We start from the raw sequence: 57671 nt of genomic DNA, 5'->3' as shown, positions 1-57671 counted from the left end.
CACGCGACGACGGCAGTTCCGGATGACACCGACGGAGACGAGGCCGCCGGGAGCAGCGGGGGAGTCCCGGAGGTGTCCGCCGACGACATCGCGCAGGCGGTCGACAAGGCGCTGCTGCGATACGACCGTCAGGGCGACGAGCACTATGACGTGATCAGCGCCTTCATCAAGTCGATCAGGGGGTCAGACCCCGACGCGGCGCTGCACTATCTCGCGCGCATGATCGAGGCGGGGGAGGACCCTCGCTTCATCGCGAGGCGCCTGGTCATCTCCGCATCGGAGGACGTGGGCCTCGCCGACCCGCAGGCGATGGTCATCGCCGTCGCCGCTGCCGATGCGGTGGCGTTCATCGGCATGCCGGAGGGACGCATCCCCCTGGCGGAGGCGACCGTGTACCTGGCGACCACGGCCAAGTCGAACGCCGCGTATGTGGGCATCGACGCCGCGATCGCCGACATCCGTGCGGGAGGTTTCGGCAGGGTGCCGCTGCACCTGCGCGACGCCCACTATCCGGGCGCGAAGCGGCTCGGGCACGGCCGCGGGTACGTCTACTCGCATGACAGCGAGTTCGGGATCGTGCCCCAGCAGTATCTGCCGGATGAGCTGGACGGCCGGCGCTATTACCAGCCGAAGAACCTCGGTGCGGAGCGTGACATCGGTTCCCGGCTCGAGCGCATCCGTCGCATCCTCGGCGACCGCTGACTGCCGATCCGCCCGAAAGGGACGATCTGTTAGACTTGAGCGGCTCGAAACCGAGTTTTCGGGCATCTCCTCGTTCACAACACACCTTGCTGGCGCCCCGGCGTGCGCTCCAAGGCAGAACGCGGACGATACGTCCGCGAGTCGCGAAAGCCGCGACCGCGTCATCGGAAGGAATGCTTCGTGACCACGAAGTCCCAGGACCGCCGCAAGGTGCGTCTCAGCCGCGCCCTCGGCGTCGCTCTCACCCCGAAGGCCGCCCGCTACCTCGAGAAGCGTCCCTACGCTCCGGGTGAGCACGGCCGCACCAAGCGCAAGGCAGACAGCGACTACGCCGTCCGTCTTCGTGAGAAGCAGCGTCTTCGCGAGCAGTACGGCATCCGCGAGAAGCAGATGCGCAACACCTTCAACGAGGCTCGTCGCCAGGAGGGCCTGACCGGTGAGAACCTGGTCGAGCTTCTCGAGATGCGTCTCGACGCGCTCGTGCTCCGTTCGGGCTTCGCCCGCACGACCGCACAGGCACGCCAGCTCGTCGTGCACCGTCACATCCTGGTCGACGGTCAGCTCGTCGATCGCCCGTCGTTCCGCGTGAAGCCGGGTCAGCTCATCCACGTCAAGGCCAAGAGCGAGGGCACCGAGCCCTTCCAGGTGGCAGCAGCCGGCGGTCACGCCGAGGTTCTGCCCCCCGTTCCGGGCTACCTCGAGGTCGAGCTCGACAAGCTCCAGTCCCGTCTGGTTCGTCGTCCGAAGCGCGCCGAGGTCCCCGTGACCTGTGAAGTGCAGCTCGTCGTCGAGTACTACGCGGCTCGCTGATACAGCGCACACACGAGAGGCGTCGGGGAAACCCGACGCCTCTCGTCGTTTTTGCATACGATGGGATCACCGCGCCTTCGCGGCTCAGAGGCAAGGATGGCGTCATGAAGAAGTTGCAGTGGTTCCTGATCGGAGTGATCGGCGGCTTCGTCGCGGCACATTTCATGAACAAGGACCCGCGTGGACATGACCTCCTCGCCGAGGTCGATGCCCGCATCAACGGCTTCACCTCTCTGATCGGCGACGCGTACCGCGCCGAAGACGCCCGGCTCGCCGAGCCGGACAAGAACTGACATCGCCCGAACTGACTTCGCCCGCGCGGCCCAGCGCAACATCTCTCACGCGACCTAGGACACCTGGCACCCCTATGAAAACTGCGGAAATCGCGCAGCGTTACCTCGACTACTTCGAGAAGAACGACCACCTCATCGTCCCCTCCGCTTCCCTGGTCAGCGACGACCCGTCGCTGCTGTTCACCGTCGCAGGGATGGTGCCGATGATCCCCTATCTCACCGGTGTCGTGCCCGCCCCGCATCCGCGCATCGCGGACGTGCAGAAGTGCATCCGCACCAACGACATCGAAGAGGTCGGTCGGACGGCCCGGCATGGGACGTTCTTCCAGATGCTGGGCAACTGGTCGTTCGGCGACTACTTCAAGGAAGGTGCGATCCGCTACGCCTGGGAGCTGCTGACGAGTTCGGAGTCCGACGGCGGACTCGGCTTCGATGAGAAGGACCTCTGGGTCACGGTCTACGAGACCGATGACGAGGCCGAGGCGATCTGGCGCGACATCATCGGGCTCAAGCCGGAGCGCATCCAGCGACTGGGACGCGCGGACAACTACTGGAACACCGGCCAGCCCGGACCGGGCGGCCCCGACTCGGAGATCTTCTTCGACCGCGGTCCGGCCTACGGCAAGGACGGCGGGCCCGCTGTCGACGACTCGCGGTTCCTGGAGATCTGGAACCTCGTGTTCATGCAGGACTTCATCGAGAACATCCGCGGCAAGACCGAGTTCGACATCGTCGGCGAGCTGCCGATGAAGAACATCGACACCGGGATGGGCCTGGAGCGCGTCGCCTTCCTCAAGCAGGGCGTCGACAACATGTACGAGTCGGACCAGGTGCGGCCCGTGCTCGATCGCGCGGTCGAACTCTCCGGGCGCCCCTACGGAGTGCAGCATGAGGACGACGTGCGGTTCCGCGTCGTCGCCGACCACGTCCGCTCCTCCCTCATGCTCCTCTCCGACGGCGTCCGTCCCTCCAACGAGGGGCGCGGATACATCCTCCGCCGTCTGATGCGTCGCACGGTGCGTTCGATGAGGCTGCTCGGCGTCGACGAGCCCGTCTTCCCCGAGCTCTTCACCGCATCGCGCGATGTGATGAAGACCACCTACCCCGAGCTCGAGAAGGACTGGTCCGTGCTCTCGGCGTCGGCGTTCGCCGAGGAGGAGACCTTCCGGCGCACCCTCGTGGCCGGCTCCACGATCCTCGACCTCGCGCTCGACGAGACCAGGAAGGGCGGCGGCAAGACGCTGAGCGGCCCCGAGGCCTTCCTGCTGCACGACACCTACGGCTTCCCGATCGATCTCACACTCGAGGTCGCCGAAGAAGCGGGGCTGGACGTCGATCGCGCTGCCTTCGACACCCTCATGCAGGAGCAGCGTCAGCGCGCCAAGGATGATGCACGCAACCGGAAGCGGCAGCTCGCCGATGTGTCGGTCTACCGTGAGCTTCGTGCTCTGGGCGAGACCGGCTTCGACGGGTACACGGCGCTCGAGGTCGAGTCGCGTGTGCTCGGACTCCTCGTCGACGGCGTGCCTGTCCGAAGCGCCGCCGAGGGCCAGATCGCCGAGGTCGTGCTCGCCGAGACCACGCTGTATGCCGAGTCGGGCGGCCAGGTCGCCGACAAGGGCACGATCGTGGGCCCCGGCTACGTCCTCGAAGTGCTGGACGTGCAGAAGCCGGTCCCTGGACTGATCAGCCACACCGTCGAGGTCACGCGCGGCAGCGTCGCGGTCGACGACATCGCCACCACCGTCGTCGATGCGGCGAACCGTCGCGCGGCGCGTCAGGCTCATTCGGCCACCCATCTCGTGCACGCCGCGCTCCGCGACACGCTGGGTCCGACGGCGACGCAGGCGGGTTCGCTCAACCGCGCCGGCTACATGCGCTTCGACTTCGCATGGTCGCAGGCGCTCTCGGCAGACACCCGCAGCGAGATCGAGGAGATCACGAACCGTGCGGTGCAGGACTCCCTCGAGGTGACCACGCGCATCGTCTCTCTCGACGAAGCCAAGGAAGCCGGAGCGATGGCGCTGTTCGGCGAGAAGTACGGCGACGTCGTCCGCATGGTCGACATCGGAGGTCCGTGGTCTCGTGAGCTGTGTGCCGGCACGCACGTGAGCACGAGCGCCGAGATCGGTCTCGTCAGCCTGGTCGGCGAGTCGTCCGTCGGTGCCTCCAACCGACGTATCGAGGCGCTCGTCGGCGCCGACGCCTTCCGGGAGCTCGCCGCGGAGCGGGCCATCGTCTCGCAGCTCACCAGCTCGCTGAAGACCCCGCGCGAGCAGCTGCCGGAGCGGATCGCCGATCTCACTGCGAGCCTGAAGGCCGCTGAGAAGCGCATCGCGCAGTTCGAGGCCAAGGAGCGGGCCGGTCAGGTCCCGTCGATCGTGGAGGCGGCGACGCGTGTCGGAGCGTTCCGGCTCGCGGCGCAGAACCTCGGCGACGTGGCTTCCGCAGACGACGTGCGCGACCTGGTCAACGGTGTTCGCGATCGTCTCGGCTCTGACGCGGCGGTCGTGGCTCTGGGAGCCGTGGTCAACGGACGCCCGGTCGTGGTGGTCGCCACCAACGAGGCGGCGCGATCTGCCGGCGCCAAGGCCGGTGCGCTGGCGAAGCGTGCTGCCGGAGTGCTCGGTGGTGGCGGCGGTGGACGCGATGACGTCGCCCAGGGCGGCGGAGCCGATGCGGCAGCCCTGCCCGCGGCGCTCGACGCCATCTCCCAGGAGCTGCACGGCGCGTGACCGGGTTCCGTCGCGGAGTGCGTCTCGGTATCGACGTGGGAAGAGCGAGGGTCGGTGTCGCACGCTGCGACCCCGACGGCATGCTCGCCGTGCCCGTGGAGACCGTGCCGCGGGATGACGCCTCGATCGACCGGATCGTGCAGATCGCGAAGGAGTACGACCTGTTGGAGTTCGTCGTCGGTCTGCCGGTGAACATGCAGGGCACCGACACTCCCTCGACGACGGACGCCCGGGAGTTCGCTGCCGAGCTCGGCACACGCAGCGGTCTCCCTGTACGGCTCGTGGACGAACGCCTGAGCACGGTGACCGCGCACGCAGCTTTGCGCAGTTCCGGGAGATCTCAGAAGAAGTCTCGTAGCATTGTGGATCAGGTCGCCGCCGTGGTGCTTCTGCAGCAGGCGATCGACATGGAGAAGAGCACCGGAAACCCGGCCGGTGCCACCATCTCGCCCGACGAGGAGCACGCCTGACGATGTCTGAACCCGACAGCGCCGCACCCCAGCCTGACACCGAAGCCCGACTGGGCGACTTGTTCGAGAATCTGCCCGACCCGACGACGCAGCTTCCGACCGTGGACAACAGTGCTCCGGCGCCCGGCTCGCGCCGCGCTGCCCGCGAAGCTGCTGCCGGAGAGGGCGCGGCGACCCCGGCCCGTGGCACTGCCGGTCCGCAGGAGCAGCCCTCGAGTGTGCCGGTTCGAGCCTCCGCCGATGAAGCGGTGGGCTCGGAGGCGTCGACACCGTCCACGACTCCGGTGCGTGCCTCCGCGGATGCGGCCGACACACCGACACGGGTTCAGCCCCAGGTCGCTCCGGGAGCGGCAGCTGCCGACGTCCCGGAACCTGCGATCGGCGGTGGACTCGACGCCCTCTTCGTTCCGCACGACGACCATGTCGACGCCAAGCCGAAGAAGAAGAAGCGTCGCAAGGGGTGTCTGATCGCACTCGTGATCGTGCTCGCCATCTTCGGCGGTATCGTGGCGGGCGGGCTCTGGGTGTGGAACACCTATGGCGACAAGATCAGCGATGTCATGGGATGGGGCGAGTCGAAGGACTGGGAGCCCGGACTGGCCAACGGCGAGGCCCTCGTCACCATCAAACAGGGCGACACGGGAGGTCCGGTCTCGACCGCGCTCTATGAGGCTGGGGTGACCAAGACGGAAGACGTCTTCTACGACTACATCGTCGACGAGAACCTCGCGGTCACGTTCTACCCCGGCGTGTATCGCCTCCAGAAGAAGATGACCGCGGAGGCTGCCCTGGCCGCGCTCAAGAACGATGAGAACAAGATGGCGAACGCCGTCTCCGTCTCCGAGGGTGGGACGATCGTCTCGTCGCTGCCCAGCATGGCCGAGACGCTCGGTCTTCCGTTGGCTGACTTCGAAGCAGCCGTGCAGGACCCGTCGGCGTACGGGGTGGACGCCCCGAGTCTGGAAGGCTGGCTGTTCCCCGCGGTGTATGAATTCGACCCTGGAGTCACCGCGCCCCAGGTGATCCAGCGAATGGTCGACCGTACCCGTGAATCGCTCGATGCGGCAGGGGTGCCTGCCGCGGACGCGGAGCGGGTCCTCACGATCGCCTCGATCATCCAGCGCGAGGGTCGCCTCGACGACTTCGCCAAGGTGTCGAGGGTCATCCAGAACCGTCTCGACATCGACATGAAGCTGCAGATGGACTCCACGGCTCAGTACGGGTACGGCTCGCTGCACGAGGGTGTCGTGTCGTCTTCCAAGGAAGCCCTCGAGGACGACAACGACTGGAACACGTACGTGCGAACCGGTCTGCCGATCACGCCCATCGCCAGCCCGAGCGACGCCGCCATCAAGGCGGCGATAGCGCCTGCCGACGGCCCGTGGCTCTACTTCGTCACGATCAACCTGGCGACGGGGGAGACGCAGTTCTCCGAGACCATGGCCGAGCACGAGCAGGGTATCGAGAAGTGGCGCGAGTGGTGCCGGGCGAACCCCGACGCCGGTTGCTGAGACGGTGACACGCTCGCGTCTGGCGGTCTGGGGTGATCCCATCGCGCACTCCAGGTCTCCCGCGCTGCATGCCGCCGCGTATCGCGTGCTCGGGCTCGACTGGGCCTACGGGAGACGTCAGGTCTCGGCCGATGACTTCGCACCGGCACTCGCGTCGCTCGACGACACGTGGCGCGGTCTGTCACTGACCATGCCGCTGAAGGAGTCGGCGTTCCGTGTGGCGGCGACGCTCGATCGTCACGCGGAGCTGACCGGAGCCGTCAACACTCTCTTGCTGGGCGAGCAGATCGCCGGGTTCAACACCGATGTGGGCGGTATCGTCGACGCCCTCGCTGAGGCGGGGGTGCTTGAAGCCGGTCGCGTGCGCATCCTCGGCGCAGGCGCCACAGCGGCGTCTGCACTCGTGGCCGCATCCGAGATCGGGGCCGTGAGCGTCGATGTCCGAGCACGGCGCCCGGGCTCCGCGGCCGGACTCGTGGAGCTCGGTGGGCGCCTCGGTGTCGCCGTCGAGGTTCATCCGTTCGGCGCAGCGCTGCACGAGGTGGACCTGACCGTCGCGACGCTGCCCGGCGGCACGGAGCTGTCCGCTGACGTCGCGGCCGAGCTGGCGGCGTCAGGAGGCGTGCTCTTCGACGTGGCCTACGCGCCCTGGCCATCGGCACTCGCGAGCGTCTGGGGCAGCGACCTGGCCATCGCGGGCCTCGGCATGCTGCTGCACCAGGCCGTCCGCCAGATCCGCGTCTTCCGGCATGGGGATCCCGCTGTCGCGCTGCCCGACGAGGACGCGGTGATCGCCGCCATGCGCGCCGCACTCTGATACGGCCGCCGCCGGCGACGAAACGCGGCGCGACGCGGGTCCAACCCATGGGAGACTGGAGCAATGCTCCGCGTGCTCACGGCCGGCGAATCGCACGGCCCAGAACTCATCGCCGTCATGGAGGGACTGCCCTCCGGCGTCCCTGTGTCCTCCGAGGCCATCCAGGCCGATCTCGCTCGGCGCAAGCTGGGCTACGGTCGCGGCTCGCGGATGAAGTTCGAGCAGGACGAGCTGACGATCTCGGGCGGTGTGCGGCACGGCAAGAGCCTCGGCAGCCCGATCGCTCTGCGCATCGGGAACACGGAGTGGCCGAAGTGGATCGAGGTCATGAACCCCGAGCCCGTGGAGCTCACGGACAAGTCCCGGGGCCGGAGTGCCCCGCTCACGCGGCCACGTCCCGGCCACGCCGACCTGGTGGGCATGCAGAAGTACGACTTCGACGAGGCCCGTCCGATCCTCGAGAGGGCGAGCGCCAGGGAGACCGCCGCACGTGTCGCGCTCGGCGCGATCGCGCGGTCGTTCCTCGGCGAGCTCGGCATCCGGCTCGTCAGCCACACGCTGTCGATCGGTCCGGTACGCGTGCCGGACGGCTCGCCGTTGCCCACGCCGGACGACGTGGACGCGCTGGACGCGGATCCGCTCCGGTGCTTCGACCCGACCACGTCCGCACTGATGGTCGCCGAGGTGGACGATGCCAAGAAGGACGGCGACACGCTCGGCGGCATCGTCGAGGTCCTCGCTTACGGGCTGCCGCCCGGGCTGGGCTCTCACGTGCACTGGGACCGTCGCCTTGACGCGCGCCTCGCGCAGGCGCTCATGAGCATCCAGGCCATCAAGGGGGTCGAGATCGGCGACGGCTTCGAGACCACGCGCCGGCGGGGGTCCGCGGCACACGACGAACTCTTCGCGACCGCCGACGGCATCACCCGTGGCTCCGATCGGGCCGGCGGCACCGAGGGCGGCATGTCGACGGGCACCGTGCTCCGCGTCCGTGCCGGGATGAAGCCGATCGCCACGGTCCCGCATGCGCTTCGGACGATCGACATCTCGACGGGTGACGACGCGACCGCCCACCACCAGCGTTCCGATGTCTGCGCCGTGCCGGCGGCCGGCGTCGTCGCGGAGGCCATGGTAGCGGTCGAGCTCGCGAACGCCGTGCTGGAGAAGTTCGGCGGCGACAGCATCCGAGAGACCCGGCGGAACCTCGAAGGGTACCTGGCGGGCATTCCCGAGGAGTTGCGTACGACACCCGCGTCCGAGGCGGCGCTCATCGCGCATGACGAGCGCGGCTGATCCACAGACGCTGGTCCTGGTCGGTCCGATGGCCGCCGGCAAGACCAGCGTCGGCAGGCGTGTGGCGCGTCGGCTCGGCGTCGCCTTCATCGACACCGACAAGCGCATCGTCGCCGCTCACGGTCCCATCCCCGCGATCTTCGAGGAGCACGGCGAGGAGTATTTCCGCGAACTCGAGCGGGAGGCGGTTGCCGGTGCGCTCTCCGACGGAGGAGTGATCTCGCTCGGCGGAGGTGCGGTGACGACAGCGGCGACCAGGGACCTCCTGGCGGAGCACTCGGTCGTGTTCCTCACCGTGAGCCCCGAGGCGGTCGCCGATCGGCTGCGAGGCAGCAGTCGTCCGCTGCTGGCGGGGGAGGACCCCCTGGAGCGGTGGAAGAAGATCTTCGAGGAGCGTCGAGGGTGGTACGACGAGGTCTCCTCGGCGACCTTCGACACCTCGCGTCGTCCGATGCAGAAGATCGCGGACGAGATCGTGGCATGGAAGAGAGAGCAGCGATGAGCACGACGACCATCAGCGTCACCGGAAACGACGCTTACGACATCACGGTCGGACGGGGGATCCTCGATCGGGTCTCGGCCGCACTCGCACCGGGGGTGCGCAAGGTGCTTGTCGTGCACCCGCCGACCCTCGCGGCGCGCGCTGCCGAACTGCGCGACCGCCTGCTCGCCGACGCTGCCGAGGGACCGCGGGAGGTGCTCCTCGCCGAGATCCCGGATGCCGAACAGGGCAAGCGCATCGAGGTCGCGGCGTTCTGCTGGCAGGTCATGGGTCAGGCCGACTTCACCCGCAGCGATGCCGTGATCGGCTACGGCGGCGGTTCGGTCACCGACCTCGCCGGTTTCGTCGCGGCCACCTGGCTGCGCGGCGTGCAGCTCATCCAGGTACCGACGACCGTGCTCGGACTGGTGGACGCAGCCGTCGGCGGGAAGACCGGGGTCAACACGGCGGAGGGCAAGAACCTCGTCGGAGCTTTCTGGGCACCGACCGCTGTGGTCGGCGATCTCGATGAGCTCGCCAGTCTGAGCCCGAACGAGGCGACGGCGGGCTTCGCGGAGGTCGTGAAGGCCGGGTTCATCTGGGCCCCGGAGATCCTCGACATCGTCGAAGCGGATCCCGCACGCGCCGTCGACCCCACGACCGAAGAGTTCCGTCGTGCCGTCGAGCTCGCTATCCGGATGAAGGCCGAGGTCGTGTCGGATGACTTCCGCGAGGCCGGTCTGCGGGAGATCCTCAACTACGGCCACACGCTCGGCCACGCGATCGAGCACGCGGAGCGCTACCGATGGCGTCATGGTGCCGCGATCTCGGTCGGCATGCTGTACGCGGCCGAGCTCTCGCGTCTTGCGGGACGGCTGTCGGACACGGCAGCAGAACGTCACCGCACCATCCTGGAATCGCTCGGGCTTCCGACGTCGTACCGTGCCGGCGCGTGGCCGCAGCTGCTCGCCACGATGCAGCGCGACAAGAAGAGCCGCGGAGGCATGCTGCGCTTCATCCTGCTCGACGACATCGCGAAGCCCACGGTGCTGCAGGCCCCCGATGAGTCCCTGATGTTCGCCGCGTACCAGGAGGTCGGCGCGTGACCCGACGCATCCTTCTCGTCAACGGTCCGAACCTGAACCTCCTCGGCTCGCGGGAGCCGGAGATCTACGGCACCGCGACGCTCGCCGACGTCGAGCGCCTCACCGCCGATGCCGCGTCCGAGCTGGGGTTCGAGATGCGCGCCGTGCAGAGCAATCACGAAGGCGTGCTGATCGACGCGATCCACGCCGCGCGCGAGGACTGCGCGGCGATCGTGATCAATCCGGGCGGTCTCACGCACACGTCGGTGGTGCTGCGTGACGCGCTCACCGGAGTGTCGCTCCCGTTCGCCGAGGTGCACATCTCCGACGTCTATGCCCGCGAGGAGTTCCGGCATTACTCCTACCTCGACGACGTCGCCGCCGTGCGTGTCGTGGGGCATGGAGTCGACGGCTACGCGGACGCCGTGCGGCAGCTCGCAGCACTCATCCCTTAGAATCGACTGTCGGTCTCGTCCGACCCCGCAGACTCACGAACGGAACTCGCAGCGCATGGCATCTACCGCAGACATCAAGAACGGCGTCGTCCTCAGCATCGACGGGCAGCTCTGGAGCGTCATCGAGTTCCAGCACGTCAAGCCCGGCAAGGGCGGTGCGTTCGTGCGCACCAAGCTGAAGAACGTCGTGTCCGGCAAGGTCGTCGACCGCACGTACAACGCCGGCGCCAAGATCGAGATCGAGAACGTCGACCGCCGCGACTACACGTACCTGTACACGGACGGCGACGGCTACGTGTTCATGGATCAGACCGACTTCGACCAGATCACGGTCGGGGCCGCCACGGTCGGCGATGCGAAGAACTTCCTCCTCGAGAACCAGAACGTCACGATCGCCCTGAACAACGGCAACCCGCTGTACATCGATCTGCCGGCATCGGTCGTGCTCGAGATCACGTACACCGAGCCCGGCCTGCAGGGCGACCGTTCGTCGGCGGGCACCAAGCCCGCCACGCTCGAGACCGGCTACGAGATCCAGGTGCCGCTGTTCGTCGAGGGCGGCACCAAGGTCAAGGTCGACACCCGCACGGGTGACTACCTCGGCCGCGAGAAGTAAGGCGTGAGCGCCCGGACGAAGGCGCGCAAGCGCGCTCTCGACATCCTGTTCTCCTCCGATGTGCGCGGAGACGACCTCGCCGTGACGCTGGCGGCCGAGGCGAAGCGCGCGGCGAGCGAGCCCGCTCGTGAGGCCTCATGGCTGTACGCCCGTGAGATCGTCGACGGCATCATCGACTCGCGCGACGAGATCGACGAGCAGATCACGACCCACAGCAGGGATTGGAAGCTCGAGCGGATGCCCGCGGTCGACCGCGCCCTGCTGCGCATCGCCGTGTGGGAGATCCTCCACAACGACGAGGTTCCCACTGCCGTCGCCATCGACGAGGCCGTGGAGCTCGCGAAGGAGTTCTCGACCGACGACTCCGGGGCGTTCGTGCACGGCGTCCTCGCGCGGGTGGCCAGAGCCGCCTGATCCGTCGCACGCGGCGGCACTGTCGGCGGTGTCGGAGAGGATGGCTCCATGTCCCTCGCTCCTGACCCGGCTCGGCCGGATGATGTGTCGTCGGCGAGCTGGCGGAGCATCCTCGGTCCGGCGCGCGTCGACGCCGACACGCCGCTCGCGCTCGGCATCGAGCTCAGGGTGCGCGACGGCCGTGGGGCGAACCCGTGGGCGTCCCGTCCCCAACGCACAGCGACCGCCCGCGACGTCGCGACCCGCACCGGAGAGATCCTCCTCGGCATCCGGCCGCTCGAGCAGAGTCCCGCGACCGGCGCATGGGTGCAGGGGACGGCGACCTGGGACGCGGTACGACGCACGCCGACGCAGTACGGACGTGATCGCTCGAGATGGTTCGCCGATCTGCTCAGCATCGCGCGTGACACGCTGCTGTCCGGCACTGCCGGCGACTGGCTGGTCGCCGATCTGATCGAATCGGGACTGCTGTGGGGACACCTTCGTGCCGCCTCGGAGCTCGGAATCCCTCTCGTCGCCACACAGAAGAGCACGACCGTGGTGATCGCCGATGCGGCCGAGGTACGCGCGACCGTCGGACGCGGTGAGGACGGCGGTCTCGTCGTTCGCCCCGACATCGTGATCGATGGACGCGGTGCGGATCCCTCCGCGGTGCAGACGATCGGTCACAGCGGTGTCTACGAGATCTCTCAGCGGGGGAGTGCGATCCGGGTCACGCTCGCCGAGGTGCCTCTCAGCGAACCCGTGCACGCCCTGCTCGGCGTCGGGGCGGGGCTCGACGTGCCGCCGGGTGACGAGTCCGCGTTCTTCCGAGATGCCTACCCGCTGCTCGCGCGTCGGATCGAGGTGCGCCCGACGGGTCGTGTCGAGCTCCCTGCGCTCCCCGCCCCGCGCCCGGTGCTCGCGCTCTCGTTCCATCGTGGAGACACCGTCAAGTACACGTTCGAGTGGGAGTATCGCGGCTTCGGAAGAGTCCCGTTCGCACTCGACGGCGATGCCGTGCGTGACACCGCGGCCGAGGATGCGCTCCGCGGTGCGCTGCGCACGGTGTGGAACGATCACGTCGGGGAAGAGCTCACCTCGTCAGGATCGTTCCACGATGTCGCGGCCGCGGAGTTCATCACGCGTCTCGTGCCCGCCCTCGAAGCCGAAGGTGTCGTCGTCGTGGTCTCGGGGCGTCGGAAGAGCTACCACGAGCTCACGGGAGAGCCGGAGATCACGGTGTCGACCGTGGAGAGCAGCGACCGGGACTGGTTCGATCTCGGAGTCCTGGTCAAGATCGACGGGCGCACCATCCCGTTCGAACCGCTGTTCACCGCGCTCAGCAAGGGCCGGAAGAAACTCCTCCTCGTCGACGGCAGCTACTTCTCGCTGAATCATCGTGCCCTCGATCATCTGCGGGAGCTGATCGACGAGGCTGGTGAGCTCGAGGAGTGGGAGACCGGCCCGCGGATCAGCCGCTACCAGACGGATCTCTGGGAGGAGTTCGAAGACCTCGCGGATGAAGCTCTGCCCGCCGTCACCTGGCGCGCGACCGCCGAGGGGCTTCGCACGGCCGCCTCGGTGCCTGCCGTCGCCGTGCCGTCGGGTATCACGGCCGACCTCCGTCCCTACCAGCGTGAAGGGCTGGACTGGCTCGCCTTCCTCTGGAGCCATCGCCTGGGCGGCATCCTCGCCGACGACATGGGTCTCGGCAAGACGCTCCAGCTGCTCGCCCTCATGATGCACGCTCGGGAGGCGGGGGAGCGGCGCCCCTTCCTCGTGGTGGTTCCCACCTCGGTGCTCGCCACGTGGCGCAGCGAGGCGGCGCGGTTCGCCCCGACCTTGCGGGTGCTCCTGCGGGGATCCACACAGGGCCCGTCCCTCGACGACAGCGTCCGTACTGTCGATGTGGTCATCACGACCTACGCCGTGGCCCGCCTCGACGAGGCAGAGTACGCGCGCATCGACTGGGCGGGTCTCATCCTGGACGAGGCGCAGTTCGTGAAGAACCCGGCGACCAAGCTGCACCGGGCCGTCGCCTCCTTCCGAGCGGATGTGACGTTCGCCGTCACCGGAACTCCGATGGAGAACAGCCTCAGCGAGCTCTGGGCGCTGCTGAAGCTCACCGCGCCGGGACTCTTCGCCTCCGCGCGCAAGTTCCGCGAGCAGTACATCCAGCCCATCGAGCAGGGGAAGGTACCGGAGAACGAGGAGGGCGGGGCTTATCGGCAGCGTCGCCTGGAGCAGCTGCGTCGCCGCATCCGACCGCTCCTGCTCCGTCGTACGAAGGAGCTGGTGGCGCCGGACCTGCCCGCGAAGCAGGAGCAGATCCTCGAGGTCGAACTCAGCGCCTCCCACCGTGCCCTGTACGACGTGGTCCTGCAGCGCGAACGCCAGAAGGTTCTCGGGCTGCTGGAAGACCTGGATCGCAATCGGTTCATCGTGTTCCGCTCACTCACCCTGATGCGCATGCTCAGCCTCGCGCCGGCGCTCATCGATGACGAAGACGCCAAGATCGGCTCCCGCAAGCTCGACGTGCTGATCGAGCGTGTGATCGAGCTGCAGGCGGAAGGCCACCGTGCGCTCGTGTTCAGCCAGTTCACGTCGTTCCTCGACCTCGCGGCGGCCCGCCTCGACGCCGCAGGCATCCCGTACGCGCACCTGGACGGTTCCACGCGGCATCGCCAGCAGGTCGTCGACGGATTCACGTCCGGTGAGCAGCCCGTGTTCCTGATCAGTCTGAAGGCCGGGGGATTCGGTCTCACCCTGACCGAGGCCGACTACGTGTTCCTGCTCGACCCGTGGTGGAACCCGGCGGCCGAAGCGCAGGCCGTCGACCGGACCCACCGTATCGGCCAGGACAGCCAGGTGTTCGTCTATCGGATGATCTCCACCGGCACGATCGAGGAGAAGGTGCTCGACCTGCAGCGCCGCAAGGCGCGGCTGTTCACCGCGGTGCTGGACGACGAGGCCCTGTTCGCGCAGTCGCTCTCGGCTGACGACATCCGCGGGTTGTTCGACGGCTGACCGGAATACTCACGGCGGTGCCGACCGGTCCCACAGGGACCCCTCGGTACAATCGAACGGTTCACTTTCGGGAGGAATGCAATGCGGATCACGGGACTCGGCCACGCCGGGATGTTCATCGAGACGGTCGGCGGGAACATCATCTGCGACCCGGTCCTCGGGCCATCGTTCTACGGATCATGGTTCCCGTTCCCCGACAACCGGGGCCTGGACTGGGAGCGGTACGGCCGTGACGCCGACTTCCTGTGGATCTCGCACCGCCACCGCGACCACTTCGACCCGCGGCTGCTCGAGCGGTACATCCGCAAGGACATCGAGGTGCTGCTGCCCGAGTACCCGACGGATGACCTCGAGAAGGACATCCGAGCGCTCGGCTACACGAACATCACCTACGCTCCGGCCGGCCAGGTGATCCAGCGCGGCGAGCTGAAGATGATGATCACGCCGCTCCGAGCACCGAGCGACGGCCCGATCGGCGACTCGTCGCTGAGCGTCGACGACGGCACCGGTTCGATGCTGAATCAGAACGACTCGCACCCGCTCGACCTCGAGAAGCTCCTCGACTTCGGCAAGCCGGACGCATACTTCACCCAGGTGTCCGGCGCCATCTGGTGGCCCATGGTCTACGACCTGCCCCTCGACGCCAAGCAGAACTTCGCTCGTCTCAAGCGTGAGGCGCAGAACAAGCGCGCCATGTACTACATCGAGAAAGTCGACGCGCCGCACGTGTTCCCGATGGCGGGACCGCCCATGTTCCTGCGCGACGACTTGTTCGACTTCAACGGTCTCGGGAAGAACGGCGAGTCGATCTTCACCGACCAGAAGCAGTTCCTCGCGCACATGAAGGAGCTCGCTCCGCAGTACGACGGACAGCTGTTCATCCCCGGCACCGTCGTCACGGTCGAAGGCGGAGAGGTGACGAGCGAGCAGACCCTCTACACGGAGGCCGAGATCGCTCACATCTTCGACGAGAAGTGGGAGTACCTCGAGGAGCAGCGCGCATCGCGTCAGCAGGAGATCCGCGACGAAGAGGCCTCCCGCGCCGAGATCATCCCGCCGGCCGAGATGCTGGCTGCGATCAAGGAGTGGTGGGAGCCGCTGCTGAAGAAGTCCCGCACGATCCGGCTCGGCGTCGGCGGCTGCGTCCGCTTCCGCATCGGCGAGCTGGACATGGTGGTCGACTTCCCCCGCGCGAAGGTCCGCGAGTACGCGGGCGAGGAGTGCATCTACTGGTACACGATCCCCGCCGACCTGGTCTCGACGAACATCGTCGACCACGAGATCGACTGGTCGAACTCGATCTTCCTCTCGATGCAGTTCTCGGTGGGTCGCAGCGGCAAGTTCAACGAGTTCCTCACGACCTTCCTGAAGTGTCTCTCGGTCGATCGGATCGAGTACGTCGAGAACTGGTACCAGGAGCAGACCGACCAGACCGAGGACGCCGAGATCGGTGACTGGGTCGTGCAGCGGCGATGCCCTCACCTGCGCGCCGACCTCACCAAGACCGGCAAGGTCGATGAGGACGGCATCCTCACGTGCAGCATGCACGACTGGAAGTGGGATCTGAAGACGGGGCGGTGCCTGTCCACGGCCGGGCACCCGATCCGGTCCTCCAAGGTCGACGAGGTCACCGACCCGGTGCTGCAAGAGGCGAGCTAGTCTATCGGGGCCCGAGTGCTCCGATAGACTGACATCACAAGCAACCTTTAACACCGTCCTGTGAGGCGGAGAAGGGAGCGGCCGATGAGCATGCGCACTGTGCTGCACGAAGCCGACATCTCACGAGCGCTGACCCGGATCGCGCACGAGATCCTCGAGTCCAACCGAGGCGCCGAGAACCTCGTCCTCTTGGGGATCCCCACTCGCGGAGTCACGCTCGCCCACCGCCTCGGCCTGCTGATCAGCGAGATCGCCCAGCAGTCCGTCCCGGTCGGCTCGCTCGATGTGACCCTGTTCCGCGACGACCTCGCGAAGCACCCGACCCGCTCGCCGCAGCCGACGGAGATCCCCGTCGGGGGCATCGACGGCAAGACCGTGGTGCTCGTGGACGACGTGCTGTTCTCGGGGCGCAGCATCCGCGCCGCGCTGGACGCGATCCAGTCGATCGGGCGGCCTTCCGTCGTGCGCCTGGCGATCCTCGTCGATCGTGGCCACCGCGAGCTTCCGATCCGGCCTGACTTCATCGGCAAGAACATCCCCTCGGCCCGCACGGAGCGTGTCAACGTGCGCCTCTTCGAGAACGACGGGGCGGAGGAGGTGACGATCGGCGAATGAGACACCTCCTCGACACCCGCACCCTCGACAAGGAGACCGCGCTTCGCATCCTCGACGTCGCCGAGGACATGTCCGACACGCAGTCGCGCGAGGTCAAGAAGCTGCCGACGCTGCGGGGCAAGACCGTCGTGAACCTGTTCTTCGAGGACTCGACCCGCACGCGCATCTCTTTCGAGGCTGCTGCCAAGCGCCTTTCCGCCGACGTGATCAACTTCGCCGCCAAGGGATCCAGCGTCTCCAAGGGCGAGAGCCTCAAAGACACCGCGCAGACGCTCGAGGCCATCGGCGCCGATGCGGTCGTAGTCCGGCACCCGGGCTCCGGTGCCCCGCAGACCCTGGCCACCAGCGGCTGGATCTCGGCCGGAGTCGTGAACGCCGGCGACGGCACCCACGAGCACCCGACGCAGGCGCTGCTCGACGCCTTCACCATCCGCAAGCGCCGCTTCGGCCCCGAGAGCCGCGGACGCGACCTGCGTGGATTGCGGGTCGTGATCGTCGGCGACGTGCTGCATTCGCGGGTCGCGCGCTCCAATGTCTGGCTGCTCACCACGCTCGGTGCCGACGTGACCGTGGTCGCGCCGCCGACGCTGGTTCCGCAGAATGTGTCGCTCTGGCCGGTCCGTGTCGTCTACGACCTGGATCAGGCTCTGGCGGAGGGCCCGGACGCCGTGATGATGCTGCGGATTCAGCTCGAACGGATGAATGCCGCGTATTTCCCGACTGAGCGGGAGTATTCCCGTCGATGGGGCCTCGACGCACGGCGTGTGGCCGCGCTTCCGGCAGGTAGCATTGTCATGCACCCCGGACCCATGAACCGGGGACTGGAGATCTCCTCCGAAGCTGCCGATTCCGCCCGTTCGACGGTGCTGGAACAGGTCACCAACGGAGTATCCGTCCGCATGGCGGTGCTGTACCTGCTGCTCGCAGGAGAACGAGACGACGAACGAGGGGGAGACCTGTGAACGAGACCCTCGTCATCACCGGTGCACAGCTGCTCGGTGCCGAGAGCGCCGACATCATCATCGAGCAGGGCCGGATCGCCGAGATCGGGACGGGCCTCACCCGCACCGGTGCTCGCGTGATCGACGCTGCGGGCCTGGTCGCACTGCCGGGGCTCGTCGACCTGCACACACACCTGCGTGAGCCGGGCTACGAAGCGTCGGAGACGATCCTCACCGGTACCAGGGCGGCTGCCGCTGGCGGGTTCACCGCCGTGTTCGCGATGCCGAACACCTCGCCGGTCGCCGACACCGCCGGTGTCGTCGAACAGGAGCTCGCGCTCGGCGAAGCCGCAGGCTATGCCACGGTGCAGCCCATCGGGGCCGTCACCGTGGGGCAGAAGGGCGAACGTCTCGCCGAGCTCGGTGCCATGGCCACGTCTCGCGCCCAGGTGCGCGTCTTCAGCGACGACGGCTTCTGCGTCTTCGACCCGCTCATCATGCGCCGTGCTCTGGAGTACGTGAAGTCCTTCGACGGCGTCATCGCACAGCACGCTCAGGACCCCCGCCTCACCGAGGGGGCGCAGATGAACGAGGGCACGGTGTCCGCCGAGCTGGGCCTCGCCGGCTGGCCAGCGGTCGCTGAGGAGTCGATCATCGCGCGCGACGTGCTGCTGGCAGAGCACGTCGGTTCCCGGCTGCACGTCTGCCACCTGTCGACGGCCGGCTCCGTCGACATCATCCGCTGGGCCAAGAAGCGCGGCATCAACGTCACGGCCGAGGTCACCCCTCACCACCTGCTGCTGACGGACGAGCTCGTGCGGGGATACGACGCGCGCTACAAGGTCAACCCGCCTCTGCGCCGGGAAGAGGATGTCCTGGCCGTGCGCGAGGGCCTCGCCGACGGCACGATCGACATCGTCGCCACCGACCATGCTCCGCACCCCAGCGAGCACAAGGCATGCGAGTGGCAGGCTGCGGCGAACGGCATGGTGGGCCTCGAGAGCGCACTGCGCGTCGTGCACCAGTCGATGGTCCAGACCGGACTGCTCGGATGGGCGGACATCGCGCGCGTGATGAGCGCGGCACCGGCCCGGATCGGACGCCTCTCCGGCCACGGCACACCGCTCGAGGTCGGGCAGCCGGCCCAGATCACGCTGTACGACGCGTCGGTGGACGGCGTCTTCACGGACTCCGACCTGCACGGTCGCAGCGTGAACTCGCCGTACCTCGGGCGTGCCCTCCCCGGACGGGTGGAATACACGATCCACGGCGGCGTCCTCACGGTCGACGGCGGCAGCGTCGTCGAGGAGCTCGGCGCATGAGCGCACGGGATCTCGCCGTCGCGATCACCGTCGCGGTCGCCCTCCTGGTGCTGCTGGTGATGCTGCGCGCCTGGCGACGACGAATCCGCCGCGATTCCGTGTTCTCGGCCCCTCTGGGTGTGCCCGAGCATGCGGAGGTCGCCCGCCGCGACGAGGTGCTGTACGTGTCGACGACGCGGCACGGACAGCCGCTCGAGCGTCTCGCGGTGTCGCCTCTCGCGTACCGGGCCCGCGGCGAGGTCGCCGTCACGGATCGCGGCATCGCGCTCTGCCTCGACGGCACGCCGACGGTCTTCCTCGCGAAGGACCGTCTCGTGGCTGTCGACCGCGCCACGGTCACGATCGACCGTGTCGTCGAGCCGGGTGGCCTCGTGCGCATCGCGTGGAACATCGACGACGACACGATCGTCGACAGCTACCTGCGCGTCGCCACCGGCGAACCTCACAACCTCATCTCCGACCTGCAGCGGCTCGTCCCCGCCGCCCCCGACACAGGAGCAACGTCATGACACTCTCCACAACCTCCGAGCAGGCCGCAGCGGCCCGGCTCCCCGATCCCGCCGTCCTCGTCCTGGAAGACGGCACCCGCCACGTGGGCCGTGCCTACGGAGCCCGCGGACGCACACTGGGAGAGGTCGTCTTCTCGACCGGCATGTCCGGCTACCAGGAGACGATCACCGATCCCTCCTACGCCGGCCAGATCGTGCTGCAGACGGCACCGCACATCGGCAACACCGGCATGAACGACGAAGATGCCGAATCGCGTCGCATCTGGGTCGCCGGCTACATCGTCCGCGACCCCTCGAGGGTCGTGTCGAACTGGCGCGCGAACGCCTCGCTCGACGACGTCCTCGTCGAGGACGGCATCGTGGGCATCAGCGGTATCGACACCCGTTCGGTCACCCGGCACATCCGGTCAGCGGGTTCCATGCGCGGCGGGATCTTCTCCGGTGCGGATGCCGCGCTCGACCCGGAGGAGCAGGTGCGCATCGTCCGCGAGGCTCCCGAGATGGCCGGTCGCAACCTGTCGGCCGAGGTCTCGGTCGACGTCGCCACCGTGACCACTGCGCTCGGGGAGCGGATCGGCAACCTCGCCGTGCTCGACCTCGGCGTCAAGCAGGCGACGATCGACAACCTGGCGGCTCGCGGCTTCGAGGTGCACGTGCTTCCGCAGAACGTGACGATCGACGACATCCGCGCCGTCGACCCCGTCGCCGTCTTCTACTCGAACGGGCCCGGCGACCCCGCGGCATCGGGCGATCACGTCGAGCTGCTGCGCTCGGTGCTCGACGAAGGACTTCCGTTCTTCGGCATCTGCTTCGGCAACCAGCTGCTCGGTCGGGCTCTCGGCCTCGGCACCTACAAGCTGCCGTTCGGACACCGTGGCATCAACCAGCCGGTGCTCGACAAGCAGACGGGCAAGGTCGAGATCACCGCCCACAACCACGGCTTCGCCGTCGAGGCGCCGATCGACGGCACCTTCGACAGCCCCCACGGCTACGGCAAGGTGGAAGTCAGCCATGTCGGCCTCAACGACAACGTCGTGGAGGGACTGCGTGCCCTCGACATCCCGGCCTTCTCGGTGCAGTACCACCCCGAGGCGGCTGCGGGCCCCCACGATGCCAACTACCTCTTCGACAGGTTCCGCGACCTGGTCATCGCCAGCCAGAAGGACTCCAAGTAATGCCCAAGCGCGACGACATCAACTCCGTCCTCGTCATCGGCTCCGGCCCGATCGTCATCGGTCAGGCCTGCGAGTTCGACTACTCCGGTACTCAGGCCTGCCGCGTGCTGCGCGAGGAGGGCGTCCGGGTCATCCTGGTCAACTCCAACCCGGCCACGATCATGACCGACCCCGACTTCGCCGACGCGACGTACATCGAGCCGATCACCCCTGAGGTCATCGAGACGATCATCGCCAAGGAGAAGCCGGACGCCATCCTCCCGACGCTCGGCGGGCAGACCGCTCTGAACGCGGCCATGGCGCTCGACGAACGCGGCATCCTCGCGAAGTACGGCGTCGAGCTCATCGGCGCCAAGGTCGATGCGATCAAGAAGGGCGAGGACCGCCAGGTCTTCAAGGAGCTCGTGCTCGAAGCGGGCGCGGACGTCGCCAAGAGCGTCATCGCCCACACCATGGATGACCTCCTCGCCGGTGCCGAGAAGCTCGGCTACCCGCTCGTGGTGCGCCCGTCCTTCACGATGGGCGGCCTCGGTTCCGGCTTCGCCTACGACGAGGAGGACCTGCGTCGCATCGGTGGTGCCGGCCTGCGCGACTCCCCGACGACCGAGGTGCTCCTGGAGGAGTCGATCCTCGGCTGGAAGGAGTACGAGCTCGAGCTCATGCGCGACACCGCTGACAACACGGTCGTCGTCTGCTCCATCGAGAACGTCGACCCGGTCGGCGTGCACACCGGCGACTCGATCACGGTGGCTCCCGCGCTCACGCTCACCGACCGCGAGTACCAGAAGATGCGCGACATCGGCATCGACATCATCCGTGCCGTCGGAGTGGACACCGGCGGCTGCAACATCCAGTTCGCGGTCGACCCGACGAACGGGCGCATCATCGTGATCGAGATGAACCCGCGCGTCTCGCGTTCGAGCGCGCTCGCCTCCAAGGCGACCGGTTTCCCGATCGCGAAGCTCGCGGCGAAGCTCGCCCTCGGTTACCGCCTCGACGAGATCCCGAACGACATCACCGGGGTCACGCCGGCCAGCTTCGAGCCGACGCTCGACTACGTCGTGGTGAAGGTGCCCCGTTTCGCGTTCGAGAAGTTCCCGGCCGCCGATGCCACGCTCACCACGACCATGAAGTCGGTGGGCGAGGCCATGGCGATCGGCCGCAACTACGCCACCGCGCTGCAGAAGGCGCTGCGCTCGCTCGAGAAGCGCGGTTCCAGCTTCCACTGGGGCGAGGAGAACCGCTCCGTGGAAGAGCTCCTCGAGGTCGCCAAGACCCCGACCGACGGCCGCATCGTCACGTTGCAGCAGGCGCTGCGCAAGGGCGCGACGGTCGAGCAGGCTTTCGAGTCGACCGCCATGGACCCGTGGTTCCTCGACCAGATCGTGCTGATCAACGAGGTCGCGGAGATCGTGCGCACGGCCCCTGAGCTTGACGCCGCGACTCTCCGTTACGCCAAGGAGCACGGCTTCTCCGACGCGCAGCTCGCCGAGCTGCGCGGCACGTCCGAGGCCGAAGTCCGTGGTGTCCGTCACGGCCTCGGCATCCGGCCGGTGTACAAGACGGTCGACACGTGCGCCGGCGAGTTCCCCGCTCTCACGCCGTATCACTACTCGAGCTACGACTTCGAGACCGAGGTCGCTCCGTCCGAGCGCACGAAGGTCGTCATCATCGGCTCCGGACCGAACCGCATCGGTCAGGGTGTCGAGTTCGACTACTCCTGCGTGCACGCGTCGTTCGCGCTCTCGGACGCCGGGTTCGAGACCGTCATGGTCAACTGCAACCCGGAGACGGTCTCGACCGACTACGACACCTCCGACCGTCTGTACTTCGAGCCGCTGACGCTCGAGGACGTGCTCGAGGTGCTCGACGCGGAGGCGGCGAGCGGCACCATCCTCGGCGTCGTGTGCCAGCTGGGAGGCCAGACGCCGCTGGGACTCGCGAAGGGCATCGAGGCCGCCGGCTACACCGTCCTGGGTACGAGCCCGGAGGCGATCGACCTGGCCGAGGAGCGCGAACTGTTCTCGCGGCTGCTCGACGAGGCCGGTCTCGTCGCGCCGCGCAACGGCACGGCGATCGATGTCGAAGGCGCCGTCCGGATCGCCGAGGAGATCGGCTACCCGGTGCTCGTGCGTCCGAGCTTCGTGCTCGGCGGACGCGGCATGGAGATCGTCTACGACACGGCGTCGCTGCGCGACTACTTCGTGCGCACCGCGGGCGAGGTCGTCATCGAGGAGGGCAAGCCGCTGCTGGTGGACCGCTTCCTCGACGACGCGATCGAGCTCGACGTGGACGCGCTCTTCGACGGCACCGAGCTGTACATCGGCGGTGTGATGGAGCACCTGGAGGAAGCCGGTATCCACTCGGGGGACTCCAGCTGCACGCTGCCGCCGGTCTCTCTCGGCCGCACCGACGTCGACCGCGTGCGTGAAGCCACCCTGGCCATCGCGAAGGGCGTGGGCGTGCGCGGACTGCTCAACGTGCAGTTCGCCATCAGCGCCGGTGTGCTCTACGTGATCGAGGCGAACCCGCGTGCCAGCCGCACGGTGCCCTTCGTCTCCAAGGCACTGGGCATCCCGATGGCGAAGGCTGCCAGCCGCATCATGGCCGGTTCCACGATCGCCGAGCTGCGCGCCGAGGGAATGCTGCCGGAGCAGGACGGCTCGCGTGTTCCGCTGGACGCGCCCGTCTCCGTCAAGGAGGCCGTGCTGCCCTTCAAGCGGTTCCGCACCGCCGACGGCAAGACGGTCGACTCCGTGCTCGGACCGGAGATGCGCTCCACCGGCGAGGTCATGGGCATCGACCGTGACTTCCCGACGGCTTTCGCGAAGAGCCAGGCCGCGGCATACGGGGGCATGCCCACGTCGGGCACCGTCTTCATCTCGGTGGCGGACTCGGACAAGCGCGCCGTCATCCTCCCAGCACACCGTCTGCAGCAGCTCGGCTTCACGATCGTCGCGACCGAGGGCACCGCCGAGATCCTCTCGCGCAACGGCATCGCGGTGACGGTGGTCGAGAAGTACAGCGAGACGCAGGAGTCCGGAGCCCGGAACATCGTCGACCTCATCAACGACGGGGAGATCGACATCGTCGTGAACACCCCGTCCGGTGGTGCGGCTCGCGCGGACGGTTACGAGATCCGCGCTGCAGCGGTCGCCGCCGACAAGGCGCTGTTCACCACGATCGCCGTGCTCGGCGCCGCGGTCAGCGGAATGGACGCCGCCCATGAGGGCTTCCAGGTGAAGAGCCTCCAGGAGTACGCGCTGGACCGGAAGGCGGCACTGTGAGCCGACGCTTCGGCGAACGCGTACGGGCCGCGCTGCGAGCAGACGGTCCACTCTGCGTCGGTATCGACCCCCACGCGGCACTGCTCGCCGCGTGGGGGCTCCCCGACGACGCGCGCGGTGTGCGGGACTTCGGTCTGCGCACGGTTGAGGCAGCCGCCGGGAGAGTGGCTCTCGTGAAGCCCCAGGTGTCGTTCTTCGAGCGCTTCGGTTCGCGGGGGATCGCCGCGCTCGAGGATGTGCTCGCCGCAGCACGAGCGGCTGATCTGCTCGTGATCGCCGACGCCAAGCGCGGAGACATCGGATCGACCATGGGCGACTATGCGCGCGCATGGCTCACACCCGGTTCGCCCTTGGAGGCCGACGCGCTGACCGTCAGTCCGTTCCTCGGAGTGGGCGCCCTCGACGGGGCATTCACCCTCGCCGAAGAGCACGGCAAGGGAGTCTTCGTCCTCGCCGCGACCAGCAACCCCGAGGCAGAGGGCCTGCAGCGCGCGGTCGCCTCCACGGGGGAGACCGTCTCCGGATCCGTGATCGACGAGGTCTCCGCCCGCAACGCCGCGCTGACAGACGCAGGGGAGTGGGGCAGCTTCGGATTCGTCATCGGTGCGACCGTGGACTGGACTCTCGCGGGAATCCAGCCGTTCGCGCCGGTCGCCCCGATCCTCGCTCCGGGCTTCGGTGCGCAGGGCGCCACGCCCGCTGACCTCCGAGCGCGCTTCGGAACACTGTCGGATGCGGTGATCGCGAGCGAGAGCCGCAGCATCCTCGGCGCCGGCCCCGACCGTCTGGCTGCCACGATCACCGCCCGCGCGGCCGAGTACTTGGAGGTGGCGCGTGCCTGACGCGCAGCGTACGGTTCCCGAGGTCGACAGGGCGGCCGCCGCACGCCGTGCCGTGGAGCGGCGACGCGCCAGGGCGTCGGTCAAGCGCGACCTCACGATGCGCGTGGTGACGCCGCAGGCGGTGCTGCACCGTGCGACGGCGGACGCCGATTCAGTCGAAGGGTCGATGCGCATCACCGACTTCCTGCTGGCGCTCCCCGCGATCGGTGCGGGCAAGCGCGACCGCGTGCTGGAAGAGCTGCACATCTCGCCGGTGAAACGACTCGGCGGCCTCGGGGCGCGCCAGCGCCGTGTCCTGGAGCAATGGCTCGACTCCCGTTTCCCGCCGCCCTCGCCCCGGGGAGCGCGGAGCCGGCTGCTGGTCCTCGCCGGTCCCACCGCGGTGGGAAAGGGCACGGTCGCCGCGCACATCCGCGAGCACAACCCGGAGATCCACCTCTCGGTCTCAGCCACCACCCGGCCGCCGCGTCCCGGCGAGATCGACGGAGTGCACTATTACTTCGTGGACGACGAGGAGTTCGACCGTCTGATCGCGGACGGGGAGCTGCTCGAGTACGCCGTGGTGCACAACCGCTCGCGGTACGGCACGCCGCGGGCTCCGATCGACGCTGCTCTCGCCGAAGGCAAGACGGTGCTGCTCGAGATCGACCTGCAGGGGGCGCGTCAGGTCCGCGCCGCCGAACCCGCCGCGACGTTGGTCTTCCTGCTGCCCCCGAGCTGGGACGAACTGGTGCATCGTCTGGTCGGCAGGGGCACGGAAGACGCCGAGGAACGGGCGAGGAGACTGCGCACCGCCAAGGTCGAACTCGCCGCCCAGAACGAGTTCGACCACCTCATCGTGAACGAGGACGTCGCCACTGCGGCCCGCGAGGTCGTAGAATTGTCTACAAGCTCTGCGCGCTGAGCGTCTTCGCGCGCCTTTCGCACCGACTTCGCGACGATCCCGTCGCCTGATCAGGAGGTCTCCCCATGGCCGGACACAACAACGGCATCATCGATCCCCCCATCGACAACCTGCTCGACCGCGTCGACTCGAAGTACGAGCTCGTCATCTACGCCGCCAAGCGCGCGCGTCAGATCAACGACTACTACTCCGACCTGCACGAGGGAAACCTCTTCGACAACGTCGGCCCGCTCGTGGACTCGTCCGTGGAGGACAAGCCGCTCACGATCGCGCTGCACGAGATCAACGAGGACAAGCTCCGCCTTCGTCACGCAGAGTGATATTCCAGGCCGCGCCTCCCTTCTGTCGGAGGCGCGGTCCAGAATGGGTGCAACACCCTCCCTCTGTCCGTCCCGTTCTGGAGTATCGATGACCGCCCTGCGTCTGTTCACGTCCGAGTCCGTCACCGAGGGGCACCCGGACAAGATCTGCGATCAGATCTCCGACAGCATCCTCGACGGCCTCATCGCGAAGGACAAGGGTTCCCGTGTCGCCGTCGAGACGCTCGTCACGACGGGCCTCGTCCACGTGGCCGGTGAGATCCGCACGGACGCCTACGTCGACATCCCCACGATCGTCCGCCAGGTCGTGAACGGCATCGGGTACACCTCCAGCGACACCGGCTTCGACGGATCGTCCTGCGGAGTCAGCGTCTCGGTGGGCGAGCAGTCGACCGACATCGCTCACGGCGTCGACAGCGCCCAGGAGCATCGCGACGGCTCTTCCGTCGATCCGCTCGACGGTCTCGGCGCCGGCGATCAGGGCATCATGTTCGGCTTCGCCACGAACGAGACGCCGCAGCTCATGCCCATGGCCGCCTGGACCGCCCACCGCCTTGCAGAGCGGCTCACCGAGGTTCGTCGCAGCGGCGTGCTGCCGTTCCTGCGCCCGGACGGCAAGACCCAGGTCACGCTCGGGTATGACGGCTTCACGCCGAAGACCGTCGACGCGGTCGTCGTCTCCACGCAGCACCACCCCGACGTCTCGCAGGACGAGATCAAGGCACAGGTGCGGGAACACGTGATCGACCCCGTGCTGGCAGCGACTGGTCTCGACCTCGACGACGTCACGCTTTACATCAACCCCGCCGGGCCCTTCGTCACGGGCGGCCCCAAGGGAGACGCCGGTCTGACCGGCCGCAAGATCATCATCGACACCTACGGCGGTGCCTCGCGTCACGGCGGAGGCGCTTTCAGCGGGAAGGACCCGTCCAAGGTCGATCGCTCCGGTGCATACGCCACCAGGTGGGTCGCCAAGAACGCCGTCGCTGCGGGGCTGGCCGACCGTCTCGAGGTGCAGGTCGCCTACGCCATCGGCGTCGCCCGGCCGGTGGGCCTGTACGTGGAATCGTTCGGCACCGGCAAGGTCTCCGACGAGATCATCACCCGGGCGATCAACGAGGTGTTCGACCTTCGTCCGCAGGCGATCATCGAGCAGCTCGACCTGCTGCGCCCGATCTATGCGCAGACCGCCGCCTACGGGCACTTCGGCCGTGAGCTCCCCGACTTCACCTGGGAGCGCACCGATCGCGCCGAAGAGCTGCGCCGCGCTGCCGGGCTCTGATGGGACCGCGGTCCTGATGCCTGCGGAGAGCCGGCGCATCGCGCGCGTGCTCCTCGATTCCCCTCTTCCGCAGCTCGATCGTCTCTTCGACTACGCGCTTCCCGCCGCGCTGGGGGACGTGCCTCTCGGCGTTCGCGTACGCGTGCCCCTGCGCACCGCCGGACGTGTGATCGACGGCTACGTCGTCGACATCGACGCGGAGGACGACGCCGACCGGGCGCTCTCGGAGGTCGAGAGCATCGTCTCTCCGGTGCCTGTGCTTCCCGAACGCCTGCACCGGCTCGCGCGTCGGGTCGCGGACAGGGCAGCGGGTTCGGCCTCCGACGTGCTGCGCCTCGTGATCCCCAAACGTCAGGTGCGTGTCGAGAAGGCCTGGACCGCCGATACGCCCGCCGAGGTCCCCGACGCCGATGCTCTGGCCGCGGCGGAGAGCACGGTCGATCTGTACGAGGGACTCGGCGCCGTGCTCGACTCCGCCGGTCGCGCCGCGGTCGAGGCGATTCCTCAGCTCGTCGACGGTGTGCAGGGGTGGGCTCGACTGCTGGCCGCGTCTGCGGCGCGGACGCTCGGCGCGGGCAGGTCATCCATCATCGTCGTCCCGGACAGCCGTGACCTCGATCGGCTCCTCGGAGCGCTCGAGGAGCTGGTCCCCGCCGGTGCGATCGTGCGTCATGACTCCCGGCAGAGCAACCCCGACCGTTACCGAGGTTTTCTGCGCACGCTCGAAGACGCACCGTGCATCGTCGTGGGCAACCGCTCGGCTGTCTACTCTCCCGTCGTCGCCGGCCTGGTCGCGATCTGGGACGACGGCGATCCGCTTCTCGGGGAACCGCTGGCCCCGTATGTGAATGCGCGCGACGCGGCGCTGTTGCGGCAGGAGCTGGAGGGTTCGTCGCTGCTCTTCGCCGGCCACACCAGGACGACCGATGTGGAACGACTGGTCGTCCTCGGCTGGCTGCAGGACGTCAGAGCCACGCGACGGGTACTTCCGCGAGTCGTCCTCAGCACGCCCCAGGAGATGGAGCAGCCGACGGCGCAGCGGATGCCTTCGTCGGCGTTCCTGGCCGCTCGCACCGCGGCGGCGGAAGGTCCGGTGCTCGTGCAGGCGTCCCGCCCCGGGTTCTCGCCCTCGCTGGTCTGCGCCGACTGTCGAGCTCCCGCCCGATGCGCCCACTGCGGTGGGCCACTCGGTGCCAAGCATCGCGGCGCCGTGCCGGTGTGCGGATGGTGCGGCCGCGGAGCCAGCGCATGGACGTGTCCTGCGTGCTCCTCGACGAAGCTCCGCCTGGCCTCCTCCGGCAGCGAGCGCACGGCCGACGAGCTGGGGCGCGCGTTTCCCGGAGTCAGGGTGATCGTCGCCGACGGCGCTCATCCGGTGGAGCGGGTTCCGGCGAAGCCCGCGCTCGTGGTCGCGACCCGTGGTGCCGAACCGATCGCCGATGGGGGATACCGCGCCGTCGTCCTGCTCGACGGGCCGAGGATGCTCCAAGCCCCCGACCTGAGGGTCGCCGAGTCCTGCCTGCGGTGGTGGTCGAACGCCGCCGCGCTGGCAGCACCCGGCGCTCCCGTCCACCTCGTGGGCGTGAACGGCGCGGCCGCGAAGGCGCTCGCGACCTGGAACCAGGCGGCGCATGCGCGGATGGAGCTGGAGAGCAGAGCACCTCTGCACATGCCCCCGACGACACGCGTGGCACTCGTGCAGGGGTCGGTCCCCGCTGTCGCGGATGCCCTCGCGGCCCTCAGCGATCTCGCCCTGCCCTCGGACGCCGTGCTCGGCCCCGTCCCGGTCGAGACCGACGACGTGCCTCCGCGGGTGCGTGCGCTCGTGCGCTTCGACTACGGCGCCGGAGCACGGGTGGCGACGGCCCTGCGCGCGGCGGTCGTCGCCGAAGCCGTGAGTGGTCGTCGCCGAAAAGGACGTGCCACCAAGAGCACGCTCTCCGTCCGCCTCGATATCCTCGAACCAGAGCTCTGACCCTTCCGGAGAACCTTCATGCGCCTCGTCTTCGCCGGCACGCCCGCCGCCGCCGTCCCCACACTCCGACGACTCGTGGAGTCCCACGACATCGCCGCGGTCGTCACGCGTCCCGACGCACCTCTGGGACGTCGTCGCATCCTGACCCCGTCTCCGGTGGCCCAGGCCGCTGCGGAACTGGGGCTTCCCGTGATCAAGACGGCGCGACTCGACGAGGCAGCGACCACGGAGATCTCCGCGCTCGGGGCCGACCTCGGGGTGATCGTGGCTTATGGCGGACTGGTGCGTGAGCCGCTGCTATCCGCGCCGAGGGCGGGGTGGATCAACCTGCACTTCTCCCTGCTGCCCGCCTGGCGGGGGGCCGCTCCGGTCCAGCGTGCCCTGATCGCCGGGGACCGAGTGCTCGGCGCGAGCGTCTTCCAGCTGGTCGCGGAACTGGACGCCGGCGATGTCTTCGCCATGCGCGAGGTCGATGTTCCCGCCACGGCCACCGCAGGGGAGGCTCTCGAGATCCTCGCCGCCGACGGCGCGGGGCTCATCGCCGGGGTGGTCTCGGGGATCGCGGAGGGCGCGGCGTCGTCGACACCGCAACAGGGCGAGCCCACGTTCGCGGCCAAGCTCACGCTCGCGGACGGATTGCTCGATTGGAGCCAGCCCCTCGACGCCGTGTTCGCGCGCTTCCGCGGTGTGACCCCGGAGCCGGGCGCACACACGACCGTCGCAGGTCAACCGCTCAAGATCCTCGAAGCCGCGCCGGCTCCCGACGCCGAGCCCCTCGCGCCGGGGCGTCTCCGCGGCACCAAGTCGGCTCTCCACATCGGCACCGCCACGGGGGCACTCGCGGTCACCAGGGTTCAGCCCGCGGGCAAGGGCGCCATGAACGCGGTCGACTGGTGGCGCGGTCTGCGTGGCGGCGACGAACTGGTGGCCGGATCATGAGCGACGAGCGACGGAACCGTCGAGGCGCACCAGCGAACGCCCGTCCGCGTGGCCCGCGGGGATCGGACGCGCATCGCGGAGGTCAACGCGGTCCCGTCCGCACCGTGCAGCCCGCGAGACGAGTCGCCTACGGCGTGCTGCGTGCGGTCTCCGAGACCGACGCCTACGCCAACCTCGTGCTGCCCTCGGCGATCGCCGAAGCGCAGCTCACACCCCAGGACGCTGCTCTCGCGACCGAGCTGACGTACGGCACGCTGCGCCGGCTCGGCACCTACGACGCGATCATCGCCGCCGCGGCTGGCCGCTCACCCGACAGCATCGATCCCGCCGTCCTCGACGCCTTGCGCCTCGCTGCGCATCAGCTGCTCGCCACGCGCGTGGCTTCGCACGCCGCCGTGAACGAGTCGGTGAACCTGGTCGCGACGGAGTCAGGGCGGGGAGCATCGAGCTTCGCGAACGCCGTGCTCCGTCGCATCGCACGGGACTCGGGCGAGCAGTGGCAAGAACGCATCGAGAGCGGCGCACGCTCCGACGACGAACGCCTCGCCCTCCGTTCCGCGCACCCGGTGTGGGTGATCCGTGCTCTGCGTCGCGCTCTCAGCGCCGAAGGGCGCGGCGAGGAGCTGGACGCTCTCCTCGAGGCCGACAACGCCTCGCCCGATGTCACGCTCGTCGCTCTCCCCGGGCTCGCCGAACCGGGGGAGCCGCGCCTGCCATACGCCCCGACGGCCTTCGCCTCGACCGGTGGCGACCCCCGCCGTGCCGTCGAGGCATCCGGGGGAACCGTACGTGTGCAGGACGAGGGCTCCCAGCTCGTGGCGTTGGCCCTGACCGGTGCCGCGCCCATCACACCGGGGGAGCGGTGGCTCGACCTGTGCGCGGGCCCCGGAGGCAAGACCGCACTCCTCGCCGCTGTGGCCCGCGAGCACGACGTCACACTGGAGGCGAACGAGGTCGTGCCAGTCAGGGCTCGTCTGGTGCGCAAGGCGTTGCGTGCCGTCCCCGGTGAGGTCGTGGTGCACGAGCAGGACGGCCGGGCCCTGGCCGCATCCCGACCGGGCGAGTTCGACCGCATCCTCGTCGATGCTCCGTGCACGGGCTTGGGCGCGCTGCGTCGACGTCCTGAGGCGCGATGGCGGAAGTCGCCGGCCGACGTCGCGGAACTCGTGCCGCTCCAGGTCGAGCTGCTGTCGGCCGCACTCGATGCCCTCGCTCCGGGAGGCATCGTCGCCTACGTCACATGCTCGCCTCATCTCGCGGAGACCACGGGAGTCGTGAAGGAGGTGCTCCGCGACCGCACAGACGTGCGTGAACTCGACGCGCGCACCGTCATCGCCGATGTCGCCCTCGCTCCGATCGACCTCGCGGAGGAGGGCAGGGCGGGTTCCGGCAGCGCGCAGCTCTGGCCGCACCGTCACGGGACGGACGCCATGTTCCTCGCGCTGCTGCAGCGCTCATCGACCGACGACACCTCATCCGGAAAGGAAGACTAGGACCGTGGAACTGCCTCGTGCCCCGCGCATCAACCCCAGCATCCTCGCCGCCGACTTCGTGAACATGCAGGCGGATCTCGCCAAGATCGCGACCGCCGACTTCGCGCACGTCGACGTGATGGACAACCACTTCGTCCCCAATCTGACGTTCGGTCCGCAGATGGTCGAGCGCATCCAGGCGACGAGTCCGATCCCGCTCGACGTGCACCTCATGATCACCGACCCGGAGCGGTGGGCACCCGAGTACGCCGAGATCGGCGCCGCGAGCGTCACGTTCCACCTCGAGGCCGCCGACGAGCCAGTGACTCTCGCCCGTCGACTCCGTGACATCGGTTCTCGAGCGGGTGTCGCGGTGAAGCCGGCGACACCGGTCGAATCGCTCTTCGAGATCCTCGACGAGTTCGATCAGATCCTCGTGATGACCGTCGAACCGGGCTTCGGTGGGCAGAGCTTCATGCCGGAGACGATGCCGAAGCTGCGTGCTCTGGCCGATGAAGCCCGCCGGCGTGGATCCCAGGTGTGGCTCCAGGTCGACGGCGGCATCTCCGATCGCACGATCGAGATCGCCGCCTCCGCTGGCGCCGACACATTCGTCGCCGGCTCGGCCGTGTACGGGGCCGAGGACATCGAGGCGGCCGTCACCCGGCTGAGAGACCTCGCCGGAGCCGCTAGCCTGGAAGCGTGAAGACTTTCGACGAGCTGTTCGCCGAGCTCAGTGTCAAGGCCGAGACCCGCCCTGCCGGATCGGGGACCGTGGCCGAGCTCGACGGCGGCGTGCACACGATCGGCAAGAAGATCGTGGAAGAGGCCGCCGAGGTGTGGATGGCATCGGAGTACGAGTCCGATGAAGCCGCCGCCGAGGAGATCTCCCAGCTGCTGTACCACGTCCAGGTGATGATGCTCGCGAAGGGCCTCAGCCTGCAGGACGTCTACCGACATCTGTGATGCGCTCCGTTCCGATCCCCTCGAACTGAAAGCCATCCATGCTGCGCATCGCCGTTCCCAACAAGGGCTCGCTCTCCGAGACCGCCGCCGACATGCTCGCCGAGGCGGGCTATGCCGGTCGTCGTGACCCCAAGACCCTGCACGTGATCGACGCCGACAACGACGTCGAGTTCTTCTTCCTGCGCCCGAAGGACATCGCCACCTACGTCGGCTCCGGCGCGATCGATGTCGGCATCACCGGTCGTGACCTCCTGCTCGATGCGCGGATGCCCGGTGCCCGCGAGATCGAGGCGCTGGGATTCGCCGGCTCCACGTTCCGCTTCGCCGCGCCGACCGGACGCTACACCGACGTGAGCGAGCTCGACGGGCTCCGCATCGCGACGTCGTACCCCGGCCTCGTGGACGCATTCCTCGACGAGCGCGACATCGCCGTCGACCTGGTGCCGCTCGACGGCGCAGTGGAGTCCGCGGTCCGTCTCGGCGTCGCCGACGCTGTCGCCGACGTCGTCGAGACCGGCACGACGCTGCGCCAGGCCGGGCTCGAGGTGTTCGGTCCCGTGATCCTGGAGTCGGAGGCCGTGCTCATCGCCGGGCCCGAGGATGCCGAGGGGTCGGAGACGCTCCTTCGTCGCCTCCGGGGCGTCATGGTCGCTCGACGTTTCGTCATGATCGACTACGACCTTCCGGTTGCTCTGCTGGACGACGCCGTGAAGATCGCCGGGGGCGTGGAGTCGCCGACGGTCTCGCCGCTGCGCGACCCCGAGTGGGTGGCCGTGCGGGTCATGGTGGCTCGTTCCCGGGTCAATCCGGTGATGGACGCTCTCTACGCGCTGGGTGCACGGGCCATCCTCGTGACCGCGATCCACAACGCGAGGCTCTGATGACTCTCGCGAGCCGTGTCATCCCGTGTCTCGACGTCGCCGATGGGCGTGTCGTCAAAGGGGTGAACTTCGAGAACCTGCGCGACATGGGCGACCCCGTCGAGCTCGCCAGGCACTACGCGGCGCAGGGCGCGGATGAGATCACCTTCCTCGACGTCACCGCCACGGTCGACGCGCGCGCCACGACGTACGACGTCGTGCAGCGGACGGCGGAGCAAGTCTTCGTGCCGCTCACCGTCGGCGGGGGAGTGCGCAGCGTCGACGACGTGGCCCGCCTTCTCTCCGTCGGCGCGGACAAGGTCGGCGTGAACTCGGCCGCGATCGCGCGCCCGGAGCTGATAGGCGAGATCGCCGACCGCTTCGGTGCGCAGGTGCTCGTGCTCTCGCTCGACGTGAAACGCGCCGGGACGACCCACTCGGGCTTCGTCGTCACGACGCACGGCGGCCGCACGCAGACCACCCTCGACGCCCTGGACTGGGCGCGGGAAGCGGCCGAGCGCGGAGCGGGCGAGCTTCTGGTCAACTCGATCGATGCGGACGGCACCCGTGACGGCTTCGACCTTGAACTGGTGGGCCTGATGCGCGAGGCGGCCTCGGTGCCGGTGATCGCCTCCGGTGGTGCCGGGAAGGCGTCGGACTTCGCACCCGCGATCAAAGCAGGCGCCGACGCCGTCCTCGCCGCCAGCGTGTTCCACACCGGCGCACTCACGGTCGGCGACGTCAAGGACGCGCTTCGCGCGGAGGGGGTTCTCGTCCGATGAGTGACGCGGAAGCACAGACGACATCCGTCGACGAGCGCATCGCGCAGGTCGCCTTCAACGCAGACGGTCTCGCGCCTGTCATCGTGCAGCAGTGGGACACGCGCGAGGTGCTGATGCTCGCCTGGGTCGACGCCGAGGCTCTGCGACGCACCCTGACCTCGGGGCGTGCGACGTACTGGTCCCGCTCCCGTCAGGAGTACTGGCGCAAGGGCGACACGTCCGGGCACATCCAGGTCGTGCACGAGGCGCGGCTGGACTGCGACGGCGATGCGATCCTGCTCCTCGTGGCCCAGACCGGCCCCGCCTGCCACACCGGCACGCGCACCTGCTTCGACACGAACGACCTCGAGGCCGTCACCGGAACGGATCGGTCATGAGCCTCGCGAAACGCGGTCGCGCTCTGTCCGTCTCCGGCTTCCTTCTCGCCGGGGCGATCGGCATCATCTCGTCGACGCAGACCTGGCTGACCGTCGAACGCGCCGACGCGGGGGAGGCGATCCTGGTCCCGGGTGCATCCGCGCTGGTCCTCCTCGCGCCGCTCAGCCTGGCGGTGCTCGCTCTCGGGGCCGCACTGTCGATCGCAGGCAAGGCGGTGCGGCTCGTGTTCGGCGTGCTCGCGGCAGCGACAGCCCTGTTCCTCGGCTGGTCGACACTCCAGCTGCTGCTCTCCGAACCCTTCGACGCCGTCGGGGCCACGGTGACCGAGGTGACTGGACTCGCCGGCGGTGTGGCGGTCCACGAGGTCGTGGCGAGCATCGTACCGTCCGCCTGGCCGTACATCGCCCTGGTCGGCTGGGCGATCCTACTGGCCGCCTCGGTCGTGGTCTTGACGACGTGGCGTGGCTGGAAGGCCGGGGGACGCCGGTACCGGACGGACCACGTCGAAGTCCCGCATGACGGGCCCGTCGATGCGGTCGATTCCTGGGACGAGCTGTCCCGGGGAACCGATCCGACGCGCTGACCCCGATAGACTGAATCCGAACCGCACGTCGTCCCCCGGAGGAGAACATGACCAACCCGATCGCCGATCCCGGCCACGGACACTCGCCTGCCGCTTGGACCGCTGTGGTCATCATGCTGGTCGGCGTCGCCGCCGCCACGGTCGCGTTCTGCTTCGAGCAGCCCGCCCTCGTCATCGCCTCGGTCGCGCTCGTCCCGATCGGCGCGATCGTCGGCTGGGCGCTGGCGAAGGCCGGTTACGGCGTGAAGGGTCCGAAGTACGCTCCGAAGGCGCACTAATGGTGCTCGCCGACCTGACGGCCGGCGCTGTCGCAGACGCCGAGCGTCGCGCCCTGTCGCGGCCGCTGGCCGCCCTCGAACGAGATGCTCTCGCCCGCCCTGCGGCGAAGGACGCGCTCTCGTTCCTCGCCCCCGCGGATCGCGTGAAGATCATCGCAGAGGTCAAGCGTGCCAGCCCTTCCAGGGGCGCTCTCGCAGAGATCCCCGATCCCGCCCTTCAGGCTTCGCTCTACGAGACGGGCGGGGCATCCGCGATCAGCGTGCTCACGGAGGAGCGTCGTTTCGGAGGCAGTCTCGCCGACCTCGAGGCGGTCACCGCGCGTGTGTCGCTCCCGGTGCTGCGCAAGGACTTCATCGCGACCCGGTACCAGGTGCTGGAGGCGCGAGCCGCTGGCGCCGACCTGGTCCTGCTGATCGTCGCCGGGCTCGAACCCGATGTGCTCCGTGATCTCTTCGGCTTCATCGGCGAGCTGGGCATGACGCCCCTCGTCGAGACGCACTCCGCAGAGGAGCTCGAGGCCGCGATCGATCTCGGCGCTCCGCTGATCGGTGTGAACGCCCGTGACCTGAGGACGCTCGAGCTCGATCGCGATCTGTTCGGGCGTCTGGTCGAGCGCATCCCCGACACGGCGGTGAAGATCGCGGAGTCGGCGGTCCTGACGCCCGCAGACGTCGTGCATTACCGTTCCGCGGGTGCCGACGTCGTGTTGATCGGCGAGGCGCTCGTGACCGGCGACCCCGTCGCCACCCTCAAGAGTTTCCTGGAGGCATGATGAGCCTGCGCGACCAGCACGGCCCCTTCTTCGGTGAGTTCGGCGGACGGTTCATGCCCGAGTCGCTCATCGCGGCGATCGACGAGCTCACTGTGGCCTACGAGGCCGCGATCGTCGACCCGGCGTTCCGTGACGAGCTCGCGCATCTGCTCAGCTCCTACGCCGGACGCCCCTCCGCGATCACCGAGGTCCCGCGTTTCGCCGAGCATGCCGGCGGCGCGCGGATCTTCCTCAAGCGTGAAGACCTCAACCACACCGGCTCCCACAAGATCAACAACGTGCTCGGCCAGGCGCTGCTCACCAAGCGCCTCGGCAAGACGCGGGTGATCGCGGAGACCGGTGCCGGGCAGCACGGTGTTGCGACGGCGACGGCGGCAGCGCTGTTCGGTCTGGACTGCACCATCTACATGGGAGAAGTCGACACCGAGCGGCAGGCGCTCAACGTGGCCCGCATGCGGCTCCTCGGTGCCGAGGTGGTCCCGGTGACGTCCGGCTCGCGCACGCTCAAGGACGCGATCAACGACGCCTATCGCGACTGGGTGGCCTCGGTAGAGACCACCAACTACATCTTCGGCACGGCGGCGGGTCCGCACCCGTTCCCCGCGATGGTCCGCGACTTCCAGAAGATCATCGGGGAAGAGGCCCGCGCGCAGCTGCTCGACGAGGTGGGACGGCTTCCCGATGCGGTCATGGCCTGCGTCGGCGGGGGCTCCAACGCGATCGGCATGTTCGACGCGTTCCTCGACGACGAGGGCGTCCGACTCTACGGCGTCGAGGCAGCCGGCGACGGTGTCGACACCGAGAAGCACGCGGCGTCGATCGAGCGCGGTCGCCCCGGCGTGCTCCACGGCGCGAAGACCTACGTCCTCCAGGATGCCGACGGCCAGACGATCGAGTCCCACTCGATCTCGGCCGGTCTCGACTACCCGGGTGTCGGCCCCGAGCACTCCTGGCTCGCCGACATCGGCCGAGCCGAGTACATCCCGGCCACCGACGACGAGGCGATGCAGGCGCTGCGTCTGCTCAGCCGGACCGAGGGCATCATCCCTGCCATCGAATCCGCCCACGCTCTCGCCGGAGCACTGCGCATCGGTCGCGACCTCGGTCCCGACGGCTTGATCGCGGTCTGCCTGTCCGGTCGCGGCGACAAGGACATGGACACCGCGGCCCGCTACTTCCAGCTCTACGACGAGGCCGCACTGGCCCACGACGTCGAGCAGGAGAGCGAACAGGAAGAACGCGTCGCGAAGGGGGAACCGCAGCTGTGAGCCGCGTCGAACAAGCCATCCAGCGCGCGCAGGACGCGGGCCGCAGTGCCTTCGTCGGTTACCTGCCCGTCGGCTTCCCCGATCTCGAGACGAGCATCCAGGCAGCCATCGCCCTCGCCGAGAACGGCGTCGACATCATCGAGCTCGGTCCGCCCTACAGCGACCCGGTGATGGACGGCGCGATCATCCAGGAAGCGACCACCAAGGCTCTCGCCGCGGGCTTCCGGATGGCCGACCTCTTCACGGCGATCCGTGCGATCACGGCGGCCACCGACGTCCCGGTGCTCGTGATGACCTACTGGAACCCTGTCATGCAGTACGGGATCGATCGCTACGCCGATGACCTGCTCGCTGCGGGCGGCGCCGGCCTCATCACTCCGGACATCACGCCAGACGCAGCAGGGGAGTGGATCGCCGCCAGCGAGCGGACCGGCCTCGACCGCGTGTTCCTGGCGGCACCGACCTCCTCGGATGAACGACTCGAGCTGGTGGTGAAGTCCTCCACCGGTTTCGTGTACACGGTGTCGACGATGGGCATCACGGGGGAGCGCGCCGAACTCGACCGCGCTGCCCGCACCCTTGTCGGACGCCTGCGGGCGCATGGAGCCCACCGCGCCTGCGTCGGCATCGGCATCTCCACCGCCGAGCAGATCGCCGGCGTCTCCGAGTACGCCGACGGCGCCATCGTCGGCACGGCGCTCGTCCGCGCTCTGCGTGACGGCGGAGTTCCGGCCCTCGCAGAAGTCACCCGAAACCTGGCCTCCGGCACCTCGTCGGCACGCCCCGATCACGAGAACTAGAATCGCACTCATGTCACTCGCGCTCCACAGCATCTTCACGAACGTGCTCGCCAGCATCCCGAGCCCCACGGTCTCGTACTTCGACCTCGGGCCGGTCCGGATCCACTTCTATGCGCTGTGCATCATCGCCGGCATCATCGCCGCGACGTTCCTGACCAACCGCCGCCTCACCAAGCGAGGAGCGGAGCCGTGGGTGGTGATCGACATCTCGATCCTCGCGGTGCCGCTGGCGATCATTGGTGCGCGTATCTTCCACGTGCTCACCCACCCGAACGACTACTTCGGCGAGGGCATCAACACCTGGAACCCGTTCCAGCCCGGTTCGGTCTGGGCCATCTGGGAGGGTGGGATCGCGATCTTCGGCGCGCTCATCGGCGGTGCCGTCGGCGCGTATCTCGGGTGCCGCTGGACGGGCATCCGCTTCTGGACCTTCGCCGACGCGCTGGCGCCCGGTCTGCTCCTGGCACAGGCCATGGGCCGTTTCGGCAACTGGTTCAACAACGAGCTCTTCGGGCTCCCCACCGATCTGCCGTGGGGGCTGGAGATCCCGTCCACAAACTCGGCCTTCCCTCCGGGACTTCCCGAGGGCACCCTGTTCCACCCGACGTTCCTCTACGAGGTGATCTGGAACGGTCTCGGCGTCATCGTGCTGCTGTGGCTCGGGCGCAAGCTCTTCTTCCAGTGGGGCCGCCTCTTCGCGATCTACCTCATCTGGTACAGCGCCGGTCGCATCCTGTGGGAGTCGATCCGCATCGATCCGAGCGAGATCATCCTGGGCCTGCGCAGCAACGTCCTTGCGGCCATCATCGGTGTGCTCATCGGTCTCGCGATCCTCATCGTGCAGACGCGTCGTCACCCCGGACTGGAGCCGTCGCCGTACCAGCCGGGCCGCGAACGGACCGACCCGGACGCTGTTGTAGAATCGCAGGACAATACCTCTGACTTCGTAGACGTGAGCGAGCCTCCGGCCGAAGAAGTCACCGCAGGAGCCACCGCCACAAGCACTGCTCCCACGAGCGAGGACGGCTCTCGATAACGCCGCCTCGTAGCGGGAGAACCATTGCACTGAACGAGCGGGCCGACGTCGTCCCCGGGTTTCACTCGAAGATCTGAGGACGGTAACTGGTGTACTTCCAGCCCCCTTACGGCGCCTCCGGCGCATACCCCCCGAAGCAGGGCATGTACAACCCGGCGTTCGAGAAAGACGCCTGCGGCCTCGCCATGGTCGCGACCCTGCGCGGCGAAGCCGGGCATGACATCATCGCGTTGGCCCTCGAGGCCCTGCGCAACCTGGAGCACCGCGGAGCCATCGGCTCGGACGCGGGCACCGGGGACGGCGCCGGCATCCTGACGCAGATGCCCGATGCGTTCCTCCGCGCCGTGGTCGGCTTCGAACTGCCGCCGGTGGGGGAGTACGCCGCCGGACTGGCGTTCCTGCCTCGCGATTCCAGCGAGCGCCGCCAGCAGAAGGCCGGCATCGAGAAGATCGCCCGTTCCGAGGGGCTTCGCGTCCTCGGCTGGCGTGAGGTGCCCACCGCGAACGAGAACCTCGGAAAGCTCGCCGACGAAGCGCGTCCCGCCTTCGAGCAGCTGTTCGTCAGCGCCGGCGGGGCGACACACTCCGACGCACCTCTCACGGGCATCGCGCTCGACCGCGTCGCCTACCGTCTGCGCAAGCGCGCCGGCCACGAACTCGGCGCCTACTTCGTCTCCCTCTCGGCTCGCACCCTCGGCTACAAGGGCATGGTCACGACCCTGCAGCTCGAGCCGTTCTATCCCGACCTGCAGGACGAGCGCTTCGCCTCGGAGCTCGCGGTGGTCCACTCCCGCTACTCGACGAACACGTTCCCCTCCTGGCCTCTCGCGCAGCCGCTGCGCATGCTCGCCCACAACGGCGAGATCAACACGGTCGGCGGCAACCGCAACTGGATGCGCGCCCGCCAGTCGCAGCTGGAGTCCGAGCTCCTCGGTGACATCGCTCCGCTGCTCCCGATCTGCACCGATGGCGCCAGTGACTCCGCCTCCTTCGACGAGGTGCTCGAGCTGCTCACGCTGACCGGCCGCAGCCTGCCCCACGCGATCATGATGATGGTGCCGGAGGCCTACGAGAAGCAGGCCGACATCTCGCCGGAGCTGCGCTCGTTCTACGAGTACCACTCCAACCAGATGGAGCCGTGGGACGGACCTGCTGCTCTCATCTTCACGGACGGCACCCTCGTCGGGGCGACCCTCGACCGCAACGGTCTGCGCCCTGGACGCTGGACGGAGACCACCGACGGACTCGTCGTCATCGGGTCCGAGACCGGCGTTCTGCACTTCGAGCCGGAGCGCATCAAGCGCCGCGGTCGCCTGCAGCCGGGCAAGATGTTCCTGGTCGACACGTCGCAGCGTCGGATCATCGAGGACAGCGAGGTCAAGCGCGACCTCGCCACGATGCATCCGTGGCAGGAGTGGCTCGATGCCGGTGCCGTGCGTCTGGCCGAGCTTCCGGAGCGCGAGCACATCGTGCACCCGCCGGCGTCGATCACCCGTCGTCAGCGCACCTTCGGCTACACCGAGGAGGAGGTCCGCATCCTCCTCACTCCGATGGGTCAGACCGGTGTCGAACCGCTCGGTGCGATGGGATCGGACACGCCGATCGCCGTACTCAGCAAGCGTCCTCGGCTGCTCTTCGACTACTTCACACAGCAGTTCGCGCAGGTGACGAACCCGCCGCTCGACTCGATCCGTGAAGAGGTCGTCACGAGTCTCAAGCTGGGCCTCGGCCCGGAGAGCAACCTGCTCGCCTGGGGTCCCGAGCACACCCGCACGGTGTCTCTCGACTTCCCGGTGATCGACAACGACGAGCTCGCGAAGATCCGCCACATCGACAAGGCCATGCCCGGTCGGTCGAGCGCGACGATCCGCGGCCTGTACCACTTCGATGCCGGTCCCCAGACGCTCGCTGACCGCCTCACCGAGATGTGCGCCGAGGTGGACGAGGCCATCGAGAACGGTGCCGAGTTCATCATCCTGTCGGACCGCGACTCGAACAAGGATCTGACACCGATCCCGTCGCTGCTCATGGTCTCGGCGATCCACCACCACCTCATCCGGCGCGAGAACCGTATGAAGGTCGGTCTCATCGTCGAAGCCGGAGACGTCCGCGAGGTGCATCACGTCGCGACGCTGATCGGCTACGGAGCTTCGGCCGTCAACCCGTACCTCGCGATGGAGACGGTCGAGCACCTCGTGCGCACCGGCTACATCACCGGTATCACGACCGAGAAGGCCGTCAAGAACCTGATCTACGCGCTCGGCAAGGGCGTGCTGAAGATCATGTCGAAGATGGGCATCTCCACGGTGTCGTCGTACGCGGGGGCTCAGGTCTTCGAGGCGGTCGGCCTCAGCCAGGAGTTCATCGACGCGTACTTCACCCGCACCGAATCGAAGCTCGGCGGTATCGGCATCGAGGAGATCTTCGCCGAGAACCAGGCGCGGCACGACTACGCGTACCCCGAGGACGCGGCGGCCCGTGCGCACGAGCGACTCTGGACGGGCGGCGAGTACCAGTGGCGCCGCGACGGCTCCCCGCACCTGTTCAATCCGGAGACGGTGTTCAAGCTGCAGCACTCGACTCGCACGCGGCGCTACGACATCTTCCGCGAGTACACGAAGCTCGTCGATGAGCAGGCCGCCGAGCTGAAGACGCTGCGCGGACTGTTCACGCTGCGCACCGGCACCCGCAAGCCCGTGCCGCTGGACGAGGTCGAGCCGGTCTCCGCCATCGTGAAGCGATTCTCCACCGGCGCGATGAGCTACGGCTCGATCTCCAAGGAGGCGCACGAGACGCTCGCTGTCGCGATGAACAGCATCGGGGCGAAGTCGAACACGGGTGAGGGTGGCGAGGACCCCGACCGTCTGGTCGACCCAGAGCGTCGCAGCGCGATCAAGCAGGTCGCATCGGGACGGTTCGGGGTGACGAGCTTGTACCTCACCGAGGCGGACGACATCCAGATCAAGCTCGCCCAGGGTGCCAAGCCCGGCGAGGGAGGTCAGCTGCCGCCGACCAAGGTGTACCCCTGGGTCGCGCGTACCCGTCACGCCACGGCCGGTGTGGGACTGATCTCCCCGCCGCCGCACCACGACATCTACTCGATCGAAGACCTGAAGCAGCTGATCTTCGACCTGAAGAGGGCGAACCCCGAGGCTCGCATCCACACCAAGCTGGTGAGCCAGTCGGGCATCGGCGCGGTGTCGGCCGGTGTCGCGAAGGCGCTGAGCGACGTGATCCTTGTCTCGGGTCACGACGGCGGAACAGGTGCGAGCCCGTTGAACTCGCTGAAGCACGCCGGTACGCCGTGGGAGCTCGGGCTCGCCGAGACGCAGCAGACACTCATGCTCAACGGCATGCGCGATCGCGTCGTGGTGCAGGTCGACGGCCAGCTCAAGACGGGTCGCGACGTCATCATCGGTGCGCTGCTGGGCGCGGAGGAGTTCGGTTTCGCCACCGCTCCGCTCGTCGTCAGCGGCTGCATCATGATGCGGGTCTGTCATCTCGACACCTGCCCCGTCGGAGTCGCCACCCAGAACCCTGTCCTGCGCGAGCGTTTCACGGGCAAACCCGAGTTCGTCGTGAACTTCATGGAGTTCATCGCCGAAGAGGTGCGCGAGCTCCTCGCCGAACTCGGCTACCGCTCCATCGACGAGATCGTCGGACGTGCCGACCTCATCGAGGTCAACGCGGCAGTCGAGCACTGGAAGGCCGAGGGTCTGGACCTCAGCCCGGTGTTGGAGGGCCCGGCCTTCCCGGCAGGCGAACCGCGTCGCAGCGGCCGCGCCCAGGACCACGAGCTCGAGAAGCACTTCGACGTGCAGCTGATCGACATCGCGAAGGGGGCGCTGCTCAACGGCGAACCCGTGGTGGTCGAGCTGCCCATCGCCAACACCGAGCGCGCCGTCGGAACCATGCTGGGCCACCAGGTGACCTCCCGGCACGGAGCCGCCGGTCTGCCGCAGGGCACCATCGACGTGACTCTGCACGGAACCGCCGGCCAGTCCCTCGGGGCGTTCCTGCCGCCGGGGATCGTGCTGCGGCTCGAGGGTGACGCCAACGACTACGTCGGCAAGGGACTCTCCGGCGGTGACATCACCATCCGTCCTCCGCGCGGTGCCACGATCGCTCCGCACGAGAACGTGATCGCCGGAAACGTGATCGGCTACGGCGCGACGTCGGGCACGATGTTCATCTCGGGTGTCGTCGGCGAGCGTTTCCTCGTCCGCAACTCGGGTGCGACCGCTGTGGTCGAGGGCGTGGGCGACCACGCCTTGGAGTACATGACCGGCGGCCTCGCGGTGATCCTCGGTTCGACCGGACGGAACTTCGGCGCCGGGATGTCCGGGGGAGTGGCCTACGTGCACGCCCTCGACACCAGCAAGGTGAACGCGCAGTCGCTCGGCAGCGGCGAGCTGCTCCTCGAACCGCTCGACCGCGCGGACCTCGAAGTGCTGCGGAGCCTGCTGGTCACGCACGTCGAGCGCACCGCCTCTCCGCGGGCTGCGGGTCTTCTCGAGAACTTCGAGGAGGCCGCCGCAGAGTTCGTGAAGGTGCTCCCTCGTGACTTCGCAGCCGTGCGGAGCATGCGCGAGGAAGCGCTGGCCGAGGGGATCGACCCCGACGGCGACATCGTGTGGAACCGCATCCTGGAGGTGACCGGTGGCTGACCCCAAAGGCTTTCTGAAGGTGACCGAGCGGGAGCTTCCCGCACGTCGCCCCGTTCCCGTGCGCATCATGGACTGGAAAGAGGTCTATGAGCCTGGCGACAAGCAGGTCCTGCGTCGTCAGGCCGGACGCTGCATGGACTGCGGTGTGCCGTTCTGCCATCAGGGCTGCCCGCTCGGCAACCTGATCCCGGAGTGGAACGACTTGACGTGGCGGGGCGAGGGCCGCGCGGCGATCGAGCGCCTGCATGCGACGAACAACTTCCCGGAGTTCACCGGGCGGCTGTGCCCCGCGCCCTGCGAGAGCTCGTGCGTGCTCGGCATCAATCAGCCGGCGGTGACCATCAAGCAGATCGAGGTCTCGATCATCGACGAGGCCTTCTCGAAGGGCTGGGTCGAGCCGGAGCCGCCGGAGCGCCTCACGGGCAAGACCGTCGCGGTGGTGGGCTCCGGTCCAGCCGGACTCGCAGCAGCGCAGCAGCTGACCCGCGCCGGACACACCGTCGCCGTCTTCGAGCGTGACGACCGGATCGGCGGACTGCTCCGCTACGGCATCCCCGACTTCAAGATGGAGAAGACGCAGCTCGAGGCCCGTCTTCGTCAGATGCAGGAGGAGGGCACGCGCTTCCGCGCCGGCGTCGAGATCGGCAAGGACATCTCCTGGCCCGACCTGCGTGCCCGGTATGACGCGGTCGTCATCGCCACGGGCTCCACGGTCCCGCGCGACCTCGCGATCCCCGGTCGCGACCTCGACGGAGTCCACTTCGCCATGGAGTACCTCGTCGAGTCGAACCACGCGGTGGCGGGCGACGAGGTCACGGATCAGATCAGCGCCGAGGGCAAGCACGTCATCGTGATCGGCGGTGGCGACACCGGGGCGGACTGCATCGGCACCGCGCACCGGCAGGGCGCACTCAGCGTCACCAACCTCGCGATCGGCAAGCAGCCGGGCGACACGCGTCCCGACCACCAGCCGTGGCCGATGATGCCGACGCTGTTCGAGGTCTCTTCCGCTCACGAAGAGGGCGGAGAGCGCGTGTTCCTCGCCTCCACCGTCGAGTTCCTCGGCAACGACGTCGGCGAGGTCCGTGCTCTGCGCGTGGCCGAGACGGAGTTCGTCGACGGCCGGCGTGTGCCCAAGAGCGGCACCGAGCGGGAGATCCCGGCCGATCTGATCCTGATCGCCATGGGCTTCACCGGACCGGAGCAGGAGGGCTACACCGAGGAGACGCTTCCGCAGGTGACCGATCGGGGCGCATTCCGCCGCGACGCCTCGTACGAGTCGACAGTGCCGGGTGTGTTCGTCGCGGGAGACGCCGGGCGTGGACAGTCGCTCATCGTGTGGGCGATCGCCGAGGGCCGTGCGGCGGCTGCCAACGTCGACCGGTTCCTGATGGGGACCACCGTGCTCCCGGAGCCGGTGCGGCCGAGCGATGTCGCGATCGGTCTCCAGCCCGCGTAGGCTGAGGCCGGCACCGTCGCCTGATTCACATCCCCCACTTCTACCCTGGAGAAATCTTTGAGACGCGCGAAAATCGTCGCCACCCTGGGCCCCGCCACCTCTACGTATGAGACGGTGCGCGCACTGATCGATGCGGGGGTGGACGTCGCTCGACTGAACCTCAGCCACGGCGACTACTCCGTGCACGAGAACAACTACGCCAACGTGCGTCGTGCCGCCGAGGACGCTGGTCGCCCCGTCGCGATCCTCGTCGACCTGCAGGGTCCGAAGATCCGCCTCGGCAAGTTCGAAGGCGGACCCTACGAGCTCGCCAAGGGTGACATCTTCAAGATCACCACCGAGGACATCATCGGCAACAAGGAGATCTCGGGAACGACGTTCAAGGGGCTCCCGCAGGACGTCAAGCCCGGAGACTTCCTCCTGATCGACGACGGCAAGGTCCGCGTCGAGGTCGTCGAGACCGATGGCGTGACCGTCACGACCAAGGTCGTCGTCGCGGGAGCAGTCTCGAACAACAAGGGCATCAACCTGCCCGGTGTCGCCGTGAACGTCCCCGCGCTGAGCGAGAAGGACGAGGAGGACCTCCGTTGGGGTCTGCGCATCGGCGCCGACCTGATCGCGCTGTCCTTCGTGCGCAACGCCGCCGATGTCATCCGCGTCCACGAGATCATGGCGGAGGAGGGCGTCCGCGTCCCCGTGATCGCCAAGGTCGAGAAGCCGCAGGCGGTCGACGCGCTCGAGGAGATCATCGACGCGTTCGACTCCATCATGGTCGCCCGCGGTGACCTGGGTGTGGAGCTGCCGCTCGAGGCCGTGCCGATCGTGCAGAAGCGCGCCGTCGAGATCGCGCGCCGCATGGCGAAGCCGGTCATCGTCGCGACTCAGATGCTCGAGTCGATGATCAACAGCCCGGTGCCGACCCGCGCCGAGACCTCCGATGTCGCGAACGCCGTGCTCGACGGCGCCGACGCGGTCATGCTCTCGGGTGAGACCAGCGTGGGAGACTACCCGGTCGTCGTGGTCGAGACCATGGCGCGCATCATCGAGTCGACCGAGGAGCACGGCCTGGAGCGCATCGCGCCGCTCACGGCCAAGCCGCGCACGCAGGGTGGTGCGATCACCCTCGCCGCTCTCGAGGTCGCCGAGTTCGTCGACGCGAAGTTCCTCTGCGTGTTCACGCAGTCCGGCGACTCCGCGCGTCGCCTGTCACGTCTGCGCTCCCGCATCCCCATGATCGCGTTCACCCCGGAACCCGGGATCCGTCGCCGCATGGCGCTGACGTGGGGCATCCGCTCGGCGCTGGTAGACATGGTCCAGCACACCGACCTGATGTACCACCAGGTCGACGAGTACCTGCTCGGCAACGGTCTGGCCGAGGAAGGGGACAAGGTCGTCGTGATCTCCGGTTCCCCTCCCGGAATCGTCGGATCCACGAACGACCTTCGCGTGCACAAGGTCGGCGATGCGATCCGCGGTGCCGCGCCGATCTACAAGGCCGGCGTCTGACGGACATCATCCAGAGGGGGTGGGACTTCGGTCCCGCCCCCTCTGTCGTACGTATCGGGTAGCTTTCAGGGATGGACCTGCGTCGTCGTCGAAGGAGCTCATCATCGGCGCGCTGAGGAACGTGGGGTGGTGGATCGCCGACTACGCGTATGCGGGGTACTGGCAGGTCCGTGCAGCATTCGACCGCACCGATCCGTCTTCCTTCAGTTCGGGGTCGAATGCTCCGATCGTCGTGCTCCCCGGAGTGTACGAGACCTGGCGGTTCCTGCAGCCGCTCGTCGTGGCGATGCATGAACGCGGGCACCCGGTGCACATCGTGGACGCGCTCCGCCGGAACGAGCGCCCGGTGACCGAGATGGCCGCGGTGGTGGCAGCGTTTCTCGAGGAGCGCTGGCTCGAAGACGTGATCCTCGTCGCGCACAGCAAGGGCGGCCTTGCGGGGAAGAGCGTGATGACCGGTCCGGCGGGCACGCGCGTGCGGTCCATGCTCGCGATCGCCGCACCGTTCGGCGGGTCCCGCTACGCACGACTGATGCCGTCCAGAACGCTTCGTGCGTTCTCTCCTGGCCACCCGTCGATCGTGAGCCTCGGGCGGCAGTCGACGGTGAACCAGCGGATCGTTTCGGTCTACGCCGCGTTCGACCCGCACATCCCCGAGGGGAGCGAGTTGGCCGGTGCGAAGAATGTGCGCCTCGAGACGGGTGGGCACTTCCGGATCCTCGCCCATCCGCGAGTTCTCGCCGAGCTGGCGGTGCTCGCAGAGTAGCCGATCATGGGCGCGCGTCGATCACGCTGCGGTCGACTGATCGATGTTGTGTGCCGGCGGTGGGACTCGAACCCACACGCCCTTTCGGACAAAGCATTTTGAGTGCTCCGCGTCTGCCATTCCGCCACGCCGGCTCGTGTGTCGCGTCTACGACTTTAGCGCAGCGGAGCGGGCATGATCGTCCGCGCCGAGCGCCTGAGGCCTGTAGACAGGGGCGCTCCACTAGGATGGGTGTGTGACAGAGCAAGAAGAGCAGGCTGAGCAGCCCACGTCATCCGCACCCCGACGCGTCGTCGTCGCCGAAGACGAGTCGCTGATCCGTCTCGACATCGTCGAGATCCTCCGCGACAACGGCTTCGATGTGGTCGGCGAGGCCGGTGACGGAGAGACCGCGGTCGCTCTGGCCACCGAACTGCGTCCCGACCTCGTCATCATGGATGTCAAGATGCCTCAGCTCGACGGCATCAGTGCGGCCGAGAAGCTGCACAAGGGGAACATCGCTCCGGTCGTGCTCCTGACGGCGTTCAGCCAGAAAGAGCTCGTCGAGCGTGCCAGTGAGGCCGGTGCCCTCGCCTATGTGGTGAAGCCGTTCACGCCGAACGACCTCCTCCCGGCCATCGAGATCGCACTGGCCCGCCACGAGCAGATCATCACGCTCGAGGCCGAGGTCGCCGACATGGTCGAGCGCTTCGAGACCCGTAAGCTCGTCGACCGGGCCAAGGGTCTGCTCAACGAGAAGATGGGCCTGAGCGAGCCCGAGGCGTTCCGCTGGATCCAGAAGGCATCCATGGACCGTCGTCTCACGATGCAGGACGTCGCGAAGGCGATCATCGAGCAGCTCGCTCCCAAGAAGTAGCGGTGAGCGCCGGACCCTTCCGGCTCGATTCCGAGCACATCCTCAGGCCGGTGCGCCTGGGCGATGGAGCAGCGCTCTCCCGTGCCTATCTGGTGAACCGCGAGCATCTCGCGCCGTGGGAGCCGACGCGCTCGGAGACCTTCTTCACCGTCGCCTCGCAGGAGGAGCACGCGCGGCAGTGCGTGGACGACGCATCCGCTGGGCGGAGCGTCCGTTTCGTGATCGAGTCCGAGGACGGCGAGATCCGCGGACGGATGAACGTCAACAACATCGTCCGCGGTGCGTTCTGGAGCGCAGATCTCGGCTACTGGGTCGACGCGTCGCGCGTGCACCGTGGGCTCGCGAGCCGTGCGGTGGGGTGGATCATCGAGCACTCCCGTACCGAGCTGGGGTTGCATCGACTCCAGGCGGCCACGCTGCTGCACAACCTCGGCTCGCAGCGTGTGCTGCTCGGAAACGGATTCGAGCGCATCGGCATGGCCCCGAAGTACCTGCGCATAGCGGGGGAGTGGCAGGACCATCTGCTGTTCCAGCGCCTGCTGGAGGAACCGCTCAGCGCGCGGCGGGAAGGTCCTTGATCATGTTGGTGATGCGGATGGTCGAGCACCGACGCCCCTGATCATCGTTCACCGCGATCTCATGCACCGTGATGCTGCGACCCAGATGCACCGGGGTGCAGACGCCGGTGACGACGCCCGAGGTGGCTGAACGCGTGTGCGTCGCGTTGATATCGACGCCGACCGCGAGCCGTCCCGCCCCGGCGTGCAGATTCGCGGCCATCGAGCCGAGGGATTCTCCGAGGACGACGTAGGCCCCGCCGTGCATGAGCCCGACCGGCTGGGTGTTGCCCTCGACCGGCATCGTCGCGACACAGCGCTCGACGCTGAACTCGACGAACTCCATGCCCATCTTCTCCGCCAGAGCACCCATTCCCCGGGCCGTGGCCCACTCGAGTCCCTCGCTCATCGCGACATCGCCCATGCATCCTCCTCAGCGGGTGTCCGTCGTCCTCGTTAGGCTGACAGGGTGACGGACTCCGCAAAGCCTACCCTCATGGTCGTCGACGGCCACTCGCTCGCCTACCGTGCCTTCTTCGCCCTCCCGGTCGACAACTTCACGACCAAGGACAAGCAGCACACGAACGGCATCTACGGGTTCCTGTCGATGCTGGTCAACCTCATCAAGGCGGAGCAGCCGACGCATCTCGCGATCGCCTTCGACACCTCGCGGCATTCGTTCCGCACCGATGAGTACCCCGAGTACAAGGCGACGCGTTCTGAGTCGCCTCAGGAGTTCAAGGGGCAGATCCCGCTGCTGCAGGACTGCCTCGCCGCCATGTCCATCCCGGTCCTGACGAAAGAGGGGATCGAGGCCGACGACATCCTCGCGACCCTCGCGTCCCAGGGTGCCGAGCAGGGCTACGAGGTGCTCGTCGTCTCGGGAGACCGCGACACCATCCAGCTCGTCAACGACGACGTCACGCTGCTGTACCCGTCGGTTCAGGGGGTCTCTCAGCTCAAGCGATACGACCCGGCGACCGTTCAGGAGCGCTACGGTGTGCGGCCGGAGCAGTACCCGGACATCGCCGCGCTCGTGGGCGAGACCAGCGACAATCTGCCGGGTGTGCCGAAGGTCGGCGAGAAGACCGCGGTCAAGTGGCTCACGCAGTTCGGCTCGCTCGATGAGCTGATCGCCCGGGCCGACGAGATCAAGGGTGTGGTCGGAGGCAACCTCCGCGATCACATCGACGACGTCCGTCGCAACCGCAAGCTCAACCGTCTCCTCACCGACGTCGAGCTTCCGGTCGGGCCCGCAGACCTCGCCGTCGCGCCGATCGACGCGCAGGCCGTGCGCGACATCTTCGCCCGCCTCGAGTTCCGCACCCTGCTGCCGCGCGTGTTCGAGGCCGTCGGAGCAGGCGACGTCGCCGACGACCCTGCTTCGGTCGTGGTCCTGCCCGTGCCCGTGGAGGTGACTCCGGCCGATCTGGCGAGTTGGGCTGCGGCGCAGGAAGGCGGGGTCGCGCTCCGCGTCACGACCCAGGGCGGTGTGCCGGCACGTGTCGGTGCCGCCACGCTCACTGAGCTCCGCGAAGCCGATTGGGCGGATGAGGCCGCGGATGCGCTCCGCGGATGGCTGGAGTCAGACGCGCCGAAGGTGCTCCACGACGCGAAGCCGCAGGTGAAAGCGCTGATCCGCCAGGGCATCCGTCTCCGCGGGCTCGCGTACGACACGAGCCTCGCGGGCTGGCTGCTGCGGCCGAGCTTCCCCGACAAGACCCTCTCCGACCTCGTCGAGCGCTACCTGGGGGAGAAGCTGCCGGAGGCTGATCCTTCCCAGCTCGTCCCCGAGACGGAGGGCGCGACGCCGTCGCAGGAGGCGTGGTTCGCTCTTCGTGTGGCGGATGCTCTCCGCGAAGACATCCCGGAGTCGGTCGCGAAGGTCCTCGACGACATCGAGCTGCCCACCCTGCTCACCCTCGCCGACATGGAGGTTTCGGGCGTCGCAGTGTCGCACGACGTGCTGTCCACCTTCTCCGGTGAGCTCGCAGCCCGTGCGGAAGGTCTCGCGCAGGAGGCGTTCTCCGTCGTGGGACGCGAATTCAACCTCGGCTCGCCCAAGCAGCTGCAGGAGGTTCTGTTCGAAGACCTGCAGCTGCCGAAGACGCGCAAGACCAAGACCGGATACTCGACGGACGCTGCGGTGCTCGCCGACCTGCAGGAGAGCAACCCTCATCCTTTCCTGAGTCTGCTGCTGCAGCACCGCGAGGCCACGAAGCTGCGCCAGATCATCGAGTCGCTCGACTCGGCGATCGGCGACGACCACCGCGTGCACACCACCTACGTGCAGACCGGGAGCCAGACAGGGCGGCTCTCGAGCACCGACCCGAACCTGCAGAACATCCCGGTGCGCACCGAGGAGTCGCGCCGCATCCGCAGCGCGTTCCAGGTCGGCGAGGGATATGAGGCGCTGCTCACCGCTGACTACTCGCAGATCGAGATGCGCATCATGGCGCACCTGTCGGGCGACGAGGGGCTGATCGAGGCGTTCAACAGCGGGGAAGACCTGCACCGATTCGTCGGAGCGCGCGTGTTCGGTGTCGAGCCGAGCGACGTCACGGCGGCGATGCGCACCAAGGTCAAGGCCATGTCCTACGGCCTCGTCTACGGGCTCTCCGCGTTCGGCCTGTCCAAGCAGCTGCGCATCGAACAGTCTGAGGCCAAGCAGCTCATGGTGGAGTACTTCGCGCGATTCGGCGCGGTGCGTGACTATCTGCGGGCGTCGGTGATGAAGGCGAAGGAGGACGGCTACACGGAGACGATCTTCGGCCGTCGTCGCCCGTTCCCCGACCTTGCGAGCCCGAACCGCGTGCTGCGTGAGAACGCGGAGCGCGCCGCCCTCAACGCGCCGATCCAGGGCAGCGCGGCCGACATCATGAAGATCGCGCTGCTGCACATCCACGACGACCTCCGCTCCGAGAACCTCTCCTCGCGGGTGCTACTGCAGATCCACGACGAACTCGTGGTCGAGGTCGCGCCAGGCGAGTGGGACGCCACGGAGCGGATCGTCCGCGCGCGGATGGGCGATGCTGCCGAGCTGTCCGTGCCGCTCGACGTGCAGGTCGGCCGCGGACGCGACTGGAACGAAGCCGCGCACTGACGTCCGGCGGCCGGAGGGGGCCGGGGATTAGGCTGAAAGGTATGACTTCAGCTCCTCGCACCCCTTCTGCCATCGACGCTGTCGCCGATGAATGGGTCGACACGATCGCGGTACTGGCTCCCACTCTCGGCACGTACATCGGCCGCGACGAGGTGAACGACCGCTTCGGCGACTTGAGCCCGCAAGGGCATGAGGAGATCGCCGCCGCGACCCGTGCGACACTCGACCGGCTCTCGGCGCTCGAGCCCGTCGACGCGATCGACGAGGTGACGAAGACCGACCTCAGCGCCGAGCTCCGCCTCGATCTCGAACTCCACGATGCCAAGTGGCACCTGCGCGACCTCAACGTCATCGCCTCGGCCGCGCAGGACGTGCGCTCCGCGTTTGATCTGATGCCCACCGCGACCGTGCAGGACTGGGACGTGATCGCGACCCGTCTCGCGGCCGTTCCGGATGCGCTCCGCGGATATGTCGAGACGCTCCGGACCGGCATCGCCGAAGGAGTGACGCCGGCGCGTCGTCAGGTCGTCGAGGTCGCGACGCAGATCGACCGCTACACCGCCGACGATGGGTTCTTCGCCGCATTCGTCGCGGAGGCCGACCCGGCGGAGGGTCAGCTGCCTGCCTCGCTCGCGCGCACGCTCGCCGACAACTCGGCGGCTGCACGCGTCGCCTACGACGAGCTCCGTCGCTTCCTCGCTGAGGAGCTCGCTCCTGCGGCGGGGGAGGTCGACGCCGTCGGGCGCGAGCTGTACGCCCTCAACTCCCGGCGCTTCCTCGGCGCGACGATCGACCTCGACGAGACGTACGAGTGGGGTCGCGAAGAGCTCGCGCGCATGGTGGCGGAGCAGACGGCCATCGCGAACGAGATCCTGCCTGGCGCCTCGGTCGAGGAAGCCGTCGCTCACCTCGAGGCCGACCCGGCACGCAAGCTCGTCGGCACGGACGCGCTGCAGAAGTGGATGCAGGAGACGAGTGACAGGGCAGTCGCTGAACTGGGGGCCTCGCACTTCGACATCCCCGAGGCGATCCGCACGCTCGAGTGCATGATCGCCCCCACCCAGGAGGGTGGCATCTACTACACCGGACCGACGGACGACTTCTCGCGCCCCGGTCGCATGTGGTGGTCGGTTCCCGAGGGAGTCACCGAGTTCGACACCTGGCGCGAGCTCACCACGGTGTTCCACGAGGGCGTCCCCGGGCATCACCTGCAGATCGCGCAGGCCGTGTACAACCGCGCCGAGCTCAACTCCTGGCGTCGTCTGCTCGCGGGCACGTCCGGCCATGCGGAAGGCTGGGCGCTCTACGCCGAACGTCTGATGGAGCAGCTCGGCTACCTCGACGACCCCGCCGATCGTCTCGGCATGCTCGACGGTCAGCGCATGCGCGCGGCCAGGGTGGTGCTCGACATCGGCGTGCACCTGGGCAAACCGCGTCTCGACGGCGAGGGTGTGTGGGACGCGGACTACGCGCTCGACTTCATGCGCCGGAACGTGAACATGTCGGACCAGTTCGTGCAGTTCGAGGTGAACCGCTACCTGGGGTGGCCGGGACAGGCGCCGTCGTACAAGGTCGGCCAGCGCATCTGGGAGCAGGTCCGCGATGGTGTCCGTGCGGCGGAAGGCGATGCGTTCTCGTTCAAGGACTTCCACAAGCGGGCGCTCGACATGGGCGGCGTCGGCCTCGATACTCTCCGCAGCGCTCTGCTCCCGCGCTGACGGGAATGCGACCGGCCGAGCTCGTGTTCATTCATCTGAATAGGAAGGGATGACATGGGCATCGAATTCGGACTGGACACGTTCGGCGACATCACGCGAGACGCGGACGGGGAGCTCCTCACGGGAGCGCAGACAATCCGCAACATCGTGGAGCAGGCGGAGCTCGCGGACTCCGTGGGCGTGGACTTCTTCGGAGTGGGGGAGCACCACCGCACGGAGTTCGCGGTGTCGGCCCCGGAGATGGTGCTGGCGGCCATCGCGGCGCGCACCGAGCACATCCGGCTGGGCACCGCGGTGACCGTGCTGTCCTCCGATGACCCTGTGCGCGTTTTCGAACGCTTCTCGACGTTGGATGCGCTGTCGAACGGCCGGGCCGAGGTGGTGCTCGGGCGCGGCTCCTTCATCGAGTCCTTCCCCCTGTTCGGCTATGACCTGCGCGACTATGACGCACTCTTCGAGCAGAAGCTCGAGCTGTTCGTCGAGCTCCTGAAGGAAGAGCCCGTGACCTGGTCGGGAACGATGCGGCCCTCGCTGGAGAATGCGAACGTGTTCCCGAAGACCGAGAAGGGTCTGCGCACCTGGGTCGGCGTGGGCGGAAGCCCGGAGTCGGTGGTCCGCGTCGCTCGCCATGGTCTCGGACTCATGCTGGCGATCATCGGGGGCCCGGCGGTGCGGTTCAAGCCGTTCGTCGACCTGTACCACCGCTCGGTGGCGTCGTTCGGCACCACGTCGCATCCGGTCTCGGTGCACTCGCCCGGTCATATCGCCGAGACTGACGCGGAAGCCTGGGATGCCGCGTACTCCGGATTCGAGGCGATGAACAACACCATCGGCCGTGAGCGTGGATGGCCGGCCTACAGTCGCGCGCGCTTCCAGAATGACGTCGGACCGGAGGGGGCGATCTACTCGGGGTCGCCGGATCGGGTCGCCGCGAAGATCGCCGACACCATCACGACCTTGGGTCTCGGCCGCTTCGACCTCAAGTACGCCACGGGCACCCTGTCGCATGAGTCGATGATGCGCAGCATCGAGCTGTACGGCACCGAGGTCATCCCGCGCGTGAAGCGGATCCTCGCCGCGCAGGACTGACGTCATCGGGCGCGGGGCGTCGGGCGCTCGGCTCTACGATGAGGAGCATGGCCAACACCGCCTTGCCGAGCCGCTCATCGTTGGCTGAGCGCCTGGATGTCCTGCCGTTCACGCGCCGACACTTCCGCTTGCTCACCGGCTCCGGGCTCGGGTGGGCGTTGGACGCGATGGATGTCGGTCTCATCTCCTTCATCCTCGCGGCCCTGACGCAGCAGTGGGGGCTGTCCAAAGGGGAGGCCGGCTGGATCGCCTCGGTCGGCTTCATCGGCATGGCGATCGGCGCGACCCTCGGCGGTCTCCTGGCGGACCGCTACGGACGGCGGCAGGTGTTCGCCCTCACCCTGCTCGTCTACGGCCTCGCCACCGGCGCCAGCGCACTCGTCGGCGGCCTCGCGGCGCTCTTGGTCCTCCGATTTCTGGTCGGCCTCGGGCTCGGTGCCGAACTTCCGGTGGCATCGACCTATGTGAGCGAGTTCGCACCCGCCCGGATCCGAGGCCGTCTCATCGTCGTGCTGGAGGCGTTCTGGGCACTCGGGTGGACGGCAGCCGCTCTCATCGGGTTCCTGGTCATCCCCGCCTCCGACGACGGCTGGCGCTGGGCATTCGCCCTCGGAGCCATCCCTGCCGTGTACGCGCTCTTCGTGCGGTGGCGGATGCCCGAGTCGCCTCGCTGGCTCGCATCGCGCGGACGGATCGCGGAAGCAGACCGCATCGTCTCGGCTTTCGAGGCGGAGGCGCGGGTGGAGACGGCTCCCGCCATTCGGAAGGAACCGGCGTCGCAGGCGATCGCCGTCACCGCACGCGCACGGCTGGCGACGCTCTGGAGCCGTGAGTTCCGGCTGCGCACGCTGTGTCTCTGGCTGGTGTGGCTCGGTGTGAACTTCGCCTACTACGGGGCGTTCATCTGGATCCCGAGCATCCTCGTCGATGCCGGTTTCGATCTGGTGCGCTCCTTCGGCTTCACGCTCATCATCACACTGGCTCAGCTCCCCGGATACGCTGTTGCCGCGTGGCTCATCGAGGTCTGGGGCCGTCGGCTGACGCTCTCCGTCTTCCTTCTCGGCTCGGCGGTCTCGGCTGTGGTCTTCGGCACTGCGACGACGGAGGGGGCCATCATCGCCGCCGGCATGGCGCTGTCGTTCTTCAACCTCGGTGCCTGGGGAGCCCTGTACGCGGTGACTCCGGAGATCTATCCGACCTCGTTGCGGGGCACCGGCGCGGGTTGGGCCGCTGGAGTGGGGCGCATCGCGTCGATCATCGCACCGCTCTCCGTCCCGGTCCTCCTGATCGCGGGTGGTGCGCCGCTGCTGTTCGCGGTGTTCGGAATGTGTTTCCTCGGCGCTGCCGCTGCGGCCTGGGGACTCGCCGATCGCGGCGGCCAGGCTCTCGACGACCGCTGACGCGCGGCGACCCGACGCTTTCCGGCGCCGTGCGTCGTCACCCCGCAATAGGCTGGGACGATGGCAGATGTGCGCTTCGTAGCGATCGGCGACTCGTTCACAGAGGGTGTCGGTGACGTGCTCCCGGATGGACGAGAGCGCGGCTGGGCCGACCTGGCGGCTCAGGGGTGGGCCGACGCAGCCGGGCACCCCATCCAGTACGCGAATCTCGCGATCAGGGGCAAGCTCGCCTGGCCCATCGTCGAAGAGCAGCTCGAACCTGCACTCGCCCTGCGTCCCACGCATCTCTCGTTCAACGGTGGCGGCAACGACATGCTGCGCCCGCGTACCGACGTCGAGCACATCGCCGATGCCTTCAGCCGCGTGCTGCGCAGATGCGACGAGGAGGGGGTGACGATGATCCTGCTCTCCGGAGCGAACCCGAGTGGTCAGCTCCCGATGGGCTCCCTCGTGCAGCGACGGGGTGATCTGCTGTCCGAAGCCGTGCTGCGGCGCATCGAAGACCGTCCCGATGTGATCCGGGCGCTCAACTGGCCCGACCGTGAGCTCTCCCGCGGCGCCTATTGGGCCGAGGACAGGCTGCACATGAATGCGTCGGGTCATCACCGTGTGGCCGCCCGGGTGCTGCACGCACTCGGCTTCGAGCCCCCGGAGACGTGGTGGGCTCCGAGCGATCGACTCGGCACTGAGCCCTCGGGGCTGGCGTACTACCGCGAGTTCGTCGGACCGTGGGTACGACGTCGGGTGACCCGGACCTCGTCCGGAGACGGCCGGACAGCCAAGTACCCGTCATGGGTCGAGCGGGTCCCCTCATGAGCACCACCTCCTTCGACGGCGCCTGATCCCGGTGAGTGACTTCGAGCTCGCGGCCATCAGCGCCGGAACGGTGACGC

General features: G+C 68.2%; 52 protein-coding genes and 1 tRNA gene (2 of these 53 only partly in view). 51 read left to right on the top strand and 2 right to left on the bottom strand.

The window, feature by feature from the left end; all coding sequences use genetic code 11:
• From RN51_RS17845 to RN51_RS17635, 43 genes are all read left to right on the top strand, one after another.
• On the top strand, positions 1-702 hold the 3' portion of the coding sequence (locus RN51_RS17845; RefSeq protein WP_082066644.1) for a replication-associated recombination protein A. Its footprint begins 675 nt before the window's first position; only the last 702 of its 1377 coding nucleotides appear in the window; its start codon lies beyond the left edge, outside the window; the stop codon is at positions 700-702.
• Between the two features lie 180 nt (positions 703-882).
• On the top strand, positions 883-1512 hold the full coding sequence (gene rpsD / locus RN51_RS17840; protein ID WP_052674772.1) for a 30S ribosomal protein S4: 630 nt from the start codon (positions 883-885) through the stop codon (positions 1510-1512).
• 104 nt (positions 1513-1616) lie between these two features.
• Positions 1617-1805: a hypothetical protein gene (locus tag RN51_RS17835; RefSeq protein ID WP_045265348.1), complete on the top strand. Its 189-nt coding sequence runs from the start codon at positions 1617-1619 to the stop codon at positions 1803-1805.
• 74 nt (positions 1806-1879) lie between these two features.
• Complete coding sequence (gene alaS / locus RN51_RS17830; RefSeq protein WP_045265347.1) at positions 1880-4540, top strand: alanine--tRNA ligase; 2661 nt, start codon at positions 1880-1882, stop codon at positions 4538-4540.
• On the top strand, positions 4537-5010 hold the full coding sequence (gene ruvX, locus RN51_RS17825; protein WP_045265346.1) for a Holliday junction resolvase RuvX: 474 nt from the start codon (positions 4537-4539) through the stop codon (positions 5008-5010). The genes alaS and ruvX overlap by 4 nt, the downstream gene beginning before the upstream one ends.
• 2 nt (positions 5011-5012) lie before the next feature.
• The gene (gene mltG, locus RN51_RS17820) at positions 5013-6521 is read left to right on the top strand and encodes an endolytic transglycosylase MltG (protein WP_052674771.1); all 1509 of its coding nucleotides are present in this window, start codon (positions 5013-5015) and stop codon (positions 6519-6521) included.
• Between the two features lie 4 nt (positions 6522-6525).
• Positions 6526-7338, top strand: a complete 813-nt coding sequence (locus RN51_RS17815) for a shikimate dehydrogenase (protein WP_045265345.1) — start codon at positions 6526-6528, stop codon at positions 7336-7338.
• A 63-nt stretch (positions 7339-7401) separates the two neighbouring features.
• The gene (gene aroC / locus RN51_RS17810) at positions 7402-8631 is read left to right on the top strand and encodes a chorismate synthase (protein WP_045265344.1); all 1230 of its coding nucleotides are present in this window, start codon (positions 7402-7404) and stop codon (positions 8629-8631) included.
• Positions 8615-9133, top strand: a complete 519-nt coding sequence (locus RN51_RS17805; protein ID WP_045265343.1) for a shikimate kinase — start codon at positions 8615-8617, stop codon at positions 9131-9133. The genes aroC and RN51_RS17805 overlap by 17 nt, the downstream gene beginning before the upstream one ends.
• Positions 9130-10218: a 3-dehydroquinate synthase gene (gene aroB / locus RN51_RS17800; RefSeq protein WP_045265342.1), complete on the top strand. Its 1089-nt coding sequence runs from the start codon at positions 9130-9132 to the stop codon at positions 10216-10218. The genes RN51_RS17805 and aroB overlap by 4 nt, the downstream gene beginning before the upstream one ends.
• Positions 10215-10652 (top strand): type II 3-dehydroquinate dehydratase, encoded by a 438-nt coding sequence (gene aroQ, locus RN51_RS17795; protein ID WP_045265341.1) that lies wholly within the window; start codon positions 10215-10217, stop codon positions 10650-10652. The genes aroB and aroQ overlap by 4 nt, the downstream gene beginning before the upstream one ends.
• Positions 10653-10707: 55 nt before the next feature.
• Entirely contained in the window at positions 10708-11268 is a 561-nt protein-coding gene (efp, locus tag RN51_RS17790) for an elongation factor P (RefSeq protein WP_045265340.1), read from the top strand.
• Positions 11269-11271: 3 nt separating this feature from the next.
• Complete coding sequence (nusB, locus tag RN51_RS17785) at positions 11272-11682, top strand: transcription antitermination factor NusB (RefSeq protein ID WP_045265339.1); 411 nt, start codon at positions 11272-11274, stop codon at positions 11680-11682.
• A 48-nt stretch (positions 11683-11730) separates the two neighbouring features.
• Positions 11731-14691: a DEAD/DEAH box helicase gene (locus tag RN51_RS17780; protein WP_045265338.1), complete on the top strand. Its 2961-nt coding sequence runs from the start codon at positions 11731-11733 to the stop codon at positions 14689-14691.
• 81 nt (positions 14692-14772) lie between these two features.
• The gene (locus RN51_RS17775) at positions 14773-16350 is read left to right on the top strand and encodes a Rieske 2Fe-2S domain-containing protein (protein WP_045265337.1); all 1578 of its coding nucleotides are present in this window, start codon (positions 14773-14775) and stop codon (positions 16348-16350) included.
• An 84-nt stretch (positions 16351-16434) separates the two neighbouring features.
• Positions 16435-16965 (top strand): bifunctional pyr operon transcriptional regulator/uracil phosphoribosyltransferase PyrR, encoded by a 531-nt coding sequence (gene pyrR, locus RN51_RS17770; RefSeq protein ID WP_045265336.1) that lies wholly within the window; start codon positions 16435-16437, stop codon positions 16963-16965.
• Positions 16962-17927 (top strand): aspartate carbamoyltransferase catalytic subunit, encoded by a 966-nt coding sequence (locus tag RN51_RS17765; RefSeq protein ID WP_045265335.1) that lies wholly within the window; start codon positions 16962-16964, stop codon positions 17925-17927. The genes pyrR and RN51_RS17765 overlap by 4 nt, the downstream gene beginning before the upstream one ends.
• Positions 17924-19228: a dihydroorotase gene (locus RN51_RS17760; RefSeq protein WP_045265334.1), complete on the top strand. Its 1305-nt coding sequence runs from the start codon at positions 17924-17926 to the stop codon at positions 19226-19228. The genes RN51_RS17765 and RN51_RS17760 overlap by 4 nt, the downstream gene beginning before the upstream one ends.
• Complete coding sequence (locus RN51_RS17755; RefSeq protein ID WP_045265333.1) at positions 19225-19737, top strand: hypothetical protein; 513 nt, start codon at positions 19225-19227, stop codon at positions 19735-19737. The genes RN51_RS17760 and RN51_RS17755 overlap by 4 nt, the downstream gene beginning before the upstream one ends.
• Positions 19734-20912, top strand: a complete 1179-nt coding sequence (gene carA / locus RN51_RS17750) for a glutamine-hydrolyzing carbamoyl-phosphate synthase small subunit (RefSeq protein ID WP_045265332.1) — start codon at positions 19734-19736, stop codon at positions 20910-20912. The genes RN51_RS17755 and carA overlap by 4 nt, the downstream gene beginning before the upstream one ends.
• On the top strand, positions 20912-24199 hold the full coding sequence (gene carB / locus RN51_RS17745) for a carbamoyl-phosphate synthase large subunit (RefSeq protein WP_045265331.1): 3288 nt from the start codon (positions 20912-20914) through the stop codon (positions 24197-24199). Before carA ends, carB begins: the two co-directional genes overlap by 1 nt.
• Positions 24196-25041, top strand: coding sequence for an orotidine-5'-phosphate decarboxylase (pyrF, locus tag RN51_RS17740; protein WP_045265330.1), 846 nt, complete (start codon positions 24196-24198; stop codon positions 25039-25041). The genes carB and pyrF overlap by 4 nt, the downstream gene beginning before the upstream one ends.
• Complete coding sequence (gene gmk, locus RN51_RS17735; RefSeq protein ID WP_045265329.1) at positions 25034-25945, top strand: guanylate kinase; 912 nt, start codon at positions 25034-25036, stop codon at positions 25943-25945. Before pyrF ends, gmk begins: the two co-directional genes overlap by 8 nt.
• Before the next feature lie 65 nt (positions 25946-26010).
• Positions 26011-26265 carry a DNA-directed RNA polymerase subunit omega gene (gene rpoZ / locus RN51_RS17730; RefSeq protein ID WP_017204385.1) on the top strand — a complete coding sequence of 85 codons (255 nt, stop codon included), beginning with the start codon at positions 26011-26013 and terminating at the stop codon, positions 26263-26265.
• An 88-nt stretch (positions 26266-26353) separates the two neighbouring features.
• Positions 26354-27547 carry a methionine adenosyltransferase gene (metK, locus tag RN51_RS17725; protein WP_045265328.1) on the top strand — a complete coding sequence of 398 codons (1194 nt, stop codon included), beginning with the start codon at positions 26354-26356 and terminating at the stop codon, positions 27545-27547.
• 16 nt (positions 27548-27563) lie between these two features.
• Complete coding sequence (locus tag RN51_RS17720; protein ID WP_045265327.1) at positions 27564-29522, top strand: hypothetical protein; 1959 nt, start codon at positions 27564-27566, stop codon at positions 29520-29522.
• 18 nt (positions 29523-29540) lie between these two features.
• Positions 29541-30461, top strand: coding sequence for a methionyl-tRNA formyltransferase (gene fmt, locus RN51_RS17715; protein ID WP_045265326.1), 921 nt, complete (start codon positions 29541-29543; stop codon positions 30459-30461).
• A 104-nt stretch (positions 30462-30565) separates the two neighbouring features.
• Complete coding sequence (locus RN51_RS17710) at positions 30566-31954, top strand: RsmB/NOP family class I SAM-dependent RNA methyltransferase (RefSeq protein ID WP_045265401.1); 1389 nt, start codon at positions 30566-30568, stop codon at positions 31952-31954.
• A gap of 4 nt (positions 31955-31958) precedes the next feature.
• On the top strand, positions 31959-32639 hold the full coding sequence (gene rpe, locus RN51_RS17705; RefSeq protein WP_045265325.1) for a ribulose-phosphate 3-epimerase: 681 nt from the start codon (positions 31959-31961) through the stop codon (positions 32637-32639).
• Positions 32636-32899, top strand: a complete 264-nt coding sequence (locus RN51_RS17700; protein ID WP_045265324.1) for a phosphoribosyl-ATP diphosphatase — start codon at positions 32636-32638, stop codon at positions 32897-32899. Before rpe ends, RN51_RS17700 begins: the two co-directional genes overlap by 4 nt.
• A 38-nt stretch (positions 32900-32937) precedes the next feature.
• Positions 32938-33780 carry an ATP phosphoribosyltransferase gene (hisG, locus tag RN51_RS17695; RefSeq protein ID WP_045265323.1) on the top strand — a complete coding sequence of 281 codons (843 nt, stop codon included), beginning with the start codon at positions 32938-32940 and terminating at the stop codon, positions 33778-33780.
• A complete protein-coding gene (gene hisF, locus RN51_RS17690) occupies positions 33780-34541 on the top strand; it encodes an imidazole glycerol phosphate synthase subunit HisF (protein ID WP_045265322.1) in 762 nt (253 codons plus the stop codon). The genes hisG and hisF overlap by 1 nt, the downstream gene beginning before the upstream one ends.
• Positions 34538-34918 (top strand): phosphoribosyl-AMP cyclohydrolase, encoded by a 381-nt coding sequence (gene hisI, locus RN51_RS17685; RefSeq protein WP_045265321.1) that lies wholly within the window; start codon positions 34538-34540, stop codon positions 34916-34918. The genes hisF and hisI overlap by 4 nt, the downstream gene beginning before the upstream one ends.
• Positions 34915-35502: a Trp biosynthesis-associated membrane protein gene (locus RN51_RS17680; protein ID WP_045265320.1), complete on the top strand. Its 588-nt coding sequence runs from the start codon at positions 34915-34917 to the stop codon at positions 35500-35502. Before hisI ends, RN51_RS17680 begins: the two co-directional genes overlap by 4 nt.
• Before the next feature lie 47 nt (positions 35503-35549).
• A complete protein-coding gene (locus RN51_RS17675; protein ID WP_045265319.1) occupies positions 35550-35780 on the top strand; it encodes an HGxxPAAW family protein in 231 nt (76 codons plus the stop codon).
• 2 nt (positions 35781-35782) lie between these two features.
• Complete coding sequence (trpC, locus tag RN51_RS17670; protein ID WP_197073291.1) at positions 35783-36553, top strand: indole-3-glycerol phosphate synthase TrpC; 771 nt, start codon at positions 35783-35785, stop codon at positions 36551-36553.
• Entirely contained in the window at positions 36553-37821 is a 1269-nt protein-coding gene (gene trpB, locus RN51_RS17665; RefSeq protein WP_045265317.1) for a tryptophan synthase subunit beta, read from the top strand. Before trpC ends, trpB begins: the two co-directional genes overlap by 1 nt.
• Positions 37818-38621 carry a tryptophan synthase subunit alpha gene (gene trpA, locus RN51_RS17660; protein ID WP_045265316.1) on the top strand — a complete coding sequence of 268 codons (804 nt, stop codon included), beginning with the start codon at positions 37818-37820 and terminating at the stop codon, positions 38619-38621. Before trpB ends, trpA begins: the two co-directional genes overlap by 4 nt.
• A 10-nt stretch (positions 38622-38631) precedes the next feature.
• Positions 38632-39657, top strand: coding sequence for a prolipoprotein diacylglyceryl transferase (gene lgt / locus RN51_RS17655; RefSeq protein ID WP_045265315.1), 1026 nt, complete (start codon positions 38632-38634; stop codon positions 39655-39657).
• A gap of 143 nt (positions 39658-39800) precedes the next feature.
• Positions 39801-44324: a glutamate synthase large subunit gene (gene gltB / locus RN51_RS17650; RefSeq protein WP_156149224.1), complete on the top strand. Its 4524-nt coding sequence runs from the start codon at positions 39801-39803 to the stop codon at positions 44322-44324.
• The gene (locus RN51_RS17645; RefSeq protein ID WP_045265313.1) at positions 44317-45783 is read left to right on the top strand and encodes a glutamate synthase subunit beta; all 1467 of its coding nucleotides are present in this window, start codon (positions 44317-44319) and stop codon (positions 45781-45783) included. Before gltB ends, RN51_RS17645 begins: the two co-directional genes overlap by 8 nt.
• 57 nt (positions 45784-45840) lie before the next feature.
• Positions 45841-47289 carry a pyruvate kinase gene (gene pyk / locus RN51_RS17640; protein ID WP_045265312.1) on the top strand — a complete coding sequence of 483 codons (1449 nt, stop codon included), beginning with the start codon at positions 45841-45843 and terminating at the stop codon, positions 47287-47289.
• Positions 47290-47410: 121 nt separating this feature from the next.
• Entirely contained in the window at positions 47411-48055 is a 645-nt protein-coding gene (locus RN51_RS17635) for an esterase/lipase family protein (protein WP_231579334.1), read from the top strand.
• Between the two features lie 51 nt (positions 48056-48106).
• Here the strand turns inward: RN51_RS17635 and RN51_RS17630 are convergent.
• Positions 48107-48189: transfer RNA gene (locus RN51_RS17630), tRNA-Leu, on the bottom strand.
• 101 nt (positions 48190-48290) lie between these two features.
• Here RN51_RS17630 and RN51_RS17625 point away from each other — a divergent pair.
• Both RN51_RS17625 and RN51_RS17620 read left to right on the top strand, forming a co-directional pair.
• Complete coding sequence (locus RN51_RS17625; RefSeq protein ID WP_017830602.1) at positions 48291-48911, top strand: ANTAR domain-containing response regulator; 621 nt, start codon at positions 48291-48293, stop codon at positions 48909-48911.
• Between the two features lie 2 nt (positions 48912-48913).
• On the top strand, positions 48914-49489 hold the full coding sequence (locus tag RN51_RS17620) for a GNAT family N-acetyltransferase (protein WP_045265311.1): 576 nt from the start codon (positions 48914-48916) through the stop codon (positions 49487-49489).
• On the opposite strand, the gene RN51_RS17615 is transcribed toward RN51_RS17620, so the two are convergent.
• Positions 49464-49892, bottom strand: a complete 429-nt coding sequence (locus RN51_RS17615; RefSeq protein ID WP_045265310.1) for a hotdog fold thioesterase — start codon at positions 49890-49892, stop codon at positions 49464-49466. The two genes, RN51_RS17620 and RN51_RS17615, sit on opposite strands and share 26 nt — an antisense overlap.
• Positions 49893-49937: 45 nt before the next feature.
• Here RN51_RS17615 and polA point away from each other — a divergent pair, with 45 nt between their 5' ends.
• The 6 genes in view from polA to RN51_RS17585 are tightly spaced (at most 60 nt apart) and all read left to right on the top strand, a layout consistent with a single transcriptional unit that may run on beyond the window.
• Positions 49938-52571 (top strand): DNA polymerase I, encoded by a 2634-nt coding sequence (polA, locus tag RN51_RS17610; RefSeq protein WP_045265309.1) that lies wholly within the window; start codon positions 49938-49940, stop codon positions 52569-52571.
• 41 nt (positions 52572-52612) lie between these two features.
• The gene (locus RN51_RS17605) at positions 52613-54289 is read left to right on the top strand and encodes a DUF885 domain-containing protein (protein WP_045265308.1); all 1677 of its coding nucleotides are present in this window, start codon (positions 52613-52615) and stop codon (positions 54287-54289) included.
• Between the two features lie 54 nt (positions 54290-54343).
• Positions 54344-55378, top strand: a complete 1035-nt coding sequence (locus tag RN51_RS17600) for an LLM class flavin-dependent oxidoreductase (protein ID WP_045265307.1) — start codon at positions 54344-54346, stop codon at positions 55376-55378.
• A 47-nt stretch (positions 55379-55425) separates the two neighbouring features.
• Complete coding sequence (locus RN51_RS17595; RefSeq protein WP_045265306.1) at positions 55426-56778, top strand: MFS transporter; 1353 nt, start codon at positions 55426-55428, stop codon at positions 56776-56778.
• A gap of 60 nt (positions 56779-56838) precedes the next feature.
• Positions 56839-57594, top strand: coding sequence for an SGNH/GDSL hydrolase family protein (locus tag RN51_RS17590; protein ID WP_197073284.1), 756 nt, complete (start codon positions 56839-56841; stop codon positions 57592-57594).
• 31 nt (positions 57595-57625) lie between these two features.
• Positions 57626-57671, top strand: the beginning of a protein-coding gene (locus tag RN51_RS17585) for a formylglycine-generating enzyme family protein (RefSeq protein ID WP_045265304.1). 857 nt of this gene lie beyond the right edge of the window; the window shows 46 of its 903 coding nt (coding positions 1-46); its start codon is at positions 57626-57628; its stop codon lies beyond the right edge, outside the window.

It is taken from the genome of Microbacterium oxydans, from assembly GCF_000956405.1.
GTDB lineage: Bacteria > Actinomycetota > Actinomycetes > Actinomycetales > Microbacteriaceae > Microbacterium > Microbacterium oxydans_C.
Note: the sequence above shows the minus strand (reverse complement) of the source record. Positions and strands in the feature narration are given on the sequence as shown.

Coding starts and splice junctions, on each gene's coding strand:
- alaS (WP_045265347.1), top strand. CDS start 1,880: ATGAAAACTGCGGAAATCGCGCAGCGTTACCTCGACTACTTCGAGAAG.
- RN51_RS17615 (WP_045265310.1), bottom strand. CDS start 49,892: ATGGGCGATGTCGCGATGAGCGAGGGACTCGAGTGGGCCACGGCCCGG.
- gltB (WP_156149224.1), top strand. CDS start 39,801: ATGTACAACCCGGCGTTCGAGAAAGACGCCTGCGGCCTCGCCATGGTC.
- pyrR (WP_045265336.1), top strand. CDS start 16,435: ATGAGCATGCGCACTGTGCTGCACGAAGCCGACATCTCACGAGCGCTG.
- RN51_RS17590 (WP_197073284.1), top strand. CDS start 56,839: ATGGCAGATGTGCGCTTCGTAGCGATCGGCGACTCGTTCACAGAGGGT.
- carA (WP_045265332.1), top strand. CDS start 19,734: ATGACACTCTCCACAACCTCCGAGCAGGCCGCAGCGGCCCGGCTCCCC.
- RN51_RS17675 (WP_045265319.1), top strand. CDS start 35,550: ATGACCAACCCGATCGCCGATCCCGGCCACGGACACTCGCCTGCCGCT.
- aroC (WP_045265344.1), top strand. CDS start 7,402: ATGCTCCGCGTGCTCACGGCCGGCGAATCGCACGGCCCAGAACTCATC.
- RN51_RS17755 (WP_045265333.1), top strand. CDS start 19,225: ATGAGCGCACGGGATCTCGCCGTCGCGATCACCGTCGCGGTCGCCCTC.
- RN51_RS17600 (WP_045265307.1), top strand. CDS start 54,344: ATGGGCATCGAATTCGGACTGGACACGTTCGGCGACATCACGCGAGAC.
- carB (WP_045265331.1), top strand. CDS start 20,912: ATGCCCAAGCGCGACGACATCAACTCCGTCCTCGTCATCGGCTCCGGC.
- RN51_RS17835 (WP_045265348.1), top strand. CDS start 1,617: ATGAAGAAGTTGCAGTGGTTCCTGATCGGAGTGATCGGCGGCTTCGTC.
- hisG (WP_045265323.1), top strand. CDS start 32,938: ATGCTGCGCATCGCCGTTCCCAACAAGGGCTCGCTCTCCGAGACCGCC.
- mltG (WP_052674771.1), top strand. CDS start 5,013: ATGTCTGAACCCGACAGCGCCGCACCCCAGCCTGACACCGAAGCCCGA.
- RN51_RS17720 (WP_045265327.1), top strand. CDS start 27,564: ATGCCTGCGGAGAGCCGGCGCATCGCGCGCGTGCTCCTCGATTCCCCT.
- metK (WP_045265328.1), top strand. CDS start 26,354: ATGACCGCCCTGCGTCTGTTCACGTCCGAGTCCGTCACCGAGGGGCAC.
- hisI (WP_045265321.1), top strand. CDS start 34,538: ATGAGTGACGCGGAAGCACAGACGACATCCGTCGACGAGCGCATCGCG.
- hisF (WP_045265322.1), top strand. CDS start 33,780: ATGACTCTCGCGAGCCGTGTCATCCCGTGTCTCGACGTCGCCGATGGG.
- RN51_RS17775 (WP_045265337.1), top strand. CDS start 14,773: ATGCGGATCACGGGACTCGGCCACGCCGGGATGTTCATCGAGACGGTC.
- RN51_RS17805 (WP_045265343.1), top strand. CDS start 8,615: ATGACGAGCGCGGCTGATCCACAGACGCTGGTCCTGGTCGGTCCGATG.
- fmt (WP_045265326.1), top strand. CDS start 29,541: ATGCGCCTCGTCTTCGCCGGCACGCCCGCCGCCGCCGTCCCCACACTC.
- trpB (WP_045265317.1), top strand. CDS start 36,553: ATGAGCCTGCGCGACCAGCACGGCCCCTTCTTCGGTGAGTTCGGCGGA.
- aroB (WP_045265342.1), top strand. CDS start 9,130: ATGAGCACGACGACCATCAGCGTCACCGGAAACGACGCTTACGACATC.
- RN51_RS17680 (WP_045265320.1), top strand. CDS start 34,915: ATGAGCCTCGCGAAACGCGGTCGCGCTCTGTCCGTCTCCGGCTTCCTT.
- efp (WP_045265340.1), top strand. CDS start 10,708: ATGGCATCTACCGCAGACATCAAGAACGGCGTCGTCCTCAGCATCGAC.
- RN51_RS17605 (WP_045265308.1), top strand. CDS start 52,613: ATGACTTCAGCTCCTCGCACCCCTTCTGCCATCGACGCTGTCGCCGAT.
- RN51_RS17765 (WP_045265335.1), top strand. CDS start 16,962: ATGAGACACCTCCTCGACACCCGCACCCTCGACAAGGAGACCGCGCTT.
- RN51_RS17780 (WP_045265338.1), top strand. CDS start 11,731: ATGTCCCTCGCTCCTGACCCGGCTCGGCCGGATGATGTGTCGTCGGCG.
- lgt (WP_045265315.1), top strand. CDS start 38,632: ATGTCACTCGCGCTCCACAGCATCTTCACGAACGTGCTCGCCAGCATC.
- RN51_RS17595 (WP_045265306.1), top strand. CDS start 55,426: ATGGCCAACACCGCCTTGCCGAGCCGCTCATCGTTGGCTGAGCGCCTG.
- rpoZ (WP_017204385.1), top strand. CDS start 26,011: ATGGCCGGACACAACAACGGCATCATCGATCCCCCCATCGACAACCTG.